This is a genomic window from Pararhodospirillum oryzae (genome assembly GCF_007992075.1).
Lineage (GTDB): Bacteria > Pseudomonadota > Alphaproteobacteria > Rhodospirillales > Rhodospirillaceae > Pararhodospirillum > Pararhodospirillum oryzae.
Genome location: NZ_BJZO01000036.1, coordinates 1 through 40563 on the forward strand (window position 1 = coordinate 1; position 40563 = coordinate 40563).

Here is a 40563-nt window from a genome sequence, read left to right on the forward strand (position 1 = left end):
CCGTTTTTGCTTTCGGTCGGGCGCGTGGTGGCGCGTCCGCCCTTTCTCCCCCGCCTGGGTGATCGTCGAAAGGAGGGGCACAGGCCTATGGCCCCCCTTGGTCCCCGGTGCTATGCTCGCGTCGTCCGCTTGGGCGCTGTGTTGGATCGCGCGCCCCTTTCAAGACCCGGGGCACACCCCGCCGGACACCGAGACCTTCTCGTCCCCTGTCACTGCGGAATCCCGACATGAGCAAGATCAAAGTCAAGACTCCCGTCGTCGAGCTGGATGGCGACGAAATGACCCGGATTATCTGGGCGTTCATTAAGGACAAGTTGATTCTTCCTTATCTGGATATCGACCTCAAGTATTACGATTTGGGAATCCAGAAGCGCGACGAAACGGCCGACCAGATCACGGTTGATGCCGCCAACGCCATCAAGACCTACGGGGTGGGCGTCAAGTGCGCGACCATCACCCCCGACGAGGCCCGCGTGGCCGAGTTCGGCCTGGCCAAGATGTGGAAGTCGCCCAACGGCACCATTCGCAACATCCTGGGCGGCACCGTGTTCCGCGAGCCGATCATCTGCCGCAACGTGCCGCGCCTGGTGCCGGGCTGGACCCAGCCCATCGTCATCGGCCGTCACGCCTTTGGCGACCAGTACCGCGCCACCGATGTCAAGATCCCCGGGGCTGGCACCTTGTCCTTGCGCTTCACGCCCGACGACGGCGGCGAGCCGATGGACCTGGAAGTGTTCAAGTTCCCCGACAGCGGCGTGGCCATGGCCATGTACAACCTGGATGAATCGATCCGGGGCTTCGCGCGGGCGTGCATGAACTACGGCCTGAACCGGGGCTGGCCCGTGTACCTCTCGACCAAGAACACGATCTTGAAGGCCTACGACGGGCGCTTCAAGGACCTGTTCCAGGAGGTGTTCGACGCCGAGTTCGCCGACCGCTTCAAGGCCGCCGGCCTGACCTACGAGCACCGCCTGATCGACGACATGGTGGCGTGCGCCATGAAGTGGTCGGGCGGCTTTGTCTGGGCGTGCAAGAACTACGACGGCGACGTGCAGTCGGACACGGTGGCCCAGGGCTTTGGCTCGCTGGGCCTGATGACCTCGGTCCTGATGACCCCCGATGGTCAGACGATCGAGGCCGAGGCCGCCCACGGCACGGTGACCCGTCACTACCGCATGCACCAGCAGGGCAAGGAAACCTCGACCAACCCGATTGCGTCGATCTTCGCCTGGACGCAAGGGCTCAAGTATCGCGGCGCCTTCGACAACACCCCCGACGTGGTCGCCTTCGCCGAGGCGCTGGAGAAGGTGTGCGTGGAAACGGTCGAGGCCGGGTTCATGACCAAGGATCTGGCGATCCTGGTTTCGCCCGATCAGCCGTGGCTGACCACCACCGGCTTCCTGGACAAGCTCGATGAAGGTCTGAAGGCCGCGATGGCGTAAGCGCTTTTCGCATCCGCGTCGACGTCTTTTCCGCCGCCCGGGGGTCCCTGCCTCCGGGCGGTTTCGTGTGCCGGGAGGGCTTGACAAGTGCTCCCGGGCGGTATTCCTTTCGCGCTCTTCCCGAAGGGAACCTCCTTCGGGAGCCGTGATTGACAGGAACCGGAGCGGAACATGACGCGAGCGTTCGTCTTCCCCGGCCAGGGATCGCAGGCAGTGGGCATGGGCAAGGACCTGGCCGCCGCCTTCCCGGTCGCGCGCGAGGTCTTTCAGGAAGTGGACGAGGCGCTGGGCGCGTCGCTGTCCCAGCTCATGTTCGAAGGCCCGGCCGAGACCCTGACCCTGACCGAGAATGCCCAGCCCGCCTTGATGGCGGTGTCGCTGGCCGTGGTGCGGGTGCTGGCCTCCGATGGCATCGCCGTGGCCGATCACGCCCGCTTCGTGGCCGGGCATTCGTTGGGCGAGTATTCGGCCCTGGCGGCGGCCGGTGCCCTGGAACTGGCCGACACGGCGCGCCTGCTGCGCACCCGGGGCCAGGCCATGCAAAAGGCCGTGCCGGTGGGCGAGGGCGCCATGGCCGCCCTGCTGGGCCTCAGCCTGGAAGACGCCCAGGCGATCGCCGCCCTGGCCGCCGGCCAGGAGCCGGGCAGCGTGTGCGAGGCCGCCAACGACAACGCCCCGGGTCAGGTGGTGGTCAGCGGCCACAAGGCGGCCGTGGACCGGGCGATTGTTCTCGCCAAGGAAAAGGGCGCCAAGCGCGCCGTTCTGCTGCCCGTGTCCGCCCCCTTCCATTGCGCCTTGATGGCGCCGGCCGCCCAGGTGATGGCCGAGGCCCTGGCCGGAGTGAGCTTCAAGGCGCCGGTGGTGCCGGTGGTGGCCAATGTCACGGCGAAGCCCGAGCAGGAGCCCGAAACCTTGCGCCGCTTGCTGGTCGAGCAGGTCACGGGCGCGGTGCGCTGGCGCGAGGGCGTGCTGGCCATGGCCGAGGCCGGGGTGAGCGAACTGGTCGAGATGGGGTCGGGCAAGGTGCTGGCCGGGCTGGCCAAGCGCATTCACCCCGACCTTTCCGCCTGCTCGTTGCAGGGCCCGGCCGATATCGAGGCCTTTGCCCGGTCGCTGTAAGGCGCCTGGAGCCTCCTCACGCAAGACAAGGAAGGACCTTGGATGTTCGATCTGAGCGGCAAGAAGGCGCTGGTGACCGGAGCCTCGGGCGGCATTGGCGCCGCCATCGCCCAGGCCCTGGCCGAACGAGGGGCCCTGGTGGCCCTGTCGGGCACGCGCGAGGACGCGCTGGCCGCCGTGGCCGACACCCTGGGCGACAAGGCCCGGGTGGTGCCGTGCAACCTGTCGGATCCGGCCGCTGTCGAGGCCCTGGTGCCGGCCGCCGAGGCCGCCCTGGGCGGGCTTGACATCCTGGTGAACAACGCCGGCCTGACCCGCGACATGCTGGCTGTGCGCCTGCGCGATGAAGACTGGGATCAGGTGATCGCGGTCAACCTGAGCGCCAGCTTCCGTTTGTCGCGCGCCGCCCTCAAGGGCATGATGAAGCGGCGCTGGGGCCGGATCATCGGCATTACCTCGGTGGTGGGCGTGACCGGCAACCCGGGGCAGTGCAACTACGCGGCCTCCAAGGCCGGTTTGATCGGCATGAGCAAGTCCCTGGCCGCCGAGGTTGCCCAGCGCGGCATCACCGTGAACTGCGTGGCGCCGGGCTTCATCGCCACCGCCATGACCGATAAGTTGAACGATCGCCAGAAAGAGGGGATCTTGTCGGCCATTCCCTCGGGACGCATGGGCTCGCCCGAGGATATCGCCGCCGCCGTGGTCTATTTGGCCAGCGCGGAAGCGGGCTATGTCACCGGCCAGACCCTGCACGTCAATGGCGGCATGGCCATGATCTAGGTCCCGGGAAAAGAGCACGCCGCCAACGGATGGCGGCGCTGGTCATCCCCGGGCAAGTGTGTTAGCAAAGCGCTCCAAGGTCCCTGCGCTGCCGGGACCGGGGCATGCCGACCAAGCCTTCCCAACCCGTCACAGACTGTTGACTTTCCGAGGATTTGAAAGACATGAGCGACGTCGCCGAGCGCGTGAAGAAGATCGTTGTCGAGCATCTGGGCGTTGAGGAGGCGAAGGTTACCGATACCGCCAGCTTCATCGACGATCTGGGCGCCGACAGCCTGGACACCGTCGAGCTGGTCATGGCCTTCGAAGAAGAATTCGGCTGCGAAATCCCCGACGATGCCGCCGAAAAGATCCTGACCGTCAAGGACGCCATCGAGTTCATCGAGAGCCACAGCGGCTGATCGGACGCGTCGTCCGGACGGTCCACGCGCTGCGTGCGGCGGTCGGCGCGGAGCCCTTGCGCAAGCAGGCTCCGCCTGCCGTCGAACCCGGCGGAGCGTTCCTTTTCGTCTCCGCCACCAACGCCTTGAGCCACCGCCCGGACCCATACGGTATGGGGATAGTGCCATGAGACGAGTTGTCGTCACCGGGCTGGGGCTGGTCACGCCCCTGGGGTGCGGCGTGGGAACCGTGTGGGAACGCCTGACCCAGGGTGTTTCCGGGATCCGTGCCATCAATCGCTTTGATGTATCCGACCTGCCGTCCCAGGTGGCGGGTCTGGTTCCCTCGAAGGACGAGGGAGCGCACGGCTTCGATCCCGACTCGGTGGCCAGTGCCAAGGACCGGCGCCGCATGGACGATTTCATCGTCTATGGCCTGGCCGCCGCCATTGAGGCCGTCACCGATTCCGGCTGGATGCCGACCGACGAGGAATCGCAAGAACGCACCGGCGTCATGATCGGGTCGGGCATCGGTGGCCTGCCGTCGATCGCCGACACCGCCGTGTTGCTGAAGGAACATGGCCCGCGCAAGGTCAGCCCGTTCTTCATCCCGGCCAGCCTGATCAATCTCGTGTCGGGACACGTTTCGATTCGCTACGGTTTCAAGGGCCCTAACCACGCGGTGGTCACGGCCTGCTCGACCGGGGCCCACGCCATCGGCGACGCGTCGCGCCTGATCATGTTCGGCGATGCCGACGTGATGGTGGCGGGCGGGGCCGAGGCGGCCGTATGCCGCATCGGCATGGCCGGATTCGCGGCCGCGCGCGCCTTGTCGACCCACTACAACGCCACCCCCACCGAGGCCTCGCGCCCGTGGGACAAGGGCCGCGACGGGTTCGTGATGGGCGAAGGCTCGGGCGTTCTGGTTCTTGAGGAACTGGAGCACGCCAAGAAGCGCGGCGCCAAGATCTACGCCGAAATCGTCGGCTATGGCCTGTCGGGCGACGCCTACCACATTACCGCTCCGGCCGAGGATGGGTCGGGCGGCTTCCGGGCCATGCGCAACGCCTTGCGCAACGCCAACTTGTCGTTGGAACAGATTGATTACGTCAACGCGCACGGCACCTCCACGCCGCTGGGCGACGAAATCGAGCTGGGCGCGGTCAAGCGTCTGTTTGGCGATCATGCCTACAAGCTGACCATGTCGTCGACCAAGTCGGCGATCGGTCACCTGTTGGGGGCCGCCGGCAGCGTCGAGGCCATTTTCAGCATCCTGGCGCTTCGCAACCAGCTGGTGCCGCCGACGCTGAACCTGCGCGATCCCTCCGACAACTGCGACATCGACCTGGCGCCCCTGGTCGCCAAGGAACGCCCGATCCGCTACGCCTTGTCGAACTCGTTCGGGTTCGGCGGCACCAACGCGTCGCTGATTTTCACCGCGGCGCCCTAAGGCTTCGGGATTCACCCCATGCGCGCCTTGCTTCGCGTTGCCTTGTGGGGAGTCCTGGCCCTGGCCCTGGCGGGGGGTGGCCTTCTGGCCGCCCTGCGCGGGGTCGAATACCTTTTCGACGAACCGGGGCCGCTGGGCGAGTCCCGGACCGTTGAAATCCCGGCCGGCGGCGGCGTGACAGGCATCGCCACCACCCTGGCCCAGGCCGGCGTGATTACCCATCCCCTTGTTTTCGAAGCCGGCGTGCGTTTGGCCGGGCGCGGGCGCGACCTCAAGGCCGGCGAATACGAATTCGCCCCCCATTCCAGCGCGCGCGCCGTGATGGAAAGCCTGGTGGCCGGACGGGTCAAGGTCTACCGCCTGACCGTGCCCGAGGGCCTGACCTCGGCCGCCATCGTGGACCTGATCCGGGATGTTCCCGAGCTGAAGGGCGACGTGGGCGATATTCCGCCCGAGGGCGCCTTGCTGCCCGAAACCTACCATTACCAGCGCGGCGATACCCGCGCGCGCGTGATCGAGCGCATGGCCCAGGCCCGCGCGACCACCCTGGCCACCTTGTGGGCCCAGCGCGCCCCCGATCTGCCGTTCGATACCCCCGAGGAAGCCGTGATCCTGGCTTCGGTGGTGGAGCGCGAAACCGGGATCAACGACGAACGGGCCCGCGTGGCCGGCGTGTTCGTCAACCGGCTGCGCAAGGGCATGCCCCTGCAATCGGACCCCACCGTCATTTATGGCCTCTCGGAGGGCTCGGGCGCCCTCGGCCGGTCCCTGACCCGGGCCGACCTGGGCACGGCGCACGCCTGGAATACCTACCTGATCGCCGGCCTGCCGCCGTCGCCGATCTGCAACCCGGGGCGCGAGGCCCTCCAGGCGGTGCTGCACCCGGCCGCGACCCGTGATCTGTATTTCGTGGCCGACGGAACCGGCGGCCATCGCTTCGCCGAAACCCTCGACGAGCATAACCGCAACGTCCGCGCCTATCGCCGCTTCCTGCGCGACGCCAACGCCACCGAGTAGGGGGCTAGAAGTGGGGCGCTGCCCCACGCCCCGCCGGGGCCGGGAGGCCCCGGACCCCGGTCCTTGGGAAACGGTGAAGGGGTCAGGCGTCGTCGAGTATTACGTTGATGCGGCGGTTCTGGCGGCCCTTGCTTTCGATCTTGCCCAGGCGCACCGGCGCGATTTCACCCAGCGAACGCACGTGCGTGCCGCCACAGGGCTGCACGTCGATCCCCTCGATCTCCACCAGCCGCACCTGTCCCGACCCGCGCGGCGGGCGCACGGTCAGGGTGCGGATCAGGTCGGGGGTGGCGTCCAGCTCCTCGTCGCTGATCCAGCGCACCCGCACGGGGGGATCGGCGGCGATCAACTCGGCCAGACGCGCGTCCAGGGCCTCGCGGTCGGGGGGCGTGCCCGGCAGATCCAGGTCGATCCGTCCCTTGCCATCGCCCACGCTGGCGCCCGTGATCTTGCCATCGGTCAGGCGGCTGATCAGGTGCAAGCAGGTGTGCATGCGCATGATCCGGTGCCGGCGCGCCCAGTCGATCGCCACGCCAAGCGCGGTGCCCACCGGGGGCAGGGGCGTTTCTGGCGCCAGGATGTGCACAATCGCGCCGTCGGCCCCGTAGCGGGTGTCGGCCAGGGCCAGGGTCGAGCCATCGGCCAGGGTCAGGGTGCCGGTGTCGCCGGGCTGGCCGCCACCCTGGGGATAGCACACCGTGCGATCCAGGATCAGGCCAACCGGATCGGCGGCATGGGCGATGACATGGGCGTCGCAGGTGAGAACGTAGGCGTCGCGGCGAAACAGTTCCTCGGTGGGTCCACTCATGCCGGGTCTTCCTTCAAGGGCAGGGCAGGGAAGGGGGCCACGGTGCAGGCGTGGTTCAAGGGCCCATGGCCGTGGCCCAGGCCGGGGGCGGTGCGCATGGCCAGCCGGACATAGGCCCGCGCGCGCTCGACCGCCGCGACCAGATCCAGCCCCTGGGCCAGGCCACAGGCCACGGCCGAGGCCAGGGTGCAGCCGGTGCCGTGGGTGGCCCGGGTGTGCAGGCGGGGCGCCGGCCAGCGGGTCACGCCGTCGGCCGTGACCAGAACATCGGTCACGGTGTCGCCGGGCAGGTGCCCGCCCTTCATCAGCACGGCCCGGGGGCCGAGATCAAGCAGGGCGCGGCCGGCGGCTTCCAGGCCGTTCTCGCCGTCGATGGCCCGGCCCAGCAGCACCTCGGCCTCGGGCAGGTTGGGGGTCAGCACGGTGGCCAGCGGCAACAGGCGCCGGATCAGGGCGGCGGTCGCCGATTCCTCCAGCAACCGGTGCCCGCCCTTGGCCACCATCACCGGATCCACGACCAGGGCGCAGCCGGGGGCGCGGGCGCTGATCTCGTCGGCCACCGCGTCGATGATCTCGGCCGTGGCCAGCATGCCGGTTTTCAAGGCGTCGGCCCCGATGTCGTCCAGCACCACCGCCATTTGCTGGCGCAGGAAGGGAACCGGAACCGGCATCACCCCGTGCACGCCCAGGGTGTTCTGGGCGGTCAGCGCGGCCAGGGCGGTGGCGGCGTGGCCGCCCAGCGCCGTCACCGCCTTGATGTCGGCCTGAATGCCGGCCCCGCCCCCGGAGTCCGAGCCGGCAATGATCAATACGCGTCCTTGCAAGGAATTCTCCTTCTTCCGGTCAGGCAACCCGTTCTCGTCTGTTTATGTAAGCGCAGCCCGAGCGGGAGCGGAAGGGGAAAGGAACGAAGGCAGGCAGCGGCCCGTGGCCGTCGGGCTCCCGCCCGAACCCGGTCGGGGCGAGGCCCCGAACTCCCCTTTTCTTATGAAATGACGCGCACCCCGTGGGTTTTCAGGGTGGCAAGGAAGGCTGGGGGATCGGCCCACAGGCCAAGGGGGGCCACGCCGGGGGCGCCAGCACCCGCGCGCGCGGCTTCCAGGGCATGGGCGCACACGGCGGCTTCAAGAACGGCCGGGTCGGGATGGGACACGCTCACGGTGCCCAGCGGCGTGCCCGCCCCGTCCTCGGCGATGGCGTGCAGCATCAAGCCGGTGTCGTCGCGCGCGGGGGCCAGGGCCCGCATCATGCGGTCGGCGACGGCGCCCAGGCCCAGGCCAGCCAGGAGTCGGCCCAGCGGGGCCACCCCATAATCCAGGCGCGGCCCGAAGCCGCATCGGCCCAAGGTCAGATGGGTTAATCCCGGCAGGGCCCCGGCCAGCCCGCGCAGGTCGGCGCTCAGGAACAAGAACGCGCGGCGCCGGCCCAGCGGAGGCGCGAACACATGCACGGGGGCATGGCGCACCGGCACCCGGCGCCACTCCCCTTCGATCAAGGCCCCGGGAACCGCGCGCCGGGTTGCCTCCAGCCAATAACGGAGTGCGCCGGGGCCGTGGGCCGCGCTCCAGGCCCGCGCGCCGGCCACCACGACCAGGGAAAGGCGGGCCACGCCAGGACAGGCCCCGGCCAGGGCACGCCCCAGCAGACCGGCCAGGCCCCGGGCCGGATCGGCCTCGATCACGATCGGAACAGTGGCGTCGCGCGCCGGGCCATCGAAAGGCATCAGGGCGGCCAAGCGTCCGGGATCCGCCCAACCGCGATCGATCACCGGCACCCGGGCCTGCATCGCCGCCGCCAGCACGGTGGAAAGCGGCGGCGCCCCGGGCGAGGGTCGCCCCCCGGGCGAGGGTCGCCCCCCGGGCGAGGGTCGCCCCCCGGGCGGTGCGCCAGGCGCGGCCGGCTCCACGATCAGCGCCTGGGCCTGGGCCAGGGCATCGGCCAGAACGGCCCGCGAGGAGGCCGGGGGCAGGCGCCGGAGGGGCCCGCCGGCATGGGGCGCCAGCGCGGCCTCGAACGCCTCAAGGCCGGGGGCCGGCGCGGATCCCCAGATCAGCACCGGCCGGGGTGAAGACTCGGGCATCGGGGCAGGGGCCTACAGCAGATGCTGGCCGCCGGTCACGAACACCTCGGTGCCGGTGACATAGGCGAACTCCTCGGTGCACAGGCGGTACACGCACGAGGCCACGTCGTCGGTCGATCCCATGCGGTCCAGGGGAATGCGCGGAATCAGGGCCTCGTACTCCGAGGAAACCATCTCGGTCTTGATCTCGCCCGGGGCCACGGCATTGACCCGCACCCCCAACTGGGCGAACTCCACCGCCATTTCCCGGGTCAGCCCCGACAACGCCGCCTTCGAGGTGGAATAGGCCGACCCGGCGAACGGGTGCACGTAGTGCCCGGCAATCGAGGTGATGTTGACCACCGCGCCCTTGCTTTTCGACAACGGGGTGGCAAACGCCCGCGCCAGCCGCAACGGCGCGAAAAAGTTCAGCTCGAACACCGACCGCCAGCGATCAATGGCCCCATTCAACACCCCCAGCCGCTCCTTGAACGAGGTCTTGGGCGACACGCCGGCATTGTTGACCAGGGCATGCAGGGGATCGCCGTTCAGGTGCTCCAACACCTGGCGGGCAAAGGCATCGATGGCGTTGGGGTCGGACAGATCGACCGGGAAATGGGCCGACCAGTTGCGATCCATCTTGCACTCCGGCGGCACCTCGGCCCGGGCACAGGTAATGACCCGCCACCCCTCCCGCAGGAAACGCACGGCGGTGGCATGGCCGATGCCCCGGCTGGCCCCAGTGATGATCACGGTATTCATGCTGCACGGTCCCCCAGAACAATGATGGCCGCCTGCCGCTTCAAGGCAAGGCTGAGCGCAAACGACTCCCGACGCAAGGGCCTTGCCCCCCCGCGCCCGTGTCAATGAAGGACGCCCGATGCCGCGTTGCAAGAGGAGGAGGGAGAGGAAAGGGTGCGAGGGGGGGAGTGGAAGGGCGGGAGACCCCTTTGGCCGGGGGGGATCCCTCGACGGAAGACTCTGGGCTCCGCCCAGACCCGCAAAGGGTCGAGGACCCTTTGATCCCATTCCTTTGAAAGGGAGTGGACTGGAGGGAGCTAAATTTTTAGAGCCTAGTCCGGTTGACGAAGAGGTATTATAAGGCACTTAACCTCTCTGTGCAATTAATCAATTTATGCTGGACCAGTCTTTTTTTCTTAATTTAAATATATTGTTGCGATGAGTTTTTACGCCTATCGATTCAATCGAATCTCGATCCGCTTTTAATATTTTAATAGTTTTCATACCGAATTCAAACTCCCCTGTTTCAACGCAGATGGGGTGTCCATTGGGAATGAACCAAGTATTGCTTTGTCCAGCATCAATTATAGAATTTTTTAGATTAAAGAAGGTGCCTTCTGTCCCATCGGAAAACTGCACAATTATATCATTAATGGACACACTCTTGTTTCCTTCATTATAGACGGAAACAACCATAACTGGATTTTCAAAATTCATCTTTTTGGGGTAAGTTAATTTTAGCCCGTCAGCAGATAAAACAGAAACTTTCAAGGTTTCATCGTAATCATCCTCGTTCTTGTTTTTGGTGTTTGTGTTATTAGTGCAATTATCCCCTATTTGTATTACGGTAACGCCGTGTTCTTTTGTTTCGGCTCGAATGTGGTTGCTTCCAGCTGAATTTTCTTGATTACAATATATAGCCTCTAGCTCTTTTTTCAAGCAGTTGTTTGTCTCAATTCTATTGGTAATTTCACTGTTAAATTTATTTCTATTTTTAGTTTTAACAAACGACAATAATTTATCGAACTCTTCCCCAAGTATTTTTTTTATCGATTCGTATATGGCGTTGCCGGCCACACCTGACATAGATGCCCAAATAAATTCGATTAGCTTGTCCATATCATTTTTTCCTTTGTGTTTGATTGTACGTCATCGGCAACATTTTTTTAAGCTATTTTATTCTCTATTGAGAATATTTTTAATCCTATTCTTAGTGACATCATAGGGCCTTGGTCGTAAGGAAGAAAAAATTAGGATGTGGCACTTGACAGTGCCGCCTTCTCCTCGTCGGTCAAATCGCGTCGTGGGTCAGCCATTTTCGTATCCTCTGCGCTCGTGGGACGTGGCCTTGCGAGCGGATATGATGCGTCCCGCTTCCCTGGGTTTATCCGGCCACGTGTGGACGACGAAGAGGGGCGTGCCTTCCTTGGCTCGGCAAACAGTTGTCCAACGGTCGCCCTCAGGGTGCATGTCCAGAGTCGATACGGCCAGGGGATCGGGGAGTGCCGCTTCGTCGATGGATAGCGGAAAGCCATGCTTGCGCCGACTGATAGGGTCCTCCTCTGGATCTCATACCCAATACAAAGGAGTCTCCGTATAACTACATCAGTGTAGTTGCTATACGGGCAGGCGTCAACGGTAGCAACTAAGAAATTTTTACTGGACAGAAGTTGCGTCAGGGTGGCAGTGTGTTGTTGTGCTAGTTTTCTGCTTGTGGATGTGGTGGAGGGTAACGTGGACATATGTAAACGGTACACAAGAAAAGTCTCCGTAAAAAACGCAAATGGAACTAGCGATCTTAAGTGTAAATGTGGGTCGTGGATAGCCCATTGGGAAAAATATAGTGAAGAAGAAGCGGTATTCTGCTGTGTGGAGGGCTGTTTGGAAGAGGCAGAGCATGGTGCTCACGTTGTTATTTCCAAAACTGGATTAAATGATCCTGAGAAGCATTTTTATATTGTCCCTATGTGTCATAAGCACAATATTCAGCGCGGAAAAGAGTTTGTTGTTAACGCTGAGACAGCGTTTGTTTGGGCAAATAAAGCTAAGACTTGTGACAGGTAAGGTATAAAAGGCGATGAGCGCTCTGTTATTTCTGTATAAATGGAATTTTCCAGATCATTTTTGACAAATAAGGTGGGGTGATTGTATGACTCTGCCTAGAGTTTGTCAGGGAAGAGTGGATATCGCTTTTCCCAAAAGGACAAGCTTAAGCAAAGGGATGTAAGGTCTATCCGCTTCCATCACAGTGCCGCTTCGTGTACAGAGAGGGTAGTCGCCTGACAGTACCGCCTCGCAAGCCGGGTTAAGCGGCAGTCGCCGTGTTGGGGCTGGGAGGGGTGGTCTTTTCTCCTTTGGGATCGGGCTGCGGGATGCCTTCCTTGAAAGCCTTCAGGGGCGTCCGGCCGTTCATGACGCGCCCCTGGTGTGGGCGCTTCTCGTTGTGGTGGATAAAGTAAATATCCACGGCGACCTGCATCTCGTCCATGGTTTCGAACCAGGTTTTCCAGCCTTCGACTATGAAATATTAGTCCAGCAAGATAAGGTCAAAGAAGGTCGATAAAAAATATCATTCAGGAAAAATAATCCGTCTTTAGGAAAGGCTGCAGGCCCGAAGGGTGCTTTTTTTTCTGTGAATACTTAGAAGGAAGACGCATGATTCTGGACGGCCTTAAATTTCAGCAGGGTTGAGGCTGTTTTTCAGAGTTGTTTTGCGGGTGGCAAATCGTCGGCGATGGCAGAATCGATGTAACCCGGCCAAGATAGCGGGATGTACAGCGTCAGCTTCGGTGATGCTTTGTAAAATCACGAAGCGCGGCATTGATGCGGGTTTGGTACCCCTCTTCGCCTTGGTGGAGCCACTCCACCACGTCGGCGTCAAGGCGCAGCGTCAAGGGACCTTTTGAAAGGCTTTTCGGCCCGGAACAGAGCACCCCGGACGGCGTCCGACCAGTTGCGGACCTCAGGGGCGTCGGGGTCGGTCAGGTCGATTTCAGAATCGGGCCGGTCGGCCACGGCCTGAAGAGCCGCCTTCTCCTCGTCGGTCAAATCGCGTCGTGGGTCAGGCATTTTCGTATCCTCCGCGCTCGTGGAATCGGGCCTTGCGAACGGATATGATGCCCCTGCCTTTGCGTGCGCCAAGGCAAGGGGTTTGGGGAAGCGTGCTTCCCCAATGCGGGGGCTGGGGGGCGCAGGCCCCCCAAGGGGGCGACAGCCCCCTTTATTCCGGCCCGAGGGCGAAAGCCCCCTTCATCCCGGGCCAAGGGCACAAGCCCCCCTTGACCCGATGCTCCCCCGGCCCCGCGTGTCCCCTACCTACACCCGGAAGTACTTGGCTTGCGGGTGGAACAGGACGAGGGCGGAGGTGGACTGTTCGGGTTCCAGTTCGAACTCGTCGGAGAGGTCGAGGCCGATGCGGTCGGCGCCCAGAAGGTCGAGGATCTGGCGCTGGTCTTCCAGGTTGGGGCAGGCCGGATACCCAAACGAGTAGCGAGCGCCGCGGTAGGACTGGCGGAACAGGTCCTCGGCCTCGCGGGCGTCGTCGGCGGCGACGCCGGCCTGGGCGCGCACCTGTTTGTGGGTGTATTCGGCCAGGGCCTCGGCCACTTCCACCGACAGGCCATGCAGCAGCAGGTAGTCGCGGTAGTGGTTGTCGGCGAACCACGCGCGGGCCACCTCGGAGGCGCGGGCGCCGACCGTGACCGCCTGGAGGCCCACCACGTCGCGGGCCTGCGGGCCTTCCGACTCGTCGCGCACGAAGTCGGCCAGGCACAGGCCCTGTTCGCCCTTCTGGCGGGGCAGCTCGAAGTGGGCGACTTCGGTCTGGCCGTCCTCGGCGAACAGAACGATGCTGTCGCCCCGGCTGGCTGCCTTCCAGAAGCCATACACGGCGCGCGGGTTCAGGATCTCTTCCTGGGCGCAGCGTTTGAGCAGGTCGAAGAGGATTGGGCGCACCTCGGTTTCGGCCCAGCTCTTCCACTCGGCCAGGGTGCGCCCGGCCTTGCGAAAGCCCCATTGGAACTGAAACAGGGTGTTTTCGTTGATGAACGGCACCAGCGATTTGAGCGAAATCCCCTCGACCAGGCGCGGGCCCCAGAACGGCGGCTGCGGCACCTCGGCGGCGCGGGCCAGTTCGGCCCGGCGCAGGGCGATGGCTTCCATGGCCACCGGGCGCTCGATCCCCTTGCGCGCGGCCGAGCGGGCTTCGTCGGCGCCCAGGGTCGCGCCGTCGGCCAGGGGGCCGGCCGGTTCGGCGGTTTCGGCGGCGGCGCGGCTCCGGCGCGAGGGGGCGCCCTTGCGCTTTTCCTGCAAGGCCGTCAGGTGGTCGTCGAAGAGGCCTTCCATCACCTTGCCCATCAGGTCGAGGCCATCGAAGGCGTCGCGGGCGTAGGCCACGCGGCCGTGGTTGCCATAGGCGCGCACGCAATCGTCCTCGACAAAGGCGCGGGTCAGGGCGGCGCCGCCCAGGATCACCGGGGTATCCCAGCCGTCGCGGGCCATTTCCTCCAGGTTATCCTTCATGATCACCGTGGATTTGACCAGCAGGCCGGAAAGGCCGATGGCGTCGGCCTTGTGGGCGCGGGCGGCTTCGACGATGGCGGGCAGGGGCTGCTTGATGCCCAGGTTCACCACCTTGTAGCCGTTGTTGGACAGGATGATATCGACCAGATTCTTGCCGATGTCGTGCACGTCGCCCTTGACCGTGGCCAGCACCAGGGTGCCGCGCGCCTGATCGTCGCTCTTTTCCATGTGGGGTTCGAGCAGGGCCACGGCGGCCTTCATGGTTTCGGCGGATTGCAGCACGAAGGGCAGCTGCATCTTGCCCGATCCGAACAGCTCGCCCACCACCCGCATGCCATCGAGCAAAATGGTGTTGATGATCTCCAGGGGCGGATGGGTGGCGCGCGCTTCGTCGAGGTCCGCTTCCAGGCCCAGGCGGTCGCCGTCGATGATGCGCTGGCGCAGGCGTTCTTCCACCGGGGCGTCGGCCTTGACCTCGGCCTTCACCGCCGTGCGGTCCTCGAACAGGCGGATGAAGGCGTGCAGGGGGTCGCCCGCGTCGCGCTGATCGTGGATCAGGGCCATGGCGGCCTCGACTTCTTCGGCCGGGATGCGGTGGCGGGGCACGATCTTGGACACATGCACGATGGCCCCGGTCATGCCTGCCTGCACGGCTTCGTCGAGGAACACCGAGTTCAGCACCTGGCGCGCCGCCGGCTTGAGGCCAAACGAGATGTTGGACAAGCCCAGGATGATCCCGCAGGCTGGCATTTCCGCGCGGATGCGCCGGATCGCTTCCAGGGTTTCCAGGCCCAGGCGGCGGTCGTCCTCGTTGCCCGTGCAGATCGTGAAGGTCAGCGGGTCGAACAGCAGATCCTCGGGCGGCAGGCCGTGGCGGTTGACCGCGAAATCATACAGGCGGTGCGCGATCGCCAGCTTGGCGTCGGCGTCCTTGGCCATGCCCTCTTCATCGATGGTGAGCGCGATCACCGCCGCGCCGTGCTCGCGGGCCAGGGCCAGACGCTGGGCGGCCGTTTCCTCGCCATCCTCGAAGTTGATGCTATTCAGGATCGCCTTGCCGCCATACAGCTTGAGGGCCGCTTCCAGCACCCGGGTTTCGGTGGAATCGACGACCAGCGGCATGTGCACCGAGCCGCGCAGGCGGGTGATCACCTCGGTCATGTCGCGGGATTCGTCGCGGCCCACGAAGGCGGTGCACACATCCAGGGTATGGCTGCCCTCGCGCCCCTGCTCGCGGGCCATGGCGACGATGGCGTCCCAGTCCTCGGCGTCTTGCAAGGTGCGGAACTTCTTGGAGCCATTGGCGTTGCAGCGTTCGCCGATCGACAGGAAGGCGTTTTCCTGGCGCAAGGGCACGGCGCCATAAAGCGAGGCCACCGAGGGCACCCAGTGCACCGTGCGCTGGCGGGCCTTGGGCCGGTCGGGGGCCTTGGTTTCGGCGGCGAGCGCGCGGAGCATGGCGTCCACGGCCTCGATGTGCGCGGGCGTGGTGCCGCAGCAGCCGCCGACCATGTTCACGCCGTCTTCCAGGATGAAGCGCTTGTGCCAGTCGGCCAGCTCGGCCGGGGTCAGGGGATAGTGGGCCTTGCCGTCCACCAGCTCGGGCAGGCCGGCGTTGGGCTGCACCGAAATGAACCCGGGCCAGTTCTCGGCCATCCAGCGCACATGCTCGCCCATTTCGCGCGGGCCGGTGGCGCAGTTGAGGCCCAGGCTGTCCACCCCCAGGGCGTGGGCCACGGTGGCGGCGGCCGCGATGTCGGCGCCCACCAGCAAGGTGCCGGTGGTTTCCACGGTGACTTGCAGCATGATGGGGGTGTCGGCGCCGTGCGCCTCGCGGGCGGCCTTGGCGGCGTTGATGGCGGCCTTGAACTGCAAGGGGTCCTGGCAGGTTTCGATCAGGAAGGCGTCGGCGCCGCCTTCAACCAGGCCCAGGCATTGCTCGACCAGGGCGGCCTTCAAGGTGTCGTAGTCCACATGGCCCAGGCTGGGCAGGCGGGTGCCGGGCCCCACCGAGCCCAGCACGAAGCGCTGGCGGCCGTCGGCGAAGCTCTCGGCGGCTTCGCGCGCGATTTCCACGCTGCGGCGGTTGATCTCGCGGGTGCGGTCGTCCAGATCGAACTCGGACAGGGTGAGGATCGAGCCGCCGAAGGTGTTGCTTTCCACGCAGTCGGCGCCGGCGGCGAAATAGCGCTGGTGCAGGCCGCGCACCACGTCGGGGCGGGCGAGCGTCAGGGCCTCGGTGCAGTTTTCGCGGCCCATGAAGTCGGTTTCCACCGACAGGTCCATGGCCTGGACCAAGCTGCCCATGCCGCCGTCGCACAGCAAGACCCGTTCGCGCAGGGCATCGAGAAAGGCGCTCATGACCGCTCTCCCTTATCGGCCGGGGCTGCGTTGGGGGTGCCGGGCGCCGAGGCGCGGACCCCCAGAACGTGACAGATCGCGTGCACCAGATCGGGCCGGTTCAAGGTGTAGAAGTGGAAGTTGTGGATCCCGTCGGCGGCCAGGGCGCGGCATTGTTCCATGGCGACGGTGGCGGCAACCAGTTTGCGGGTTTCGGGTTCGTCGTCGAGTCCCTCGAACAGCGGGCCCATCCAGGCCGGGATCGAGGCCCCGCAGGCGGCCGCGAAGCGGGTGACGGTGGAAAAGCTGGCCACGGGCAGGATGCCGGGGATCACGGGCACGGTGATGCCCGCCGCCCGGACCCGGTCCATGAAGCGGCGATAGGCATCGACATCGAAAAAAAACTGGGTGATGGCGCGGGTGGCGCCAGCATCGATCTTGCGCTTCAGGTTGTCGAGATCGGCGTCCAGGCTGGTGGCCTCGGGGTGGCCCTCGGGGTAGGCGGCGACGCTGATTTCAAAATCGGCGACCTTGCGCAGGCCCTTGACCAGATCGAGGGCAAAGGGATAGCCGCCCGGGTGGGGCTGGTAGCGGGTGCCGGCCTCGGGGGGATCGCCGCGCAGGGCGACGATGTGGCGCACGCCCGCGTCCCAGTAGGCGCGCGCGACCGCGTCCACCTCGCCTTGGGTGGCGGCGACACAGGTCAGGTGCGCGGCCGGGGTCAGGGTGGTTTCCTCGCGGATGCGCGCGACCGTTTCATGGGTGCGCTCGCGCGTCGAGCCGCCGGCGCCATAGGTCACCGACACAAACGACGGGTGCAGGGGTTCCAGACGCCGGATGCACGCCCACAGCTGTTCTTGCATCGCCTCGGTCTTGGGCGGAAAAAACTCGAACGACACCGACAGGGGGCCGGCGGGCTGGAAGGGTTCGATCAAGGGCGCGGACGGGGGAAGAGGGGCGGTCACGGGTCAGGATCTCCCAGGAACGGACAAGGCAGGATAGCAAGAACAGGCGGCCACGGCACGGGCCGGAGGGGATTATTCCCGCTCCGGTCCGGTCTCGGGGCGGTCGGCCACCCACACACAAACGTTGAGTTCGGGGCCGGGCAAGGTCAGGTCCTCGCGCCAGATCAGGCCGGCCTGGGCGCACCAGGCCTTGATGTCGGCCGAGGCGAAGCCCAGGCGGCGGTGGTTGTGGCGTTCGCGCAGATCCTCGCGCTCGTGGGGGGCGAGGTCGGCCACGATCAGGCGCCCGCCGGGGCGCAGCACCCGGGCCGCCTCGGCGATCACGGCGCCGGGGTGCTCGGCGAAGTGCAAGACCTGATGAACGCTGATGGCATCGAAGCTGGCCGAGGGCCAGGGCAGCGCGTACATGTCGCCCTGGCGCACCTGGGCGTGGCGGATCCGGGCCTTGTCGAGGTTGGCCCGGGCCAGGCTCAGCATCTCGCGCGACTGGTCGATGCCGGTGGCGTGCCGGGCCAGGGGGGCCAGGCGTTCCAGCAGGCGCCCGGTGCCGGTGCCGATATCCAGCAAATCGCGGATCGGGCGGCCGGCCAGGCGCTGGGCAATGGCGTTTTCCACCGGCTCCTCGGCGCCCGAAAGGCGGCGCAGTTCATCCCACTGGGGGGCGTTGGAGCGGAAATAGGCGGCGGCCGCGTCGGCGCGCTCGGCGCGCAGGGCTTCGAGGCGGGCGCGATCGACGGCGAGCAGGCCGGCGGTTTCATCGGTGGCGCCCGCTTCCCCCGCCACGAGGCCGACAATGGCCCGCGCGACCTGGGCCCCGGGGCCGGCGGGCGCGAGGCGGTAAAACACCCAGGTGCCTTCGGGCAGGCGGTCCAGCAAACCGGCCTCGCACATCACCTTCAGGTGACGGGAAACCCGGGGCTGGCTGAGCCCCAGGATCCGCACCAGGTCGGATACGCTCAGGTCGCCTTGCGCGCACAGAGCCAGCAGGCGCAACCGGGTTGCCTCCGCCGCCGCCCGCAGGCCGATCAGCACCGCCTCCACCCCCATGGTCCTCCCTGGTTTGTCGTTCCATATATTCCTATATAAAGATATCTTTATACGATGTGTACCGCAAGTGCTTTCGCGTGGGGTGGCGTTCGGCCGTCGGCTGTGGTAGGCAAAACGTCAATTCCGAGGATCCCACGCCCGGTTACGCGGTCGTGTTCGCCTCGTTTGGAATCATCCCCCCGTTCCTCCCCTTGCGAGAAAGAGAAGTCCATGTTGCGACGCGCCCTCGCGCCCGTTTTCGCCCTTGTCCTGTTGCTGGGGGGCACCGCGCCATCGCTGGCGCTGGACCTTCCGAAGGACCCCGGCGCCTTCGTCCAGGAACTGAGCCGCTACGCCATTGACGATATTCTGAAGGCGGATGTCTCGCAGCAAGAGCGGATCTCGCGCTTTGAGATCCTCCTTGATAACGCCTTCGACATGGGCTTCATCGCCCGCTTCGTGGTGGGTGGCGCCTGGAATAGCGCGACCCCGGCCCAGCGCACCGAATTCGCCAAGCTGTTCCGCGACATGAACGTGATCAACTGGGGCAGCCGTTTCGACGAGTACGGCGGCCAGCGCATCCAGGTGGTTAACGTGCAAAGCCAGGACTCGCGCGGCGGCCGGCTGCACGAGGTGACGACGGCCATCGGCAACGAAGGCGACAAGGCCATGGTGGTGGTCTGGGTCCTGCGCGAGAACCCCGAGAACCAGGGCCGCCTGGGGGTCATCGACCTGAAGGTGGAAGGGGTCAGCATGGCCCAGACCTTCCGCAGCGAATACCTGGCCGTTTTGAAGTCCACGGGCTCGATGGACGGCCTGAACCAGGTGCTGCGCGACAAGATTGCCTCGCTCAACAACACCAGGGGATAAGCGCGCTTTCCCCCCTTTCGCCCCTCACTTCAGGAGCACCCCTTCGGGGGTGCTTTTTTTTGTCTCCCCCCTTTCGTCGGGCGGGGATGGGGGAGGGGGAGAGGGAGGGGGAGGGGACGAGGGAGGGGGAGAGGACGAGGGAGAGGGCGGGGCCAGCTGGGGCGGGGCGTTGGGGGCTGCCACGGCCGCGTCGGAAGGAGGGGGAGCGGGCGCCCCGGCGGCGGGCGGTTCCTCGGGCCAGCCGGCCGCCTTCAGGCGGGCGTGTCCCTGGCGGCTGACGGGCACGCTCTGGCCGTTTTGCAGCAGCACCCGCAACCGCTGCCCTTCGCGGGCCACCTCGCGCACGGCGTCGCGCGCCACCCACCAGCTGCGATGCACCCGCACGCCATCGTTCGGGGCGAAGTCGGCGGCAAGGTCGGCGACCAGGTCGGAGAAACGGCGCAAGACCAGGCCCTCGCCGTCGGCCGCGTGCACGCGCACGTGATGGCCGGCCCCTTCCAGGCACAGGATCGGGCCGGCCAATCCCGGCGGCAAGAGCCGAAGCGGCCGGCGCAAGACCAAGGGGGCGTCGCCGGCTTCGGGATCAAGGGACCCGGGGGCCTCGAACGGCAGGGGCAGGGGGGGCATCGCGGGAGGGGCCGAGCGGGCCAGCCGTTCGCGCAGGCGGGCCAGGGCCCGCGCTTCGCGCACCCGCGCCCCCGGCCCCCCCGCCGCCATCTGCGCCCACGAAACCGGCGGCCGGCCCCAGGGGCGGCGCTCGATCGCGCCCCACAGGACCAGGGCCCCGCCCAGGTGCAGGGCGAACCCCAGGGCAAGGCTGGTGACCAGCGGACCGGGCGGGGCCAGGAGGGAGGGAACGGCAAGGGCCAGCGCGCGCAACGCCAGCCCCAGGGGCAGGCTGGCAAGGGCCGCCGCGATCCCCACCACCACCAGCCCGGGCACCCGGGACCCGGACAGCACGGCGCACACCCCGTGCACGCTGACCAGGACAAGCCCCCATGCGCCCGCCACCACGGCCGCCGCGCCCACCCACAAACCGGGATCGCTTCTTGCCCCGGCCGGATCAACCACCGTGGCAGGCCAGCCGGCCAGCAGCACGCCGGCCAGCACGAGCCTTTCCAGGGAACGCCAGAGTCGACCAGGAGTCAGCCAGGCCACGGGGGGGGACCTCCTTCATGCCGGGGGCCTTTGCCTGTTCTTGTCTTGCCTCGGGTCACGGTGCGCTTCGTCGCGCGTGCTCATTTTAATACCGCGAAAAGCGTTGAAAACCCGTCTGACGCGCGGCTGGTGTTTGAAAGAGTCTTTCTTTCGTGCGTCATTCCCGATCAGGCGGCGGCGTTCGCGGTTCTTGTTTGGGCATGTCCAGGCTTCGGGTAGAATAAAAATCCTGTGCGGAGGAACCAAGCCCACCTCGCCGGCCACCCAGGAACGCGCTTCCCTCAAATGCGTGAAATGCTGGGCGGATAGGGTCCCAAAATCGACGGGGGTCAAGAAGATGGCGCGACCGACAGTACCGCCAACGGGTGTGGAACGCACCTTTGGCGACGACGAATTGATCGTGTCCAAAACCGATATCAAGGGGGTGATTACCTACGCCAACCAGGTTTTCCAACGGGTGGCCGGGTTCACCGAATCGGAGTTGGTTGGCCAGCCTCATAATATTATTCGTCATCCCGAGATGCCGGCTTGTGTTTTCAAGTTGCTGTGGGACACCATCGAGGCGGGGAACGAGATTTTCGCCTACGTGATCAACCAGGCCAAGAACGGGGATCATTACTGGGTTTTCGCGCACGTCACGCCCACGTTCGACGCCTCGGGGCGGATTGTCAGCTACCATTCCAGCCGGCGCTCGCCGCGCCGCGAGGCCCTGCCCGCCGTGCGCGACCTGTACGCCACCTTGCTGGCCGAGGAGAAGCGCCACGCCTCGCCCAAGGACGGCATGGCCGCCGCCTTGCGCCTGGTCAACGACCTAATGAATCAGAACGGGACGGACTACCCCCACTTCGTTCATACTTTGTGAGGCGGTGGGCGGATCCCCAGGGAAGCCCCCTGTTTGGCGTTTGTCCGGGAAAAGGGCGCGCCGCCTTTCCCGCGAGGGCAAACGCGCTCAAGGGGATCCGGCCTTGCGTCAGGGCTGGCGGCCCTTCGCGGCGGGCGTGCTGACGCAAGCGTCGAAGGCCGCGCCCAGGGCTTGCAGGGAAGGGGGATCCAGGGCCAGGAGTCCGGGCCGGTGCAGGAGGCGCGCCACGCAGCGGTCGGCCTGGCTGCCGGAGGTTTCCAGCACGCTCCAGTCGGTTTGCGGGTCAAGGCGGGCCTCGACCAGGGTTTCGTTGGCCCCGTTCGCGTTGATCCGGGTCACCAGGGTGGCCACGCAGCAGATCGCGCAATCACTCATGCCCGCGAGAATCGGTTCGTTTTCGATGGTTTGGGCGCTCGCCGCTTCCATCAGTCCCACCGGGGTGACGTTGATATCCAGAATGACCCCCGTTCCCTCGCGGCGGGCATTCTGGATCCCGCCGCTGCACCGGTCGCCCCCGCCGCGCACGGTTTCCACCGTGATCCGGGGCTCGCCCGCGGGCCCAAGGTCGCGTTCGATCGCGACCAGGCTTGAAAAATAGCCGGTCCCGCCCCCGTTGACCGTGACCAGCGCCAGGCGGCGGCCGTTGGCTCCGTCGCCCAGGTCCTTGCTGGCGACCCAGGCCCAGGCCGGGGCCTGGGGGGTGGCTTCGGCGCTGAGCGTGCCGTCCGGGTTTTCCTGGGGTGGGTTGTGGGCGTTGCCCTGGTTGCACAGCGCGAGCGGCACCGGCGCGGCGACCCCTTCATCGATGTCGGGCAGGGCGGCGGCCAGGCAAAGGGGGTGGATGAATCCGGGATCCTTGATCCGGGCGGAGGGGGGCGCGGGGGGAGGTGCTCCCAGTTCGGCCAGGCGCTGGTCGTAAACGCCGGCCAGGCAAGGCGCGACCCGCCACAGCAGGTCCAAGGTCACATCCTCGGTCGCGGGCAAGGCGGCGGGCAGGGAACAGGCCTTGTCGCGGGCCTTGAGCCAGGCCCGTTGCGTAGCGACCAGCGCCGGCACCTGATCGGGGGCGAGCGCGGCCTTGCGCGCGGCGAAGGCGTCGCTCAGGGCCCGGTCGCGGGCCGCCAGTCCGCCATCGGCGCAGATCACCCGTTCGGCCACGCTGGTGGCCTTGTCGCAGTCGAACCCGGGTTGGGCGGCTCCGGCCGGGGAGGCGCCGGCCAGGCTGGCCAGCGCCAGCAGGGCCCCCAGCCCCTTGCCGATGCCCCCGGGCCGCCGGCTTGAGGACACGGCTTCCTCCCGGGGGACGCGCCGTGCGTCCTCAATCCCGGCCCCTCCGCCGTTCGTGGAGGCCAGGGGCGCCCGCGATCCGAGGCGGGGCAGGGCAGGCAAGGGCGACGGTTGGACCATGGCACGACTCCAGCAAAGGCCCGCGTGGGGACGCGGGTTCTCCGGGCGCAAGGCGGCTCAGCGCTTGCGGCGCAGGAGATGGCCCGCGGGGCAGGTGGCTTCGCCTTGGGCATTCCATTGCACCGGCTTGACCCGCTCCAGGGTGAAGGGGCCGGCATCGGCGTTGACGCATTCGCAGGCCATCATGGCGCACGCGAGCGGCAAGCGTTCCCCGGCGGCGCCGGAGCCCGTGCCTTCCGCGCAGCCACCGGCAAGCAGTGGCAGGGCCACAAGGGGCAGGACCCGGGTGACCCACGCCAGGACCGGCACGCGGCGCCGGACGGGAAGCAAGGCAGGCATGGCAAGGATCCCTCTGTCGGAGCGGTCAAGGGGGCCCGCCGGGGTGACAAGGGTGGGGGCACCCGCAGGGCGTTCGGTAAGCTAGCCATCCGTCGATCCTGGCGCAAGCCCCCGGCCCGGGTGCCGGGAGCCTGCCTCAAGGCGCGGCCGTGGAGGCAAGCCAGGCGCGGCAGTGATCGAGTCGCACGCCTTCCAGGCTGTCGAGGACGGCCGCCGCCCCGATGAACGCCTCGTGCCGGGTGTAGGCGGAGCGGGTGACGAGGCAGCCGAGGCCGGCGGCGGTGGCGGCGGCGAGGCCGGGCGGGCTGTCCTCGATGGCCAGGGTCCGCGTGGGGTCAAGGCCCAGCGCGTCCAGGGCCAGCCGGTAAATCGCCGGATCGGGCTTGCGCCGGGGGGCCTGTTCGCCGGCGAAAACGGCCATGGCCCCGGCGCGGCGAGGGCCCAGGCCCGCCACCACGGCGCGCACCGCGCGCTCGTCGGAGGTGGAGCACACCCCCACCTTGATCCCCGCCGCCAGGGCCTCGTCGATCAGCGCCGCCACGCCCGGACGAATCGGCAGCCGTCCCCCTTCCACCCATGCCTGGAACAGGTCGGTCTTGCGCTGGTGCAAGGCCAGCACGGCCGCGTCGTCGAGGCGGTCGCCGAAAAAGCGGCGCAGGCGATGGCGCCCGCCCGCCGTTTCCAGAAGAGCGCCGTAGGTGTCCACCGACCAGCGGTCGGGCAGCCCGGCTTCCTCGAAAGCCTGGTTGAACGCCACCCGGTGCCCGTCCGGCTCGGTTTCGGCCAGCACCCCGTCGCAATCGAACAACAATCCATCCATGCGTCCGCTCCCGTTCGCGTGCCGGCTCGCGTTCACCATGCCGGAAACTCCCCCGTTCCCGGAAAGGCCGGCCGCGAACACAGGCCAGCCCGGGCGGGACGTGCCGGCGGTTCGGCGGTCAGGGCTGCCCGGTCCCGGGCCACAGGACCGCCTGCGCGACGATGACATCCTGGCCATTGAAGGTGGCGGCGGGAGAGCCATGGAGCTGGTAGCCAAGCTCCAGGGCCTGGGATACGCGCTGGCAGAATGTCGCGTCGTCCTTGCCGGTCAGAAGACGATAGCGCGGAAGACCATCGGGCGGGTTTGTGGGCATCGCGATCTCCTGGTGCGGGGGAGGGCCATCGGAAAGGGCCTCGCGGTCATGCCGGCGGGGGGGGCACGCGAGGGGGGCGCCCGGTTCGGTTCCAGCCAGCATCCCGTCGTCATGCCTCCATCGCGTGTCGAGGGGCCCTCATCATACCGGGACTCACCGCCTTTCCGAAAGAGCCGCCGCGTCAGTTTCCCCTTGCATCCAGGCGGTCGTCCACACATGCCATGCCTATAGCGGCGCCGGGTTTTCTTCCTCTGAACCGGCCCGTCGCAGGGCGTTCCAGGCCTTTTCCAGGCGGGCGCGGGCGGGTTCTTGCAGCGTTTGAAGGCCGCAGCGTCGGGCCATGAGAAGCACGGGATCCTCCTCGTTCCGGGCGCTTTCCCGGACCTCGCGGGCCAGGGCCACCAGTTCGGCAAGGCAAATGGTGTCGATCGGGCGGATTTCGCCGTCGGCGGGGGGGTGGAAGGCGGGGCAGAATCCCGGGGTCATCTCTTTCGGCCACACGAAAACGCCGTCGCCATCTTCTTCCGGGATGACCTGGAAATGCCGGCGCGCGAGGGCCATCACCCGGTAGGCAAGGCGGGGGCTGGTGCGGTCCCATCCGTGCCGGCGCGCGACCAGGTGGGCCAGCACGCGATCGCGCACCGGTCCCTCGCCGGTCACGATTTCGTGGAGCATTTCCAGCAGCACCGGGTCATAGGCTGGCGCGTGGAACGCGACCGGATCCTGGGCCAGGAGGCTGGAGGCCCGGGGGGGCACCCCGGGAGGCATCGGCGCGGGCGCCGTGATCTCGGGTTCCGGCGCGGGCGCCGTGATCTCGGGTTCCGGGGCGGGCGCCGTGATCTCGGGTTCCGGGGCGGGCGCCCCGATCTCGGGTTCCGGCGCGGGCGCGGCCGGGGTGCCGGGCTCCCGAAGGGAGGAAGAGGCGGGGAGGATCCCGCCGGCGGGCCCGGGCGCGGTGCCGGCTGGCGGAGCGGGGGGAGGAGCCACGGCGGGCGCGGGCCGCGCGGCCGCGCGGGCCTTGCGCGCCGCCTCGGCCTCGGCGCGCCGCGCCCGGGCCTCTTCCAGGAGGGCGTGCAGGCGCCGTTCCACCGTGTCCAGGGCCTGTTCGGCGTCGTGCCACCAGTCGGGGGACCACAACCGGACGATATTCCAACCCAGGTTGACGAGGATCTGTTCGCGCAGCTTGTCGCGATCGCGGGCGGTGGCGCTGCGGTGGTAGGTGGCGCCGTCGCATTCCAGCCCCGCGAGGTAGGAGCCGGGCACGTCGGGGTCCACGATGCCCAGGTCGATGCGAAAGCGCGACACCCCGACCTGGGGATGAACCTGCCAGCCCCGGGCCGCCAGGGCCTGGGCCACCGCTTCCTCGAAGGGGGAGTCGTATCCGCCCACGCTGCCTTGGATCGCCCCGGCCAGGGCCGCCGGGCCCCGCCGTGCCATGTCCAGGAACAAGCGCAGGTCGCGCACGCCCGTGGCGTTGACGCGCCCCAGGTCGATCTGGGCGGGTTCCAGGCTGGAAAACACCTTCAGCCGCTCGCGGGCCCGGGTGACGGCCACGTTGAGCCGGCGTTCTCCGCCCATGCGGTTGAGCGGGCCGAAATTGCCGGAAACGATGCCCAGGTTGTCGGCACCGAAGGTGACCGAGAAATAGATCAGGTCGCGCTCGTCGCCTTGCACGTTTTCCAGGTTCTTGACGAACACCGGTTCCGGCCGATCCTCGGCGAAGAACGGCTCCAAGGTGGGGTCGCGCTGGCGCTCGGTGTCCAGCAGGTCCTCGATCAGCTGCTGCTGCGGGCTGTTGAAGGTGACCACGCCCATGCTGGGAGGATCCTCGCCCGGCGGGGTGGCGCGCAAGGTCGCGACCAGATCGGCGACCAGGGCCATGGCCTCGGCCCGGTTGACGCGGGCGCCGCCGCGTTCATACACCCCGTCAACGGGGTGGAACGTGACCGCCCGGTCGCGGGTGACGGGCGAGGGGAAGGTCCACAGTTTGCCGTTGTAGTATTGCTGGTTGGAAAACGCGATCAGGCTTTCGTGGCGCGAGCGATAATGCCAGCGCAGTTCCAGAACCGGCATGTTCGCGCCCAGGCATTCGTCAAGGATGCTTTCCTGGTCGGGTTCGGCCTCGTCGTCGTCGTCGGGGGCGGCCGTGCCCCGGGTGAAGAAATCGGTGGGGGGCATCTGCTTGGGGTCGCCCACCATGACCACCTGCCGGCCGCGCGCCATGGCGCCGATGGCGTCCCACACCGCGATCTGCGAGGCTTCGTCGAAGATCACGAGGTCGAAGGGCGGGGTCTCGGGGGGGAGGTACTGGGCAATGGAAAGCGGGCTCATCAGCAAGCAGGGCGCCAGCCGGGTCATGGCGTCGGGCATGCCGTGCAGCAAGGCGCGCAGGGGCTTCTGGCCGCGCTTGCGGCTCAGTTCTCCCTTGAGCATCGCCCAGTCCGATCCGCTTTCGACCGAGGTGGGATCGGGCAGGCCGGCGCTCAGGCGGGCCTGGATCAGGCTTCGGGTCAGCTCGGTGTAGCGGTCATCCAGGTCGCGGAAGGCCTGGATGCGGTCTTCGTGGATCGAGGGGCTGAACGTGCGCAGCACCGCGTCGCTTTCCATCACCGCGTCCACCCACCAGCGCGCATAATCCGCCTCGAAAAGCTCCCGGCTGCGCGCGGGGGGCACCTTGCCCTGTTCCAGGGCCACGACCAGCGGCCCCAGGCCATGGGCGCCCGCCTCGTTTCCCTTCTTGCGCCAGGCGCACCAGTCCTTGATCGAGGCACGCCGGGCCTGAAGATCGCGGGCCAGCGCGCACACCTCGGAGAGCGAGCGCGAGGCCAGGGGCGCCTTGGCCCGGATCCGGCCGGTGAAGGCGCCCAGGGCCTCGTCGAAGGCGCGCGCGGTCTGCTCCAGGGCGATGCCATGCCGGGGCACCGGCCCTTCCGGCCGTAGCAAGGCGTTGGCCTCGCCCAGCAGCCGCGCCACCCCCGCCGTCAGCGGCGCGAGAAGGACCGGGGTCGGCGCGAGCCGGGGCAAGGCACCGGCCAGGGCTTCGGCGAAGGCAAGGGCCTCGCGCAGGGCCTGTGGCGCGCTGTCCACGCCGCGCCACAGGCCGGGAAGGCGTGCCTCCAGATCGTTGAAGGCGGCAAGGTCGCGCTCAAGGTCGCGCAAGGCGCGCAGCCGCTCCAAGGTGGCGGCCAGGGTCGGCCCGGCCTGCCCCCGGGCCACCCCGGCCAGGGCCGGCGCGTCCGTCCAGGGTTCCCCGGCGAGGGTCGCCACCAGGGCTTCTTGCACCGCCACGGCCGCCGTCAGAACGGCCGGCGGAGTCTCCAGGTCGCACGGCGGCAGGCCGGCCGCCTCCAGCAGGGGGGCCTGGGCTTCAAGCAGGGTTCGGGCCGCGTCCATCTGGACAAGGGCGGCGACCAGCAGCGAAGCCCGGTCCTTGTCGACCGGCCGGCCCAGGAGGTCGGCCAGGGTTTGGATCAAGGCTCGGGTGCGCGGGCCCCGGCGCAGCCATCCGGCCTGGCGCGCGGCCTTCCCCTCGGCCCGGACCCGGGCAACACGTTTCGAATCGGGCAGCGCCTCCACGGGCAACGCCAGGACCGACAGCGCCCGTGCCCCGGCTTCAAGGGCCTTCAGCGCCTTGCGAACCCCGTGCGCGACGGACGGGTCCCATGTGGCGGGCAGGCTGTCCAGCACCTTCCGGCGGCGTTCGACCAGGGCAAGCCCGGTTGCCAGGCGCTCGCGCACCGGCGCCGCGTCGGGGGCCAGGGCAAAGCTCCAGTCCTGTCCGCCCGCCCGGGGCAGCAGGGAAGCCAGGGTCGCCAGTCCCTTGCGCCCCTCGCGGTCGAGGGGCAGCACCGGCAGGCCGGCGGCCTCGCGAAAGGCATGCAGGGCCGTTTCCAGGGCCGCGCCCGCCTGCGCCAGGGCCTGGGCGTCTTGCAACACCTCGCGCTCCCACAGGGGCGACCATTCGGTGTGGTGGATCAAGGTCAGGGCCCCGGCCTGGAAGAAGGCGGGCCCGGACTCTCCGTCGTTTGGCTCGGCCTCGTCCGGACCAGGCAGGAACGGCCGCGCCAGCAATCCCAGATCATGGGCCCGGTCGGCCAAGGCCTGATAGGCGGCCCGGTCATGGGCATCGGGCGAGGGCCACGACAGCCCCAGCCGTGGCAGGTCGCGTCCGGCCACCACCCGGCCCATGGCGAGGAACGGCGTGAGCCCCCACGATCCCGGCCGGTGAAGCCGCTCCACGTAAAGGTCCAGTTCCTGGCGCAGGGTCTGCAGGCGCTTGACCTGATAGGGCCAGTCCCCGGGGGCCTGGCTGTCGCGCCGTTCCCAGGCCTCGCGCAGCTGGTCGAGAACATCCTGGCGGCGCGCCTTGTTGGAGTGCAGCTCCAGGCAGAACGGCCCCAGGCCCACCGCCTTCAGGCGCCGGTACACCACGTCCAGCGCCGCCATCTTCTCGGAAACGAACAAGACGGTGCGCCCCTGCGCCAGGGCATGGGCGATCAGGTTGGCGATGGTCTGGCTCTTGCCCGTGCCGGGCGGGCCGATGAGAACGAAATCCAGCCCCTGGGCCGCCGCCAGCACCGCCGAAAGCTGCGACGAATCGGCGGGCAGCGGACAGAAGACATCCTCGGGCGGAACGTCCTGGTCCAGGCGCCGGGGGTCGGGAAAGGGGCGGGTGTCGGGATAGGGCTCGCGGGGGGACTGGATCAGATGGCGCGCCAGCCGGTTATGGCCCAGGCGGCTGGCGTGGGCGCACAGGTCCTTCCACATCAGGAATTTGCCAAAGGAAAAGGACGACAGCCCCACCTCGGGGCTCAGGTCCCATTCCGGGATGTCCTTGATCGCGTGGCGCACGGCCCGCCAGATGGCATCCAGGTCCAGGCCGTGCTCGTCGCGCGGCAGGTTGCCTTCGTCCAGGGGAAGAGCCAGGTCGAAATCCTGGCGCAGCAGCTGAACCAGGGTCGGGTTGAGAAGGGTGTCCTCCTCGTGCCGGCGCATCGTGAAGCCCGAGCGCACGCTACGGCGTTCCAGGACCACGGGCATCAACAGCAAGGGCGCGCGGCAGGGATCCTGGTGGCGGCCGTCGCGCGGGGTCCAGCTCAGGAAACCCAAGGTCAGGAACAAGGTGTTGGCGCCCCCTTCCTGCAAGGCGGTGCGCGCTTGCCGGTACAGGCTCACCAGGGCGGTTTCCAACTCGGCCTTGGGCAGGGGACTTTGGATCTTGCCGCTTCTCAGGGCCTCCAGGGCCAGTTTGTCGGCGGTGCTCCCGGGGGGGGACGGCTCGCGCGGGGCGGCGCCACGCGTCAGGTCGGGGGCGGACTCCACCTTCAAGGCCGCCCCATCGGCAAGAAGATCCTCCAGCAGGCCCGGATCGGGAGCGATCAGGCGCACGAAGGTGCGGCCCCGGGTGAGGTTGAGCAGCGGATTGCGCAGCGACAGGTCCAGCAGCTTGCGTTGCCAGCGGGTCAGGCGGCCTTCGGGCGTGTCGGGGGCCGTGGTCGGGGGGAGGGCGGGGCCGTTGAGCGCGCCGGCCCCCGGATCGGGGCCGTCGAACACGTCGGGGGCGGGGTCGAAGGCGGCGGCGGGCGCGCGGGCGGCCTCGGACCCGGGAGCGGCGGGAGCCGGGAGCGCGGCCGTGTTTTCCACGCTGGCCAGGGGGTGCAGGCCCATCAGGCGGGCCCGGCGGATGTCCACCGCCATGACGAACGGCCGGGGCGCGTTTTCCTGGATCTGGCGGGTCCCTTCCCCGGTCGCGACGCCGAAGGAAGGCGGGGGGGCATGGGTGATCAAGGTGGTTTCAAACAAGACGATTTCGCGCAGGGCCACCCGCTTGCGCAAGGCGGTGACATCGTCAATGACCGGGGTGGCGAATTCCTGGGGGTGGAGCCACACGCCGGCAAGGGCGTGCCCCTCGGTGAACACCAGCAGGGGGTGAAGGTGCATCTGCTCCAGGGCCGCGCAGAACAGCACCGCGCGGTCCAGGCAGGTGGCCAGCCGTCCCTCCAGCACCTGGCGGGCCGCGCGCACCTTCTGCCCGGCCTGTTCGAAGCCGGCGGGGGGCAGGCTGTCGATCAGGCCGCGCGAGGACAGCGCGCTCCACAAGGCGGAGGCCAGTTCCCAGACGCGTCGCGGGCCGCCGTCGTAGCCCGTGAGCGCGCTGGGGCGATCGTGGGCACTGAGCACCCAGGCGGTGTCGACCAGCACCGAGGCCAGGGCCGGTTCATTGGGCTGAACAAAGGCCGCGATCATTTCCGGCACGTGTTCCAGGCCGCTCCAATGGTCGCGGGGCAAAAGCTCGATGAGGTCGGTCCGGCGCGCCACCTCGGTGCCGCGCGCGCTGAGGATGAAGGTTGCCTTGGCGGTTTCGCGCTCGGTCAGCCGGGACAACGGGCCAGGGGCCAGGGAAACCTCCAGATCCCCCAGGCGCCGCTCCTCGCCGGGGGCCAGCGCTTCCAGGTGCCACGCGCGCGGCTCCAGAAAAGGGGGATCCGACGACAGGGCCAAGCTAACGTCGTCCAGCCGCGTTTTCGTGTCGTTGACGAGAACGGCATCGCGCAGGAACGGAATGGCATTGTGCAGAAAAGCCAGATTGAGCCGGGGGGTCAGGGCAATCTCGATCCGGAGGGGCGCGGTATTCACGGAAGGATCGGCCATTCCCACATGCCTCGTTATCTGATGGTCCTCAGGTCCGGCGGATTCCAGGCAACGCGGAACGCCAGAATCCATCCAAATAAACCTTTATCTTATATCGTTTTTTTCCAAAGGAGGAGCGTTTTTCCGCGCCGGGCCCGTTCACGACGTTCCCACCCCTTCCCCTTGCGTTTCGACGGGCGGTCGGCTATGGAGAGTTGGGCCGGGGGGCCTGTAGCTCAATGGTCAGAGCTGGCGGCTCATAACCGTCTGGTTGCAGGTTCGAGTCCTGCCGGGCCCACCATTTCCCCCGTCTTTGGGAGTCCAGTCATGGATCCCAGGCATCTGCGCGCCTTCCTGCACATCGTTGAAACCGGGAGTTTCAGCGCGGCGGCCGAGCGCGTCAATCTGACCCAGCCGGCCTTGTCGCGGCAGATCCATCTGCTGGAAGACGAGGCCGGCGAAATCCTGCTGCGCCGCACGGGCCGGGGCGCCGAGCCCACCGAGGCCGGGCTGGTGCTGGTCGAGCATGCCCGCGCCATCCTGGAAGCCATCGACGGCGCGCGCCGCGCCATGGGGGTGCGCCGCTCCCAGGTGACCGGACGTGTCACCGTGGGCCTGCCGCCCAGCGTCGGCGTTCGCCTGACCGCGCCCCTGGTGCGGCGCTTTCGCGAGCACCATCCCCTGGTCGGGCTGTGCCTGGTCGAGGAACTCTCGGGCGTGGTGCAGGAGGGCCTGCTGTCGGGCTGGATCGATGTCGGCTTGCTCTACGCCCAGGCCGCCAGTCCGGCCCTGGCCCAGGAAGCGCTGCTGACCGAGGATCTGGCCCTGATCGGGCGCCCCGACCAGATGCCCGGGGGCAGCGATTGCGTGCCGGTTCGGGCGCTGGCCGAGCTGCCCATCCTGCTGCCCGGGCGGCGGCACGGGCTTCGCGCCCTGGTGGACCAGGCGGCCTTTCGTCATGGCATCGTGGTGCGGGTGGATATCGAGGCCGATTCGCTGCGCGTTCTGGGCGAGCTGGCCCACGCCGGCCTGGGGCTGGTGGTGCACGCGCCCTCGGCCTTTGCCCCCGATCTGGCCGCCGGCACCCTGGTCGCCCGTCCCCTGGGCGAACCGCCGTTGCAGCGCGCCATCGTGCTGGCGTGGCCGCGCGATCGCGCGCCGTCGCGCGCCGCCCTGGCCATGGCCGAGACGGTGCGCGAGCTTCTTAAAACAGGAGGCTGGCCGACGCCACAACCGTGAGGCCCAGGCCGCCGGTGACCAGCAGCAGGGCCACCAGCCCCAGGGCCAGGCCCATGGATCCGCCCAGGGGTGTCTTCGGGGAGGGGGTCGTGCGCATGATGGTCTCTCCTTGCCCGCCGCGTCTGGCTTCGATCGATCCGTCGTCCCTTTCTTGTCGCTCTTTTTCGCCCTGGATGCAGTGACGAACGCCACACCAGGGCCCCTTCTGTTGCCATGAAGCGTCGGGTGTTGCGGAAAGGTCACAAAAGCGTCGCCGCCCCACCACCGTCGGACGGAAGCCCGCGCCGGGCCCCGTCGCCTTGCGTGTGCCTTGCAGGGGGCGTTGGAGCACACCCGACCGGCGGCGCTGTTTTCGTTGCCCGGCGCCGTGGGCTTGCCTATAGTCCGCCATCATGACACCAAGCCCCATCACCGCCTATCGCCACCGCCATCTGCTGGGCATCGAGGGGCGCCTGCCCCACGAAATCGAAGCCCTGCTGGACCATGCCGAATCGTATGTCGGCAACACCAGGTTGTCGGACCGCACCGACAGCGTTCTGCATGGCGGCACGGTCATCAACCTCTTTTTCGAGAACTCCACGCGCACCCGCACCAGTTTCGAGGTCGCGGCCAAGCGCCTGGGCGCCGACGTCATCAACATGCAGGTGGCCACGTCGAGCGTCGCCAAGGGGGAAACCCTGATCGACACGGCGGTGACGCTCAACGCCATGCATCCCGACGTGCTGGTGGTGCGCCATCCCGAGTCCGGGGCCGCCGCCCTGCTGGCGCAAAAGGTCAACTGCGCGGTGATCAACGCCGGCGACGGCGCCCACGAACACCCCACCCAGGCCCTGCTCGACGCCCTGACCATCCGCCGCCACAAGGGCCACCTGGGCGGGCTGACGGTGGCCATCTGCGGCGACGTCATGCATTCGCGCGTGGCGCGCTCCAACATTCACCTGCTCACCATCATGGGCGCGCGGGTGCGGGTGGTGGGCCCCCGGCCGCTGATCCCCTCGGGCATCGCCAGCCTGGGCGTCGAGGTGTTCCACGACATGCGCGAGGGCGTGCGCGACGCCGACATCGTGATGATGCTGCGCCTGCAAAACGAACGCATGTCGGGCAACTTCCTGCCCAGCGTGCGCGAGTACTTCCGCTATTTTGGGCTGGATCGCGACAAGCTGGCCCTGGCCCGGCCCGATGCCCTGATCATGCACCCGGGCCCCATGAACCGCGGCGTCGAGATCGATTCCGACGTGGCCGACGACGTGCCCCGCTCGGTGATCCGCGAACAGGTGGAAATGGGCGTGGCCGTGCGCATGGCCGCCCTGGAAATCCTGTGCGCCACCTTGCGCCGCGAGCAGCAGGAGACTCCCTGAGATGGGCTATCGTGAGCCCGGCCGTGTGGCCTATGTCAATGCCCGCCTGCTTGATCCGGCCAGCGGCCTTGACACCCGGGGGGCCTTGCTGACCGAAGGCGAGCGCATTGTCTCGCTGGCCTCCACCCCCTTCCCCGACGGCCTCGCCGCCGATATCCAGGTGATCGACTGCCAGGGCGCCTGCCTCGCGCCCGGCCTGATCGACATGCGCGTGCAACTGCGCGAGCCCGGGCACGAGCACATGGAAAGCATGCGCACCGCCGGGCTGGCCGCCGTCGCCGGCGGCGTGACCTCGATGGTCTGCCTGCCCAACACCGATCCGCCCCTCGACGACGAGGCAACCTTGGAGTTCGTGGCCCGGCGCGCCCGTCTCAACGGGCTGGCCAAGGTCTACTGCTATGGCGCGTGCACCTTGGGCCTGCAAGGCGAGGCCCTGGCCGAGCTGGGCATCATGGCCGAGGCCGGCGCCGTTGCCTTTACCGACGGGGTCAAGGCCATCGCCAGCGCCAAGGTCATGCGCCGCGTGCTGGCCTACGCCGCGACGTTCGACCTGCTGGTCATGCAGCATCCCGAGGAGCCCTCCCTGGCCGGGGGGGTGATGAACGCGGGCGAGCTGGCCACGCGCATGGGTCTTTCCGGCATCCCGCGCGAAGCCGAGATCATCTTGCTTGAACGCGACATGCGCCTGGTCGCGATGACGGGCGGGCGCTACCACGCCGCCCACATCAGCACCTCGGAAAGCGTCGAGATCATCCGCCGCGCCAAGGAACAGGGCCTGCGCGTGACCTGCGATACCGCGCCCTTCTACTTTGCCTTGAACGAGCAGGAGGTGCGCGAATACCGGACCTTCGCCAAGCTCTCCCCTCCCTTGCGTCATGAAACCGATCGCCAGGCCATCGTTGCCGGCCTGCGCGACGGGGTGATCGACGCCATCGCCAGCGACCATTCCCCGCAAGACCAGGACACCAAGCGCCAGACCTTCCATGCCGCCGCCTTTGGCGCGGTGGGCCTGGAAACCCTGCTCGCGGTGTCGCTGGGGCTTTATCACACCGAGGGCCTGCCTTTGCTTGACGTGCTCGCGCGCGTGACCTCGGCCCCGGCCGCCCTTCTGGGGCTGGAGGCCGGGCGCCTGCGCGCGGGCGCCAAGGCCGACCTGGTGGTGTTCGATCCCGACCGCCCTTGGCAGGTGGTGGCCAGCGCCTTCCTGTCCAAGTCCAAAAACACTCCCTTCGATGGCCGCCCGGTGCAAGGCCGCGTGCTGCGCACGGTCATCGACGGCCGAACGGTGTTCACGCCCGATGACTGACCCGTCCTGGATCTTCCTGCTTGTGTGCGCCGTCGCCGGCTATGGCCTGGGATCGGTGCCGTTTGGCCTGGTGCTGGTGCGGCTGGCCGGCCTGGGCGACGTGCGCGCCATTGGCTCGGGCAACATCGGGGCCACCAACGTGCTGCGCACCGGGCGCAAGGATCTGGCCCTCGCCACCTTGATCCTGGATTCCGCCAAGGGCGCCATCGCCGCCTTGATCGCCGGGGCCATCGCCGGTCCCGAGGCGGGCCCCTGGCCCGGCCTGCTGGCCGGCGCGCTGGCCGTGCTGGGCCATAACTTCCCTGTCTGGCTGCGCTTTCGTGGCGGCAAGGGCGTGGCCACCACCTTGGGAACCCTGCTGGCCACCGCGTGGCCCGTCGGTCTGGCCGCCTGCCTCACCTGGGTCGCGGTGGCGGCCTTGTTCCGCTACAGCTCGCTCGCGGCCTTGATCGCCCTGGCCCTGGCCCCGGTGTACGCCGCGTTCCTGGCCACCCCGGCCCACGTGGGGATTTTCTTCCTGCTGGCCGTGCTGGCGTGGATCCGTCACCACGAGAACATTCGCCGCCTGCTGAAGGGCGAGGAAAGCCGCATCGGCCAGAAGAAGGCCGCCTCCTGAGCCCGGAGGGCAAGACGCGGCTGACCCGCGCCCCTTGCCGGGGGGCGGTCAGCCGCGCCGCACCGGCTTGTGAACACGGATCTCCAAGGTGGTCTGGCGGATCACGTTGTTGAACTGCTTTTCGGCCGCGATCAGGGCCGCGCGGTCCAAGGTGCCGGCCTGGGCCTGGGACAGCCAGGGCTCTTCCAGGTCGTGGGCCAGGCCGGTCACTTCCAGGTCAATCCCCAAGATCAGGCCCAGCGGGCTGTTGCCAATCCCCTCGGCCTGCCAGGCGAGATTGCGGGCGTGATCGAACAGCACCAGTCCCTCGGGCGTGATCGGGCGCACGTGGGTGGGGTCGTTCAGAAAGCTGTCGTGGCGGGGATGAGGCACCACGATGGTGATCCGGGCCCCGTTCCGGCACACCCGCCACAGCTCGCCCATGACGGCAAGAAAAGCCCGCGGGGTTTCGCCCAGGTGTTCGAGCACGTGCGAGAGCAGGATTTCATCCACGCTGTCGTCGGGCCACGGCCAGGGCGTGGTTTCCAGATCCACCACCTGATCGGGGGCGAGGGCGGCGGCGCGATCGACATTGATCCAGCCTTCCCGGTGGTGTCCCCCGCAGCCCAGGTTAAGGCGCATCGTCGCCTCCGTCGCGTTCCACGGTTTCCAGGTCCCGGCGCATCTCGGCCAGGCGCTCGGCCAGGGAGCCGCGCCGGGTGTAGTGGCGGATGACGGGATCGGGCACCTCGCACAGGTCGGGCACGCTGTTCCAGGCCCAGTCCAGCCAGCCAATCTTGTCCATCACCGCCGGATCGGGGGCGTTGCGGGCCTCGGGATCCAGCAGGCGATGGTAGCCCATCAGTTCCAGGACGGCGGCGTTTTCCCACCAGGGATGGTTCAGCCAGCGCTCGGCGGCCCACACCCGGGCCAGGAAATCCCGCGTCCAGTCCGAGGCCTTCAGGGCCATCACGCCGGTGTTGGGCACGTCGAAACGCACCGCCATGCCGGGCATGGGGTGCACCCACTGGTGATGACAGGCCAGCCACAGGTCGCGGCCGGGGTCGAGCAGCGGGCGCGGATCGGCGTCGAGACGCAAGACCAGGGCATCGGCATCCACCCACAGCACCCAGTCGGTGGCGCCGTTCAGGAGCGCGCCCAGAATGGCGATCTTGGCCCAGGCCGGGGGGCGGCCGGTATCCAGCGCGCGCTCCACATGCACCGGCACCCCCAGGCGCGCCCCCCACGCCCGCAGGCGGCCGGCGGCCAGATCGCCCAGGGGCGCGAAGCCGTCGTCGTAGCCGGTGGCCAGGATCAGGCGGGGAAGAGCGGACACGCGGGGACCCCTGGAGTGAGATCCGAAAACCGGGAACCGCTTTTCGGATCAGTCGAACGCAAAAAGAAAGAATTGGAGCATCGTGCCTGGATCCGGTCACGGGACACGACAGGGGACCTTTCTCTTTCCTGGGGCTCCGCCCCAGTCCCCGCTGGGGCCAGCGGGCCCCAGACCCCAATGCCTTGGATCCGCAAGTGCCGCTGCCCGTGTTCCCCGGAGGGCGGGCAGCGGAAAAGCGGTGGCTTAGTCCTTGCGGCGCAGGTCGCGCACGCGCAGCGCCTTGCCCTGGGAGCGCGGCAGTTCGCCGGGGCTGAGGACGACGACCCGGGTGGTCACGCCGATCAACGACTTGATGGTATGGCGCACCTGCTGGCCGAGGGCCTCGTAGGTGGCGGGATCCAGGCCTTCCTGGGCCTCGACCTCGACGGTCAGGCTGTCGAGGGTGCCTTCGCGCTGCAAGACAAGCTGATAGTGGGGCGACAGACCCGGGCGGCCGATCATCACCGATTCGATTTGCGACGGGTACACGTTGACGCCGCGAATGATCAGCATGTCGTCGTTGCGCCCGGTCACGCGCAGGATGCGGGCATGGGTGCGTCCGCACGGACACGGCGTATCGATCAGGCGGGTAATGTCGCGCGTGCGGTAGCGGACCATCGGCAGGGCTTTCTTGGTCAACGTGGTGATGACCAGTTCGCCTTGTTCGCCCATGGGGAGCGGCTGCATGGTTTCGGGGTCGATGACCTCGAACAGGAAATGATCCTCCCAGCCGTGCAGGCCGACCTGCTCCGAGCATTCGCACGCGACGCCCGGGCCCATGACCTCGGAAAGGCCGTACACATCCATGGCGCGGATGCCCAGGCGCTCTTGCAGTTCGTGGCGCATGGCCTGCGACCAGGGTTCGGCCCCGAACAGGCCCACGCGCAAGGGGCCGTTCTTCAGATCAACGCCCTTGCGCTCGGCTTCCTCGGCGATGTTGAGCGCATAGGAAGGCGTGGAGCACAAGACGTTGGCCCCGAAGTCATCGAGCAGCATCACCTGCTTTTCGGTGTTGCCGCCCGACATCGGCACCACGGAGCAGCCCAGGTGCTCGGCCCCGTAGTGGGCGCCCAGGCCACCGGTGAACAGGCCGTAGCCATAGGCGTTGTGCAGGATATCGCCCGGGCGCGCGCCTGCCGAGTGCAGGCAGCGGGCCATCAAGGTGCCCCAGGTGTGGATGTCCTCGGGCGTGTAGCCGACCACGGTCGGGCGCCCGGTGGTGCCCGACGAGGCATGCAGGCGCACCACCTGCTCGCGGGGCACGGCGAACATGCCGAAGGGATACCCCCGGCGCAGGTCGTCCTTGACCGTGAAGGGGAATCGGGCCAGGTCCTCCAGCGTCGTCAGATCGTCGGGCGTGACGCCGGCCGCCTTGAAGCTCTGCTGGTAGTGGGGAACGTTGGCGTAGGCGTGAGCCAGGGTTTCCTTGAGTCGCGACAATTGAAGACGGGCCAGATCCTCGCGCGGCATTGCTTCCGCTTGCGGGTCGAACATGGAACCGTCTCCGGGTGTGCTGGTCATGGAATCCCCCCTCTTTGGTATCGGAAGGCCCGCCAGGGCTCGGTGGCCCTCTGGTCGGGCGAGCAGCGAGCGCGTCCCGGGTGGGCGCGCGAGAAGAACCGCCTGCATAGCCCATTGCGGCCCTGATCGTCCATTTTGTCGTGTCCCGTTTTGGTCAAAAAACCGCGCCAAGGCCCTGGGCCGGCTTGGGGGAGGGCGGCGGCGGGGCGGCGGGACGGGCCCGGGCCTGAAGGCGCCGGGCGAAGGAGTCGACGGGGGCCATGAAACGCTCGTGGCTGCCCTCGGCGATCAGGCCAACCTCGTCGTGCGCCTGCACCGCGAACGTCACCCGCGCGCCCTCCACCCGGGCCAGGGTCACGCCCAGGCGCACCCGCGCGCCCAGCGGCGAGGCCGCCTTGTGATCCAGGTTCACCTGCGTGCCCACCGAATCCCAGCCGGCGGGCAGATGGCCCACCAGAAGGTCGCGGCAGGCATATTCCAGATCGCGAATCAGGGCGTAGGTCGCGTACACCCGCAGGTCCTCGCCCAGGAAGGTGACGGTGCGCGAGGCATCGACGCTAAGCGGCCGGCTCAACGTGACCCCCGTTTCCACAGGGGGCACGGCCGGCGAAGCGGCGGAAACGCAAGGCTGGGGCAGGGCGCCCGGGGTCGGGATCGGGGAATCGGTCATGGGCCGGTCCTCGCGCAAGGAAAAGGGATCCCGAAAAAGGTAGGGGAGGAAAAATGGTATGGCAATGCGGAATATGGGGCGGGGAGGCGGCGAGGATGTCCAAGGTGTCTCCGTTGACAGGTGATGGTCCCGCCCCCATCGTTCCTTTATGGAACGGGAGATCGAGCATGGGCAGGGCACCCCGGAAAACCTCCGCTATCCACCGAAATCTGAAAGTCGGGTATACGGTATCCCGAGAGCATAAGCGTTTGGGTCAGTCGTTCGGTGGGATGATTGGAAAAACAACAATAACGAGAATATTAATTCAAGAAACATTACACCTTTCATCCAGCCTGAATGCGGACGCCTTCGCCCCGGGGCCTCGGGCGCGGGCCCTGTTGCGGGGGGCCGAGGTCGCCAGAGCGGACCTGGTGGCGGCCGGTGGCACTTTCGATCTGGCCCAGGTGCAGACACTGATGCACGATGTCAGCCGGCAACGTGTTGAAAAGCTGGTTCGGGAAAAGCAGCTTCTGGCCGTCCCGGGGCCCGGCAATCGGCCTCGCTATCCGGCCGTCCAATTCAACCCGGATGGGTCGGTGGTGCAGGGGCTCAAGGAAGTCCAGGAAGCCCTGGATTTTGACAGCCCCTGGTCTGTCTTGAGTTTTCTGGTCAACCCGGATCAGCGCCTTGAGAACGAAGCGCCGGTGGAGGTGCTGCGGCGGGGCGACGTCGATCGGGTGATCGAGTCGGCCCGGCGGGTCGGGGTTCAAGGCGCGTGACAACGCCCCGGCCCCCGGCCGATCTCGCCACGCGCACGCCAAGGCGGATCACTCTTCCCGAGGGGACACGGCTTCATCGGTTTCATCCGGCCGGGTTGGGCGCGCTGTATTTCGATCGATCGCGGGAAGGCCGGTTCAACGCCCCGGATGGGAGCTATGGCGTGCTGTACGTGGCCCGGGAGCGCGCCGGGGCCTTCGCCGAAACCTTTTTGCGCAGCCCTGGCGCGCGGTTGATCGACCCGGGTTTGATGCGTCGCAAGGCGTATGTCTGTTTCGAGGTGCTTCGCCCCCTGACCTTGATCGAATTCACGGGGCCCGGCCTGGCGGTGGTGGGTGCGACCGCCGAGGTGTCGCACCGGGGATTACCCTACGACGTTCCTCAGGCGTGGTCGAAGGCGTTGCGGGATCATCCGGTGAAGGCGGATGGGCTGGCGTATACCGCCCGGCATGACGAGACGGCCCAATGTCATGCCTTGTTCGATCAGGCCTCGGGCGCGCTCGGGGTGTGTGCCGCCGAGGCGACGCTGGACGTGGATTGGTTCTGGCAGCTGGCGGAGGACTACGGACTGGCCTGTCCGCCCCCGCAGCCCAGCGCAAGGCCAAGAGGTCCACGCGGACGAAATGTTCGGAAGTCCCATCGCCTCCGGCAGCCCCACGGCCTACGGTGACATTCAGGGCGTTCCGGCTTTTTGGA

Annotated in this window: 37 protein-coding genes and 1 tRNA gene; 15 read left to right on the forward strand and 23 right to left on the reverse strand. The window is 67.7% G+C overall.

The window, feature by feature from the left end; genetic code table 11:
* The first annotated feature begins 227 nt into the window (after nucleotides 1-227).
* From ROR02_RS07735 to mltG, 6 genes are all read left to right on the forward strand, one after another.
* Complete coding sequence (locus ROR02_RS07735) at nucleotides 228-1442, forward strand: NADP-dependent isocitrate dehydrogenase (RefSeq protein WP_147163452.1); 1215 nt, start codon at nucleotides 228-230, stop codon at nucleotides 1440-1442.
* Nucleotides 1443-1613: 171 nt separating this feature from the next.
* Nucleotides 1614-2561: an ACP S-malonyltransferase gene (gene fabD, locus ROR02_RS07740; protein WP_147163453.1), complete on the forward strand. Its 948-nt coding sequence runs from the start codon at nucleotides 1614-1616 to the stop codon at nucleotides 2559-2561.
* 42 nt (nucleotides 2562-2603) lie between these two features.
* Complete coding sequence (gene fabG / locus ROR02_RS07745; RefSeq protein ID WP_147163454.1) at nucleotides 2604-3341, forward strand: 3-oxoacyl-[acyl-carrier-protein] reductase; 738 nt, start codon at nucleotides 2604-2606, stop codon at nucleotides 3339-3341.
* 164 nt (nucleotides 3342-3505) lie between these two features.
* Entirely contained in the window at nucleotides 3506-3742 is a 237-nt protein-coding gene (locus ROR02_RS07750) for an acyl carrier protein (protein WP_147163455.1), read from the forward strand.
* Between the two features lie 166 nt (nucleotides 3743-3908).
* Nucleotides 3909-5171 (forward strand): beta-ketoacyl-ACP synthase II, encoded by a 1263-nt coding sequence (gene fabF, locus ROR02_RS07755; RefSeq protein ID WP_147163456.1) that lies wholly within the window; start codon nucleotides 3909-3911, stop codon nucleotides 5169-5171.
* A gap of 18 nt (nucleotides 5172-5189) precedes the next feature.
* Nucleotides 5190-6188 (forward strand): endolytic transglycosylase MltG, encoded by a 999-nt coding sequence (mltG, locus tag ROR02_RS07760; RefSeq protein WP_147163457.1) that lies wholly within the window; start codon nucleotides 5190-5192, stop codon nucleotides 6186-6188.
* Between the two features lie 82 nt (nucleotides 6189-6270).
* Here the strand turns inward: mltG and ROR02_RS07765 are convergent, their stop codons facing one another.
* From ROR02_RS07765 to ROR02_RS07815, 12 genes are all read right to left on the reverse strand, one after another.
* Entirely contained in the window at nucleotides 6271-6996 is a 726-nt protein-coding gene (locus ROR02_RS07765; protein ID WP_147163458.1) for an alanyl-tRNA editing protein, read from the reverse strand.
* Complete coding sequence (gene thiD, locus ROR02_RS07770; RefSeq protein WP_147163459.1) at nucleotides 6993-7820, reverse strand: bifunctional hydroxymethylpyrimidine kinase/phosphomethylpyrimidine kinase; 828 nt, start codon at nucleotides 7818-7820, stop codon at nucleotides 6993-6995. The genes ROR02_RS07765 and thiD overlap by 4 nt, the downstream gene beginning before the upstream one ends.
* Before the next feature lie 161 nt (nucleotides 7821-7981).
* Nucleotides 7982-9076, reverse strand: a complete 1095-nt coding sequence (locus ROR02_RS07775) for a hypothetical protein (protein WP_147163460.1) — start codon at nucleotides 9074-9076, stop codon at nucleotides 7982-7984.
* 12 nt (nucleotides 9077-9088) lie between these two features.
* A complete protein-coding gene (locus ROR02_RS07780; RefSeq protein WP_147163461.1) occupies nucleotides 9089-9817 on the reverse strand; it encodes an SDR family NAD(P)-dependent oxidoreductase in 729 nt (242 codons plus the stop codon).
* Nucleotides 9818-10183: 366 nt separating this feature from the next.
* Nucleotides 10184-10915, reverse strand: coding sequence for a hypothetical protein (locus ROR02_RS07785; RefSeq protein WP_147163462.1), 732 nt, complete (start codon nucleotides 10913-10915; stop codon nucleotides 10184-10186).
* A 189-nt stretch (nucleotides 10916-11104) separates the two neighbouring features.
* A complete protein-coding gene (locus ROR02_RS07790; RefSeq protein ID WP_147163480.1) occupies nucleotides 11105-11347 on the reverse strand; it encodes a BrnT family toxin in 243 nt (80 codons plus the stop codon).
* 754 nt (nucleotides 11348-12101) lie between these two features.
* Nucleotides 12102-12284 carry a hypothetical protein gene (locus ROR02_RS07795; RefSeq protein ID WP_147163463.1) on the reverse strand — a complete coding sequence of 61 codons (183 nt, stop codon included), beginning with the start codon at nucleotides 12282-12284 and terminating at the stop codon, nucleotides 12102-12104.
* A gap of 292 nt (nucleotides 12285-12576) precedes the next feature.
* Complete coding sequence (locus ROR02_RS17500) at nucleotides 12577-12729, reverse strand: BrnA antitoxin family protein (protein ID WP_307725142.1); 153 nt, start codon at nucleotides 12727-12729, stop codon at nucleotides 12577-12579.
* Entirely contained in the window at nucleotides 12674-12865 is a 192-nt protein-coding gene (locus ROR02_RS07800; protein ID WP_246135456.1) for a hypothetical protein, read from the reverse strand. The genes ROR02_RS17500 and ROR02_RS07800 overlap by 56 nt, the downstream gene beginning before the upstream one ends.
* A 246-nt stretch (nucleotides 12866-13111) precedes the next feature.
* Nucleotides 13112-16678, reverse strand: a complete 3567-nt coding sequence (metH, locus tag ROR02_RS07805; protein ID WP_147163464.1) for a methionine synthase — start codon at nucleotides 16676-16678, stop codon at nucleotides 13112-13114.
* On the reverse strand, nucleotides 16675-17520 hold the full coding sequence (gene metF, locus ROR02_RS07810) for a methylenetetrahydrofolate reductase [NAD(P)H] (RefSeq protein WP_246135460.1): 846 nt from the start codon (nucleotides 17518-17520) through the stop codon (nucleotides 16675-16677). The genes metH and metF overlap by 4 nt, the downstream gene beginning before the upstream one ends.
* Before the next feature lie 174 nt (nucleotides 17521-17694).
* Nucleotides 17695-18669: an ArsR/SmtB family transcription factor gene (locus tag ROR02_RS07815; RefSeq protein ID WP_307725143.1), complete on the reverse strand. Its 975-nt coding sequence runs from the start codon at nucleotides 18667-18669 to the stop codon at nucleotides 17695-17697.
* 210 nt (nucleotides 18670-18879) lie between these two features.
* Between ROR02_RS07815 and ROR02_RS07820 the strand changes: the two genes are divergently transcribed.
* Entirely contained in the window at nucleotides 18880-19518 is a 639-nt protein-coding gene (locus tag ROR02_RS07820; RefSeq protein ID WP_147163465.1) for an MlaC/ttg2D family ABC transporter substrate-binding protein, read from the forward strand.
* 24 nt (nucleotides 19519-19542) lie between these two features.
* On the opposite strand, the gene ROR02_RS07825 is transcribed toward ROR02_RS07820, so the two are convergent.
* Nucleotides 19543-20676, reverse strand: a complete 1134-nt coding sequence (locus ROR02_RS07825; protein ID WP_147163466.1) for a LytTR family DNA-binding domain-containing protein — start codon at nucleotides 20674-20676, stop codon at nucleotides 19543-19545.
* Nucleotides 20677-21013: 337 nt separating this feature from the next.
* Here ROR02_RS07825 and ROR02_RS07830 point away from each other — a divergent pair, with 337 nt between their 5' ends.
* Nucleotides 21014-21538, forward strand: a complete 525-nt coding sequence (locus tag ROR02_RS07830; protein ID WP_147163467.1) for a PAS domain-containing protein — start codon at nucleotides 21014-21016, stop codon at nucleotides 21536-21538.
* A 108-nt stretch (nucleotides 21539-21646) separates the two neighbouring features.
* Here ROR02_RS07830 and ROR02_RS16770 read toward each other — a convergent pair whose 3' ends face one another.
* The 5 genes from ROR02_RS16770 to ROR02_RS07855 form a co-directional block, all read right to left on the reverse strand.
* Nucleotides 21647-22825 (reverse strand): lysozyme inhibitor LprI family protein, encoded by a 1179-nt coding sequence (locus tag ROR02_RS16770; RefSeq protein ID WP_174823018.1) that lies wholly within the window; start codon nucleotides 22823-22825, stop codon nucleotides 21647-21649.
* Between the two features lie 177 nt (nucleotides 22826-23002).
* Entirely contained in the window at nucleotides 23003-23284 is a 282-nt protein-coding gene (locus ROR02_RS07840) for a hypothetical protein (protein WP_147163469.1), read from the reverse strand.
* Nucleotides 23285-23420: 136 nt separating this feature from the next.
* Nucleotides 23421-24104 carry an HAD-IA family hydrolase gene (locus tag ROR02_RS07845; protein ID WP_170245018.1) on the reverse strand — a complete coding sequence of 228 codons (684 nt, stop codon included), beginning with the start codon at nucleotides 24102-24104 and terminating at the stop codon, nucleotides 23421-23423.
* Nucleotides 24105-24222: 118 nt separating this feature from the next.
* Nucleotides 24223-24417 carry a DUF1737 domain-containing protein gene (locus tag ROR02_RS07850; RefSeq protein WP_147163471.1) on the reverse strand — a complete coding sequence of 65 codons (195 nt, stop codon included), beginning with the start codon at nucleotides 24415-24417 and terminating at the stop codon, nucleotides 24223-24225.
* A gap of 225 nt (nucleotides 24418-24642) precedes the next feature.
* A complete protein-coding gene (locus tag ROR02_RS07855; protein ID WP_147163472.1) occupies nucleotides 24643-31068 on the reverse strand; it encodes a DUF3320 domain-containing protein in 6426 nt (2141 codons plus the stop codon).
* A 204-nt stretch (nucleotides 31069-31272) separates the two neighbouring features.
* On the opposite strand from ROR02_RS07855, the gene ROR02_RS07860 reads away from it, so the two are divergent.
* Nucleotides 31273-31348: transfer RNA gene (locus tag ROR02_RS07860), tRNA-Ile, on the forward strand.
* 26 nt (nucleotides 31349-31374) lie between these two features.
* Nucleotides 31375-32286 carry a LysR family transcriptional regulator gene (locus ROR02_RS07865; protein ID WP_147163473.1) on the forward strand — a complete coding sequence of 304 codons (912 nt, stop codon included), beginning with the start codon at nucleotides 31375-31377 and terminating at the stop codon, nucleotides 32284-32286.
* Here the strand turns inward: ROR02_RS07865 and ROR02_RS17395 are convergent.
* Nucleotides 32252-32383, reverse strand: a complete 132-nt coding sequence (locus ROR02_RS17395) for a hypothetical protein (protein ID WP_281291015.1) — start codon at nucleotides 32381-32383, stop codon at nucleotides 32252-32254. The genes ROR02_RS07865 and ROR02_RS17395 overlap by 35 nt on opposite strands.
* Before the next feature lie 295 nt (nucleotides 32384-32678).
* On the opposite strand from ROR02_RS17395, the gene ROR02_RS07870 reads away from it, so the two are divergent.
* Genes ROR02_RS07870 through plsY form a run of 3 tightly spaced genes read left to right on the forward strand, consistent with a single transcriptional unit; the run spans nucleotide 32679 to nucleotide 35566 of the window.
* Nucleotides 32679-33644: an aspartate carbamoyltransferase catalytic subunit gene (locus tag ROR02_RS07870; protein WP_147163474.1), complete on the forward strand. Its 966-nt coding sequence runs from the start codon at nucleotides 32679-32681 to the stop codon at nucleotides 33642-33644.
* 1 nt (nucleotide 33645) lies between these two features.
* On the forward strand, nucleotides 33646-34950 hold the full coding sequence (locus ROR02_RS07875) for a dihydroorotase (RefSeq protein ID WP_147163475.1): 1305 nt from the start codon (nucleotides 33646-33648) through the stop codon (nucleotides 34948-34950).
* Nucleotides 34943-35566, forward strand: a complete 624-nt coding sequence (gene plsY / locus ROR02_RS07880; protein WP_147163476.1) for a glycerol-3-phosphate 1-O-acyltransferase PlsY — start codon at nucleotides 34943-34945, stop codon at nucleotides 35564-35566. Before ROR02_RS07875 ends, plsY begins: the two co-directional genes overlap by 8 nt.
* Nucleotides 35567-35614: 48 nt before the next feature.
* Here plsY and ROR02_RS07885 read toward each other — a convergent pair whose 3' ends face one another.
* The 4 genes from ROR02_RS07885 to ROR02_RS07900 form a co-directional block, all read right to left on the reverse strand.
* Nucleotides 35615-36187: a class I SAM-dependent methyltransferase gene (locus ROR02_RS07885; RefSeq protein ID WP_147163477.1), complete on the reverse strand. Its 573-nt coding sequence runs from the start codon at nucleotides 36185-36187 to the stop codon at nucleotides 35615-35617.
* Entirely contained in the window at nucleotides 36177-36881 is a 705-nt protein-coding gene (locus tag ROR02_RS07890) for a hypothetical protein (RefSeq protein WP_246135457.1), read from the reverse strand. The genes ROR02_RS07885 and ROR02_RS07890 overlap by 11 nt, the downstream gene beginning before the upstream one ends.
* 243 nt (nucleotides 36882-37124) lie before the next feature.
* A complete protein-coding gene (locus ROR02_RS07895) occupies nucleotides 37125-38441 on the reverse strand; it encodes a phenylacetate--CoA ligase family protein (RefSeq protein WP_218032780.1) in 1317 nt (438 codons plus the stop codon).
* A gap of 154 nt (nucleotides 38442-38595) precedes the next feature.
* Entirely contained in the window at nucleotides 38596-39111 is a 516-nt protein-coding gene (locus ROR02_RS07900) for a thioesterase family protein (RefSeq protein WP_174823019.1), read from the reverse strand.
* 377 nt (nucleotides 39112-39488) lie between these two features.
* Between ROR02_RS07900 and ROR02_RS07905 the strand changes: the two genes are divergently transcribed.
* A complete protein-coding gene (locus ROR02_RS07905; RefSeq protein WP_147163478.1) occupies nucleotides 39489-39869 on the forward strand; it encodes a hypothetical protein in 381 nt (126 codons plus the stop codon).
* A complete protein-coding gene (locus ROR02_RS07910; protein WP_147163479.1) occupies nucleotides 39866-40537 on the forward strand; it encodes an RES family NAD+ phosphorylase in 672 nt (223 codons plus the stop codon). Before ROR02_RS07905 ends, ROR02_RS07910 begins: the two co-directional genes overlap by 4 nt.
* Nucleotides 40538-40563 lie beyond the last annotated feature (26 nt).

What these genes read in the sequence shown, in the direction of transcription:
- ROR02_RS07800 (WP_246135456.1), bottom strand. Translation starts at nt 12,865, where the DNA reads ATGCCTGACCCACGACGCGATTTGACCGACGAGGAGAAGGCGGCTCTT.
- ROR02_RS07855 (WP_147163472.1), bottom strand. Translation starts at nt 31,068, where the DNA reads ATGGCCGATCCTTCCGTGAATACCGCGCCCCTCCGGATCGAGATTGCC.
- ROR02_RS07765 (WP_147163458.1), bottom strand. Translation starts at nt 6,996, where the DNA reads ATGAGTGGACCCACCGAGGAACTGTTTCGCCGCGACGCCTACGTTCTC.
- ROR02_RS07785 (WP_147163462.1), bottom strand. Translation starts at nt 10,915, where the DNA reads ATGGACAAGCTAATCGAATTTATTTGGGCATCTATGTCAGGTGTGGCC.
- ROR02_RS07885 (WP_147163477.1), bottom strand. Translation starts at nt 36,187, where the DNA reads ATGCGCCTTAACCTGGGCTGCGGGGGACACCACCGGGAAGGCTGGATC.
- ROR02_RS07900 (WP_174823019.1), bottom strand. Translation starts at nt 39,111, where the DNA reads ATGACCGATTCCCCGATCCCGACCCCGGGCGCCCTGCCCCAGCCTTGC.
- ROR02_RS07735 (WP_147163452.1), top strand. Translation starts at nt 228, where the DNA reads ATGAGCAAGATCAAAGTCAAGACTCCCGTCGTCGAGCTGGATGGCGAC.
- mltG (WP_147163457.1), top strand. Translation starts at nt 5,190, where the DNA reads ATGCGCGCCTTGCTTCGCGTTGCCTTGTGGGGAGTCCTGGCCCTGGCC.
- ROR02_RS07895 (WP_218032780.1), bottom strand. Translation starts at nt 38,441, where the DNA reads ATGACCAGCACACCCGGAGACGGTTCCATGTTCGACCCGCAAGCGGAA.
- fabD (WP_147163453.1), top strand. Translation starts at nt 1,614, where the DNA reads ATGACGCGAGCGTTCGTCTTCCCCGGCCAGGGATCGCAGGCAGTGGGC.
- ROR02_RS07875 (WP_147163475.1), top strand. Translation starts at nt 33,646, where the DNA reads ATGGGCTATCGTGAGCCCGGCCGTGTGGCCTATGTCAATGCCCGCCTG.
- ROR02_RS07750 (WP_147163455.1), top strand. Translation starts at nt 3,506, where the DNA reads ATGAGCGACGTCGCCGAGCGCGTGAAGAAGATCGTTGTCGAGCATCTG.
- metH (WP_147163464.1), bottom strand. Translation starts at nt 16,678, where the DNA reads ATGAGCGCCTTTCTCGATGCCCTGCGCGAACGGGTCTTGCTGTGCGAC.
- ROR02_RS07865 (WP_147163473.1), top strand. Translation starts at nt 31,375, where the DNA reads ATGGATCCCAGGCATCTGCGCGCCTTCCTGCACATCGTTGAAACCGGG.
- ROR02_RS07830 (WP_147163467.1), top strand. Translation starts at nt 21,014, where the DNA reads ATGGCGCGACCGACAGTACCGCCAACGGGTGTGGAACGCACCTTTGGC.
- ROR02_RS07845 (WP_170245018.1), bottom strand. Translation starts at nt 24,104, where the DNA reads ATGGATGGATTGTTGTTCGATTGCGACGGGGTGCTGGCCGAAACCGAG.
- metF (WP_246135460.1), bottom strand. Translation starts at nt 17,520, where the DNA reads ATGCAAGAACAGCTGTGGGCGTGCATCCGGCGTCTGGAACCCCTGCAC.
- fabG (WP_147163454.1), top strand. Translation starts at nt 2,604, where the DNA reads ATGTTCGATCTGAGCGGCAAGAAGGCGCTGGTGACCGGAGCCTCGGGC.
- ROR02_RS07780 (WP_147163461.1), bottom strand. Translation starts at nt 9,817, where the DNA reads ATGAATACCGTGATCATCACTGGGGCCAGCCGGGGCATCGGCCATGCC.
- ROR02_RS07775 (WP_147163460.1), bottom strand. Translation starts at nt 9,076, where the DNA reads ATGCCCGAGTCTTCACCCCGGCCGGTGCTGATCTGGGGATCCGCGCCG.
- ROR02_RS17395 (WP_281291015.1), bottom strand. Translation starts at nt 32,383, where the DNA reads ATGCGCACGACCCCCTCCCCGAAGACACCCCTGGGCGGATCCATGGGC.
- ROR02_RS07840 (WP_147163469.1), bottom strand. Translation starts at nt 23,284, where the DNA reads ATGCCTGCCTTGCTTCCCGTCCGGCGCCGCGTGCCGGTCCTGGCGTGG.
- ROR02_RS07820 (WP_147163465.1), top strand. Translation starts at nt 18,880, where the DNA reads ATGTTGCGACGCGCCCTCGCGCCCGTTTTCGCCCTTGTCCTGTTGCTG.
- ROR02_RS07850 (WP_147163471.1), bottom strand. Translation starts at nt 24,417, where the DNA reads ATGCCCACAAACCCGCCCGATGGTCTTCCGCGCTATCGTCTTCTGACC.
- ROR02_RS07870 (WP_147163474.1), top strand. Translation starts at nt 32,679, where the DNA reads ATGACACCAAGCCCCATCACCGCCTATCGCCACCGCCATCTGCTGGGC.
- fabF (WP_147163456.1), top strand. Translation starts at nt 3,909, where the DNA reads ATGAGACGAGTTGTCGTCACCGGGCTGGGGCTGGTCACGCCCCTGGGG.
- ROR02_RS07795 (WP_147163463.1), bottom strand. Translation starts at nt 12,284, where the DNA reads ATGGACGAGATGCAGGTCGCCGTGGATATTTACTTTATCCACCACAAC.
- plsY (WP_147163476.1), top strand. Translation starts at nt 34,943, where the DNA reads ATGACTGACCCGTCCTGGATCTTCCTGCTTGTGTGCGCCGTCGCCGGC.
- ROR02_RS07815 (WP_307725143.1), bottom strand. Translation starts at nt 18,669, where the DNA reads ATGGGGGTGGAGGCGGTGCTGATCGGCCTGCGGGCGGCGGCGGAGGCA.